General features: G+C 45.2%; 45 protein-coding genes, 4 tRNA genes and 5 pseudogenes (1 of these 54 running past the window's edge). 37 read left to right on the top strand and 17 right to left on the bottom strand.

Annotated elements, in window-relative coordinates; translation table 11 throughout:
* The 18 genes and pseudogenes from rho to AAC852_RS17615 form a co-directional block, all read left to right on the top strand.
* Nucleotides 1-937, top strand: the 3' portion of a protein-coding gene (gene rho / locus AAC852_RS17700) for a transcription termination factor Rho (RefSeq protein WP_047680026.1). It extends 323 nt beyond the left edge of the window; the window shows 937 of its 1260 coding nt (coding positions 324-1260); its start codon lies off the left edge, out of view; its stop codon occupies nt 935-937.
* 347 nt (nt 938-1284) lie between these two features.
* Nucleotides 1285-2173 (top strand): annotated as a pseudogene (locus tag AAC852_RS17695) (UDP-N-acetylglucosamine--undecaprenyl-phosphate N-acetylglucosaminephosphotransferase).
* A gap of 33 nt (nt 2174-2206) precedes the next feature.
* Nucleotides 2207-3262: an ECA polysaccharide chain length modulation protein gene (gene wzzE, locus AAC852_RS17690; protein WP_340622120.1), complete on the top strand. Its 1056-nt coding sequence runs from the start codon at nt 2207-2209 to the stop codon at nt 3260-3262.
* 177 nt (nt 3263-3439) lie between these two features.
* Nucleotides 3440-4570 carry a non-hydrolyzing UDP-N-acetylglucosamine 2-epimerase gene (wecB, locus tag AAC852_RS17685; RefSeq protein ID WP_340622119.1) on the top strand — a complete coding sequence of 377 codons (1131 nt, stop codon included), beginning with the start codon at nt 3440-3442 and terminating at the stop codon, nt 4568-4570.
* Nucleotides 4567-5829 (top strand): UDP-N-acetyl-D-mannosamine dehydrogenase, encoded by a 1263-nt coding sequence (wecC, locus tag AAC852_RS17680; RefSeq protein WP_340622118.1) that lies wholly within the window; start codon nt 4567-4569, stop codon nt 5827-5829. Before wecB ends, wecC begins: the two co-directional genes overlap by 4 nt.
* Entirely contained in the window at nt 5826-6908 is a 1083-nt protein-coding gene (gene rffG, locus AAC852_RS17675; protein ID WP_340622117.1) for a dTDP-glucose 4,6-dehydratase, read from the top strand. The genes wecC and rffG overlap by 4 nt, the downstream gene beginning before the upstream one ends.
* 18 nt (nt 6909-6926) lie before the next feature.
* Nucleotides 6927-7802: a glucose-1-phosphate thymidylyltransferase RfbA gene (gene rfbA / locus AAC852_RS17670; protein WP_340622116.1), complete on the top strand. Its 876-nt coding sequence runs from the start codon at nt 6927-6929 to the stop codon at nt 7800-7802.
* Nucleotides 7786-8562 (top strand): dTDP-4-amino-4,6-dideoxy-D-galactose acyltransferase, encoded by a 777-nt coding sequence (rffC, locus tag AAC852_RS17665; protein ID WP_340622115.1) that lies wholly within the window; start codon nt 7786-7788, stop codon nt 8560-8562. Before rfbA ends, rffC begins: the two co-directional genes overlap by 17 nt.
* Nucleotides 8549-9697 carry a dTDP-4-amino-4,6-dideoxygalactose transaminase gene (rffA, locus tag AAC852_RS17660; RefSeq protein ID WP_340622114.1) on the top strand — a complete coding sequence of 383 codons (1149 nt, stop codon included), beginning with the start codon at nt 8549-8551 and terminating at the stop codon, nt 9695-9697. The genes rffC and rffA overlap by 14 nt, the downstream gene beginning before the upstream one ends.
* A complete protein-coding gene (gene wzxE, locus AAC852_RS17655) occupies nt 9697-10962 on the top strand; it encodes a lipid III flippase WzxE (RefSeq protein WP_340622113.1) in 1266 nt (421 codons plus the stop codon). The genes rffA and wzxE overlap by 1 nt, the downstream gene beginning before the upstream one ends.
* A complete protein-coding gene (locus tag AAC852_RS17650) occupies nt 10959-12044 on the top strand; it encodes a TDP-N-acetylfucosamine:lipid II N-acetylfucosaminyltransferase (RefSeq protein ID WP_340622112.1) in 1086 nt (361 codons plus the stop codon). Before wzxE ends, AAC852_RS17650 begins: the two co-directional genes overlap by 4 nt.
* Nucleotides 12041-13456 carry an ECA oligosaccharide polymerase gene (gene wzyE, locus AAC852_RS17645; RefSeq protein ID WP_340622111.1) on the top strand — a complete coding sequence of 472 codons (1416 nt, stop codon included), beginning with the start codon at nt 12041-12043 and terminating at the stop codon, nt 13454-13456. The genes AAC852_RS17650 and wzyE overlap by 4 nt, the downstream gene beginning before the upstream one ends.
* Nucleotides 13443-14180, top strand: a complete 738-nt coding sequence (wecG, locus tag AAC852_RS17640; RefSeq protein WP_340622110.1) for a lipopolysaccharide N-acetylmannosaminouronosyltransferase — start codon at nt 13443-13445, stop codon at nt 14178-14180. Before wzyE ends, wecG begins: the two co-directional genes overlap by 14 nt.
* 251 nt (nt 14181-14431) lie before the next feature.
* The gene (gene thrP, locus AAC852_RS17635; protein WP_340622109.1) at nt 14432-15817 is read left to right on the top strand and encodes a bifunctional threonine/serine APC transporter ThrP; all 1386 of its coding nucleotides are present in this window, start codon (nt 14432-14434) and stop codon (nt 15815-15817) included.
* A gap of 148 nt (nt 15818-15965) precedes the next feature.
* A tRNA-Arg gene (locus AAC852_RS17630) sits at nt 15966-16042 on the top strand.
* A gap of 93 nt (nt 16043-16135) precedes the next feature.
* Nucleotides 16136-16211, top strand: a tRNA-His gene (locus AAC852_RS17625).
* A gap of 15 nt (nt 16212-16226) precedes the next feature.
* A tRNA-Leu gene (locus tag AAC852_RS17620) sits at nt 16227-16313 on the top strand.
* Nucleotides 16314-16345: 32 nt separating this feature from the next.
* Nucleotides 16346-16422, top strand: a tRNA-Pro gene (locus AAC852_RS17615).
* A gap of 752 nt (nt 16423-17174) precedes the next feature.
* On the opposite strand, the gene hemY is transcribed toward AAC852_RS17615, so the two are convergent.
* Genes hemY through hemC form a run of 4 tightly spaced genes read right to left on the bottom strand, consistent with a single transcriptional unit; the run spans nt 17175 to nt 21305 of the window.
* Nucleotides 17175-18380, bottom strand: a complete 1206-nt coding sequence (gene hemY, locus AAC852_RS17610; RefSeq protein WP_340622108.1) for a protoheme IX biogenesis protein HemY — start codon at nt 18378-18380, stop codon at nt 17175-17177.
* A 2-nt stretch (nt 18381-18382) separates the two neighbouring features.
* The gene (gene hemX / locus AAC852_RS17605; RefSeq protein WP_340622107.1) at nt 18383-19570 is read right to left on the bottom strand and encodes a uroporphyrinogen-III C-methyltransferase; all 1188 of its coding nucleotides are present in this window, start codon (nt 19568-19570) and stop codon (nt 18383-18385) included.
* 20 nt (nt 19571-19590) lie between these two features.
* On the bottom strand, nt 19591-20367 hold the full coding sequence (hemD, locus tag AAC852_RS17600; protein WP_340622106.1) for a uroporphyrinogen-III synthase: 777 nt from the start codon (nt 20365-20367) through the stop codon (nt 19591-19593).
* The gene (gene hemC, locus AAC852_RS17595; RefSeq protein WP_340622105.1) at nt 20364-21305 is read right to left on the bottom strand and encodes a hydroxymethylbilane synthase; all 942 of its coding nucleotides are present in this window, start codon (nt 21303-21305) and stop codon (nt 20364-20366) included. The genes hemD and hemC overlap by 4 nt, the downstream gene beginning before the upstream one ends.
* Nucleotides 21306-21974: 669 nt before the next feature.
* On the opposite strand from hemC, the gene AAC852_RS17590 reads away from it, so the two are divergent.
* Nucleotides 21975-24566 carry a class I adenylate cyclase gene (locus tag AAC852_RS17590; protein WP_340622104.1) on the top strand — a complete coding sequence of 864 codons (2592 nt, stop codon included), beginning with the start codon at nt 21975-21977 and terminating at the stop codon, nt 24564-24566.
* A 99-nt stretch (nt 24567-24665) separates the two neighbouring features.
* Here the strand turns inward: AAC852_RS17590 and cyaY are convergent, their stop codons facing one another.
* A complete protein-coding gene (gene cyaY, locus AAC852_RS17585; RefSeq protein ID WP_340622103.1) occupies nt 24666-24983 on the bottom strand; it encodes an iron donor protein CyaY in 318 nt (105 codons plus the stop codon).
* A 76-nt stretch (nt 24984-25059) separates the two neighbouring features.
* Here cyaY and lptM point away from each other — a divergent pair, with 76 nt between their 5' ends.
* The 9 genes from lptM to AAC852_RS17540 all read left to right on the top strand — a co-directional run bounded on the left by lptM (nt 25060) and on the right by AAC852_RS17540 (nt 32659).
* A complete protein-coding gene (lptM, locus tag AAC852_RS17580) occupies nt 25060-25269 on the top strand; it encodes an LPS translocon maturation chaperone LptM (protein WP_422824318.1) in 210 nt (69 codons plus the stop codon).
* A 40-nt stretch (nt 25270-25309) separates the two neighbouring features.
* Nucleotides 25310-26134 carry a diaminopimelate epimerase gene (gene dapF / locus AAC852_RS17575; RefSeq protein ID WP_340622102.1) on the top strand — a complete coding sequence of 275 codons (825 nt, stop codon included), beginning with the start codon at nt 25310-25312 and terminating at the stop codon, nt 26132-26134.
* A gap of 63 nt (nt 26135-26197) precedes the next feature.
* A complete protein-coding gene (locus AAC852_RS17570; protein WP_340622101.1) occupies nt 26198-26902 on the top strand; it encodes a DUF484 domain-containing protein in 705 nt (234 codons plus the stop codon).
* The gene (xerC, locus tag AAC852_RS17565; protein WP_340622100.1) at nt 26899-27813 is read left to right on the top strand and encodes a tyrosine recombinase XerC; all 915 of its coding nucleotides are present in this window, start codon (nt 26899-26901) and stop codon (nt 27811-27813) included. Before AAC852_RS17570 ends, xerC (AAC852_RS17565) begins: the two co-directional genes overlap by 4 nt.
* Entirely contained in the window at nt 27813-28529 is a 717-nt protein-coding gene (gene yigB / locus AAC852_RS17560; protein ID WP_340622099.1) for a 5-amino-6-(5-phospho-D-ribitylamino)uracil phosphatase YigB, read from the top strand. The genes xerC (AAC852_RS17565) and yigB overlap by 1 nt, the downstream gene beginning before the upstream one ends.
* Nucleotides 28530-28594: 65 nt before the next feature.
* Nucleotides 28595-30760 (top strand): DNA helicase II, encoded by a 2166-nt coding sequence (gene uvrD, locus AAC852_RS17555; protein WP_340622098.1) that lies wholly within the window; start codon nt 28595-28597, stop codon nt 30758-30760.
* A 91-nt stretch (nt 30761-30851) separates the two neighbouring features.
* Entirely contained in the window at nt 30852-31802 is a 951-nt protein-coding gene (gene corA, locus AAC852_RS17550; RefSeq protein ID WP_047683261.1) for a magnesium/cobalt transporter CorA, read from the top strand.
* Nucleotides 31803-32009: 207 nt separating this feature from the next.
* Nucleotides 32010-32237 (top strand): type II toxin-antitoxin system VapB family antitoxin, encoded by a 228-nt coding sequence (gene vapB, locus AAC852_RS17545; RefSeq protein WP_340622097.1) that lies wholly within the window; start codon nt 32010-32012, stop codon nt 32235-32237.
* Nucleotides 32234-32659: a type II toxin-antitoxin system VapC family toxin gene (locus tag AAC852_RS17540; RefSeq protein WP_340622096.1), complete on the top strand. Its 426-nt coding sequence runs from the start codon at nt 32234-32236 to the stop codon at nt 32657-32659. Before vapB ends, AAC852_RS17540 begins: the two co-directional genes overlap by 4 nt.
* A gap of 83 nt (nt 32660-32742) precedes the next feature.
* Here the strand turns inward: AAC852_RS17540 and rarD are convergent, their stop codons facing one another.
* Complete coding sequence (gene rarD / locus AAC852_RS17535) at nt 32743-33633, bottom strand: EamA family transporter RarD (RefSeq protein ID WP_340622095.1); 891 nt, start codon at nt 33631-33633, stop codon at nt 32743-32745.
* 302 nt (nt 33634-33935) lie between these two features.
* Complete coding sequence (locus AAC852_RS17530) at nt 33936-34838, bottom strand: hypothetical protein (RefSeq protein ID WP_340622094.1); 903 nt, start codon at nt 34836-34838, stop codon at nt 33936-33938.
* Nucleotides 34839-34871: 33 nt separating this feature from the next.
* Between AAC852_RS17530 and AAC852_RS17525 the strand changes: the two genes are divergently transcribed.
* Nucleotides 34872-35165 (top strand): SymE family type I addiction module toxin, encoded by a 294-nt coding sequence (locus AAC852_RS17525; RefSeq protein WP_340622093.1) that lies wholly within the window; start codon nt 34872-34874, stop codon nt 35163-35165.
* A gap of 55 nt (nt 35166-35220) precedes the next feature.
* Here AAC852_RS17525 and AAC852_RS17520 read toward each other — a convergent pair whose 3' ends face one another.
* From AAC852_RS17520 to AAC852_RS17500, 5 genes and pseudogenes are all read right to left on the bottom strand, one after another.
* Entirely contained in the window at nt 35221-35787 is a 567-nt protein-coding gene (locus tag AAC852_RS17520) for a hypothetical protein (protein WP_340622092.1), read from the bottom strand.
* Complete coding sequence (locus tag AAC852_RS17515; RefSeq protein ID WP_340622134.1) at nt 35781-36335, bottom strand: RHS repeat-associated core domain-containing protein; 555 nt, start codon at nt 36333-36335, stop codon at nt 35781-35783. Before AAC852_RS17515 ends, AAC852_RS17520 begins: the two co-directional genes overlap by 7 nt.
* A gap of 10 nt (nt 36336-36345) precedes the next feature.
* Nucleotides 36346-36468 carry a hypothetical protein gene (locus AAC852_RS17510; RefSeq protein WP_340621292.1) on the bottom strand — a complete coding sequence of 41 codons (123 nt, stop codon included), beginning with the start codon at nt 36466-36468 and terminating at the stop codon, nt 36346-36348.
* Between the two features lie 724 nt (nt 36469-37192).
* Nucleotides 37193-38206 carry a site-specific tyrosine recombinase XerC gene (xerC, locus tag AAC852_RS17505; RefSeq protein ID WP_340621291.1) on the bottom strand — a complete coding sequence of 338 codons (1014 nt, stop codon included), beginning with the start codon at nt 38204-38206 and terminating at the stop codon, nt 37193-37195.
* A 223-nt stretch (nt 38207-38429) separates the two neighbouring features.
* A pseudogene (locus AAC852_RS17500) lies at nt 38430-41081 on the bottom strand (CHC2 zinc finger domain-containing protein); the annotation flags it as partial.
* 136 nt (nt 41082-41217) lie between these two features.
* Between AAC852_RS17500 and AAC852_RS17495 the strand changes: the two are divergent.
* Complete coding sequence (locus AAC852_RS17495; RefSeq protein ID WP_047686454.1) at nt 41218-41550, top strand: RstR family transcriptional repressor; 333 nt, start codon at nt 41218-41220, stop codon at nt 41548-41550.
* A gap of 77 nt (nt 41551-41627) precedes the next feature.
* Nucleotides 41628-41948, top strand: a complete 321-nt coding sequence (locus AAC852_RS17490; RefSeq protein ID WP_340621290.1) for a SymE family type I addiction module toxin — start codon at nt 41628-41630, stop codon at nt 41946-41948.
* A 67-nt stretch (nt 41949-42015) separates the two neighbouring features.
* On the opposite strand, the gene AAC852_RS17485 is transcribed toward AAC852_RS17490, so the two are convergent.
* The 5 genes from AAC852_RS17485 to AAC852_RS17465 all read right to left on the bottom strand — a co-directional run bounded on the left by AAC852_RS17485 (nt 42016) and on the right by AAC852_RS17465 (nt 49998).
* Nucleotides 42016-42267 carry a hypothetical protein gene (locus AAC852_RS17485; protein ID WP_340621289.1) on the bottom strand — a complete coding sequence of 84 codons (252 nt, stop codon included), beginning with the start codon at nt 42265-42267 and terminating at the stop codon, nt 42016-42018.
* A gap of 4 nt (nt 42268-42271) precedes the next feature.
* Nucleotides 42272-46657, bottom strand: a complete 4386-nt coding sequence (locus AAC852_RS17480) for an RHS repeat-associated core domain-containing protein (protein WP_340622091.1) — start codon at nt 46655-46657, stop codon at nt 42272-42274.
* Between the two features lie 13 nt (nt 46658-46670).
* Entirely contained in the window at nt 46671-47090 is a 420-nt protein-coding gene (locus AAC852_RS17475) for a DUF1795 domain-containing protein (RefSeq protein WP_340622090.1), read from the bottom strand.
* A 72-nt stretch (nt 47091-47162) separates the two neighbouring features.
* On the bottom strand, nt 47163-49067 hold the full coding sequence (locus AAC852_RS17470) for a type VI secretion system Vgr family protein (protein ID WP_340622089.1): 1905 nt from the start codon (nt 49065-49067) through the stop codon (nt 47163-47165).
* A 445-nt stretch (nt 49068-49512) separates the two neighbouring features.
* Nucleotides 49513-49998 (bottom strand): thioesterase family protein, encoded by a 486-nt coding sequence (locus AAC852_RS17465; RefSeq protein WP_340622088.1) that lies wholly within the window; start codon nt 49996-49998, stop codon nt 49513-49515.
* Between the two features lie 194 nt (nt 49999-50192).
* Here AAC852_RS17465 and AAC852_RS17460 point away from each other — a divergent pair.
* The 6 genes and pseudogenes from AAC852_RS17460 to AAC852_RS17435 form a co-directional block, all read left to right on the top strand.
* Nucleotides 50193-50375 (top strand): annotated as a pseudogene (locus AAC852_RS17460) (phospholipase A); the annotation flags it as partial.
* Nucleotides 50376-50418: 43 nt separating this feature from the next.
* A complete protein-coding gene (gene recQ / locus AAC852_RS17455; protein ID WP_340622087.1) occupies nt 50419-52245 on the top strand; it encodes an ATP-dependent DNA helicase RecQ in 1827 nt (608 codons plus the stop codon).
* Between the two features lie 62 nt (nt 52246-52307).
* Nucleotides 52308-53300 (top strand): lysophospholipase L2, encoded by a 993-nt coding sequence (gene pldB, locus AAC852_RS17450; RefSeq protein WP_340622086.1) that lies wholly within the window; start codon nt 52308-52310, stop codon nt 53298-53300.
* A 54-nt stretch (nt 53301-53354) separates the two neighbouring features.
* Nucleotides 53355-54154: pseudogene (gene yigL, locus AAC852_RS17445) on the top strand (sugar/pyridoxal phosphate phosphatase YigL).
* A 475-nt stretch (nt 54155-54629) separates the two neighbouring features.
* Nucleotides 54630-56025: pseudogene (locus tag AAC852_RS17440) on the top strand (MFS transporter).
* Between the two features lie 69 nt (nt 56026-56094).
* Complete coding sequence (locus AAC852_RS17435; protein WP_340621832.1) at nt 56095-57105, top strand: LacI family DNA-binding transcriptional regulator; 1011 nt, start codon at nt 56095-56097, stop codon at nt 57103-57105.
* The last annotated feature ends 566 nt before the right edge of the window (nt 57106-57671 follow it).

Genomic DNA, 57671 nt, shown 5'->3' with positions numbered 1-57671 from the left:
ACGTTATTTTGCTTTGCTGAAAGTTAATGAAGTTAACTTCGATAAACCTGAAAATGCCCGTAGTAAGATCCTGTTTGAGAACTTGACTCCTCTCCATGCTAACAGCCGTTTACGTATGGAACGTGGTAATGGTTCTACTGAAGATTTGACTGCTCGAGTTCTGGATTTGGCTGCGCCTATTGGTCGTGGTCAGCGTGGTTTGATTGTTGCTCCACCAAAAGCGGGTAAGACCATGTTGCTGCAAAACATCGCGGCGAATATTGCCCACAATTATCCAGATTGTGTGTTGATGGTGTTGCTGATCGATGAACGTCCGGAAGAGGTCACCGAGATGCAGCGTCTGGTAAAAGGTGAAGTTATCGCTTCTACTTTTGATGAGCCGGCTTCCCGCCATGTTCAAGTGGCTGAAATGGTGATCGAAAAAGCAAAACGTCTGGTTGAACATAAAAAAGACGTTATTATCCTGTTAGATTCTATAACCCGCCTGGCTCGTGCCTATAACACCGTTGTTCCTGCTTCCGGTAAGGTATTGACCGGTGGTGTGGATGCAAACGCGCTGCATCGTCCAAAACGCTTCTTCGGTGCGGCACGTAATGTTGAAGAAGGTGGTAGCTTGACCATCATCGCGACAGCTCTGGTTGATACCGGTTCTAAGATGGATGAGGTTATTTACGAAGAATTTAAAGGTACAGGTAACATGGAGTTACACCTGTCCCGTAAGATTGCGGAAAAACGTGTTTTCCCTGCTATCGACTATAATCGCTCCGGTACACGTAAAGAAGAGTTGCTCACTGCGCAAGACGAGTTACAGAAAATGTGGATATTGCGCAAAATCATTCATCCGATGGGTGAAATTGATGCAATGGAATTCCTTATTAACAAACTGGCTATGACAAAAACAAACGAAGAATTCTTCGACTTTATGAAACGTTCGTAGTCTGTAAACAAAAATTCGCACTCCATAAACAAAAATAGTTAAGCGATCACTTCTTCAAAACGCCACTTCTTGTGGCGTTTTTTATTGATGGTTTAATTTAATCGCAAAGATGGCATGTATTTTGCTTCTCTGTTTTTAGATGCGTGTTCCCTGACGGTGCTTCATAGATACTCCGCAAATAATGATTGATCACGATCTATGACTGTCTTTACTAATGTGTAAATTTCTTACATTGTAGGCATCTTTTTGTTGACTAGATACTTATTGAGTGAGTTTGATATTAAAGGAAATATAAGAGTCAATGAATACTAGATGACCTACTGTTATTTTTGCAGAGAGTTATTATTGTGAATATTCCCAGTATAGCTGCTGAAATCTTATGCGTATTTATATTCTCATTTATATTTTTGTTTATAGCGCGTAAGTTAGCACAGCGGATAGGTCTTGTTGATAAGCCTAACCATCGTAAATGTCATCATGGAGTCATACCCTTGGTAGGGGGAATATCTATCTTTTTTGGGATTTGTTTTGGTTTTGCTATAACAAAAGAATTTATCCCTCATAAGTGGGTGTACTTATCTTGTGCGGGAGCATTAGTTTTTGTTGGTGCATTGGATGATCGCTTTGATCTTAGTGTAAAAATCCGGGCAACAATCCAAGCTTTAGTAGGCATTAGTATGATGTATTTCTCTGGGCTTAAGTTAGAAAGTTTGGGGGATGCGTTTGGACCATGGGAGATGGTATATTTTTCTCAATCTGGGCCTGCTTGGTAAACGCTTCAAAGTCTTCATGGGGGACGCTGGAAGTACACTGATTGGTTTCACCATCATCTGGCTGTTGACTGAGGTGACTCAAGGGGAAAATCGTTCTATTAACCCTGTGACAGCATTATGGATCATTGCTATCCCATTAATGGATATGGTTGCGATTATGTACCGCCGACTGCGCAAGGGCATGAGTCCATTTTCACCGGATCGTCAGCATATTCATCACTTAATCATGCGCGCAGGTTTTACTTCCCGTCAGGCATTCGTCTTAATTACCGCGGCAGCAGCTTTGCTGGCCGGAGTGGGCATTATAGGTGAACGGTTAAGTTTTGTGCCTGAATGGGTAATGTTGGCATTGTTTTTGCTTGCATTTATATTGTATGGCTATTGCATCAAAAGGGCATGGCGGGTTGCTCGTTTTATCAAACGGTGTAAACGTCGGATGCGTCGGGTTGCAAGCCATCATTAAAAAATAATCGGCTTATCAAAGAGGTTTGGCGCAGTGAAAAACTCAGAAACGAAATCTAATCAGGGTCAGGCGGCTATAGAGCATGAACTGGATATTCGTGCACTATGTTATGTTCTGTGGCGTGGAAAGATATGGATTATCGCACTGGCAATTATTTTCGCTGCTGTCGCTCTGGCTGCATCGTATCTGATGCAGCAAAAATGGAGCGCAACCGCTATTGTAGATTTACCGACAACGAATAACCTGGGGAGCTATTATTCACAACAGCAATTTCTGCGCAATTTAGATACTCACATTAATGCTTCGCCGGAAGCCCAGTTGCCGACGATTCCCGATGGTGCATATAAAGAGTTCATGACGCAAGTTGAAGCATATGATACTCGTCGTGAATTCTGGCTTCATTCCAATTATTACAAACAGCGCCGAGAGGGTAATAATAAAGCGGATGCCGTATTACTGGAAGAATTGATTAACAATATCCAGGTGACACGCCGTAATGAGAAAAATGCGCAAAATGAACATATTAAATTAACGGCAGAAACAGCAATAGATGCCAACCGACTGCTGCGGGAATATATTGCTTTTGCTAATCAACGCGCAAGCACCCACCTGAACAATGAAATTAAAGGCGCGTGGGCTACACGTACTCAATCAATGAAAGCGTTGGTCAAACGACAAGAAATGGTAGCGAAAGCAATGTATAACCGTGAGTTGAATGTCTTGCAGCAATCATTGAAGGTTGCTGAAAAACAAGGCATTCAACGTAATCAGACGAACATCCCTCTTGATGAACTGCCTGAATCTAAAATGTTCATGCTGGGAGTACCATTGCTGCAAGCACAACTCGAAACTTTGCAAGCTACGGGTCCCAATTACAGCATCGATTATGATCAAAATATAGCAATGTTGGCGACCCTAAATGTTGGCCCTACTTTGCAGAATATTTTTCAGACCTACCGTTATCTCAGAACACCTGAAGAACCTGTCAACAGAGACAGTCCTCGCCGTGCATTTATGATGATGCTGTGGGGAGCTATCGGTATGTTGATTGGTGCCGGAGTCGCATTAGCGAGGCGTTCGCGCACATAATTTTATGTATATGATAACTATGTAAATTTCATTTATCGTAAGAAAAAATGAATGGCTGGTTCAGATGGCCTGTATTCTGTGCACATATATATTGATTGGAAGCAGGGATGAAAATAATCGCAACAAATATCCCTTTGTGGAATTACCAGCAATGATTGACAAAATAAGAGAGCCACTGTGAAAGTGTTGACTGTGTTTGGTACTCGCCCGGAAGCCATCAAAATGGCACCATTGGTACATGCTTTGGCCAGGGATAATGCTTTTGAGGCAAAAGTTTGTGTCACTGCACAGCATAGGGAAATGTTGGATCAAGTACTGCACTTATTTGGGGTCAAACCTGATTTTGATCTCAATATTATGAAACAAGGGCAGGATCTTACGGATATTACCTGCCGGATACTTGAATCCATGAAGCCTGTATTAAGTGAGTTCAAGCCAGATGTAGTGTTGGTACATGGTGATACGACAACGACAATGGCAACCAGTCTGGCCGCTTTTTACCAACGTATTCCGGTAGGTCATGTTGAAGCCGGATTGAGAACCGGTGATCTGTACTCTCCGTGGCCGGAAGAGGCCAATCGTAAGATTGCTGGTCATCTGGCGACGTACCATTTCGCGCCAACGGAAAACTCTCGCAACAATCTCTTGCAAGAATCAATTGCAGACAACGCTATTTTTGTCACAGGAAATACGGTCATCGATGCTTTGCTTTGGGTACGTGACCGCATTTTGAATGATGCAGTGTTGAGTGAGCAATTTGCTGAGCTTTATCCCTTTATTGATCCCAATAAGAAAATGATCCTGGTGACAGGCCATCGCCGTGAGAATTTTGGTGGTGGGTTTGAGCGGATTTGTGAAGCGTTGGCGCAAATTGCCAGAATGCACCCTGATGTACAGGTCGTTTATCCTGTTCACCTGAATCCTAATGTATGTGAGCCAGTAAAACGCATTCTGCATGATATTGATAATGTTATTCTTATCAATCCACAAGACTATCTGCCATTTGTTTATTTGATGGATCATGCCTATCTGATACTCACTGATTCAGGCGGGATTCAGGAAGAAGCTCCTTCACTTGGAAAACCCGTTCTGGTCATGCGTAATACCACAGAGCGACCAGAGGCAGTTGATGCTGGTACAGTGCGATTGGTAGGAACAAAAACCCAAACTATCGTTGATGAAGTCACACGTTTGTTGACGGATGACTCTGCCTATCAACAGATGAGCCGAGCTCATAACCCTTACGGTGATGGCAAGGCTTGTCAGCGAATTCTGGAAGTATTGAAGAAAAATCAGGTGACATTATGAGCTTTGAAACAATTTCTGTGATCGGTCTTGGTTATATTGGTTTACCTACTGCGGCAGCATTTGCGTCTCGCCAGAAAACGGTTATTGGTGTTGATGTTAATCAACATGCAGTGGAGACGATTAATCGTGGAGAGATCCATATTGTTGAACCTGATTTAGATAAAGTAGTTAGAACCGCTGTTGAAGATGGCTATCTGAAAGCAGTGTCTTCCCCTCAACCTGCCGAAGCATTTTTAATCGCGGTTCCCACGCCTTTTAAGGGAGCTCACGAGCCTGATATGGCTTATGTTCGCGCGGCGGCAGAATCTATTGCTCCTGTTTTGCAAAAAGGGAATTTGATTATTCTGGAATCAACATCACCTGTTGGTGCGACTGAACAGATGGCGGACTGGCTGGCAGAAGTTCGCCCCGATCTTTCCTTTCCACAGCAGGCAGGGGAAAATTCAGACATTGATATCGCATATTGCCCTGAGCGAGTACTACCAGGGCAGGTTATGGTGGAGTTGATCAAAAATGATCGCGTTGTGGGCGGTATGACACCAAAATCGTCTTTCAGAGCAAGTGAACTGTATAAAATTTTCCTTGAAGGCGAATGTGTTGTCACCAATGCCAGAACTGCGGAAATGTGTAAACTGACAGAGAACAGTTTTCGGGATGTTAACATTGCATTTGCTAATGAACTTTCGCTTATCTGTGCCGAACAGGGGATTAATGTCTGGGAATTAATCAGTCTGGCAAATCGGCATCCTCGCGTTAATATCCTGCAACCAGGCCCTGGGGTTGGTGGTCACTGTATCGCCGTAGATCCATGGTTTATTGTGTCACAGAATCCTGCACAATCCCGTTTGATTCACACTGCCCGCCTTGTGAATGATAGCAAGCCACTTTGGGTTGTTGATCAAGTAAAAGCTGCGGTGGCGGACTGTTTAGTTGAAAGTGGCAAACGGGCAAGTGAAGTTAAAATCGCTTGTTTTGGTCTGGCATTTAAATCAAATATTGATGATTTACGGGAAAGCCCGGCAGTTCATATCACCAAAATGGTCGCACAGTGGCATGCTGGCTCCACCCTCGCTGTTGAGCCGAATATCCATAACTTGCCTCATTCACTGAAGGGTGCCGTGGAACTGGTAGATTTGCAACAGGCACTGGAAGAGGCCGATGTTGTGTTAATGCTAGTGGATCACAGCCAGTTTAAGGCCATTAATGGCAATCAAATAAAACAAAAATGGGTTGTTGATACCAAAGGAGTTTGGCGTTGAAACGTATTCTGATTACTGGTGGTGCGGGTTTTATTGGTTCTGCGGTGGTTCGCCATATTATTAATCATACTGAAGACAGCGTCGTTGTTGTCGATAGCTTAACTTATGCTGGCAATCTTGAGTCACTGGCTCCGGTTGCCGGGCATCCTCGTTATGTGTTTGAGCGGGTGGATATCTGTCATCGTGATGCTTTAGATCGTATCTTTCAGCAATATCAACCTGATGCAGTGATGCACTTGGCGGCAGAAAGTCATGTTGACCGCTCCATTGATGGGCCCGCAGCTTTTATCGAAACCAATATCATTGGAACTTATACCTTATTAGAAGCTGCCAGGGCGTTCTGGCAGCAATTGGATCAGGATAAGCAGGCTGCATTCCGTTTCCACCATATTTCAACCGATGAAGTATATGGTGATTTACATGGTGATGAGGGCTTTTTCACAGAAACGACACCTTATGCACCGAGCAGCCCTTATTCTGCATCGAAAGCATCCAGTGATCATCTGGTCAGAGCGTGGCGTCGTACCTATGGTTTACCGACAGTGATCACGAACTGTTCGAATAACTATGGGCCGTACCATTTCCCGGAAAAACTGATCCCTTTGATGATCCTGAATGCGTTGGCCGGTAAACCTTTGCCCGTTTACGGTAAGGGAGAGCAAATCCGTGACTGGCTGTATGTAGAAGATCATGCACGGGCACTACATTTGGTGGTTACCAGGGCAAAACCTGGTGAAACCTATAATATTGGCGGCCACAATGAGCGCCGGAATATTGATGTTGTGGAAACTATCTGCGAATTACTGGAAGAGTTGCGTCCGGAAAAGCCAGCAGGTATTGCCTTTTATCGTGAGTTTATCACTTATGTCACTGACCGTCCGGGACACGATATGCGTTATGCCATTGATGCAGCGAAAATTGAGCGTGAATTGGGCTGGACACCACAGGAGACATTTGAATCTGGTATTCGTAAGACGGTGCAATGGTATCTGGAAAATGAGAGTTGGTGGCGTAGTGTTCAGGATGGCTCTTATGCAGGAGAACGTCTTGGTTTGGTTGATCACTGCGGGAATGAATAAACCCGTCTGGGGGATAGCATGAAAGGAATTATACTGGCAGGTGGCTCTGGTACTCGTCTCTATCCAATAACACGTGGTGTATCAAAGCAGTTACTGCCTATTTATGATAAGCCAATGATCTACTATCCGTTGTCAGTCTTAATGCTGGCAGGGATACGCGACATACTGATTATTTCTACTGAGGAAGATCTGCCTGCTTTCAAACGCTTATTGGGTGATGGTGATCGTTGTGGTATTCACTTGAGCTATGCCGTACAACCTTCACCGGATGGTTTGGCCCAGGCATTTCTGATCGGCGAGGAGTTTATTGGCGATGATGCCTGCTGTCTGGTGCTTGGTGACAATATTTACTTTGGTCAGGCATTCAGTCCGAAACTGCAAAGTGTTGTGGCTCGCGGGCACGGAGCAACAGTATTCGGTTATCAGGTTATGGATCCTGAACGGTTTGGGGTTGTAGAATTTGATGAGCAGTACCGTGTACTTTCCATTGAAGAAAAGCCAGCGCAGCCAAAATCAAATTGGGCAGTAACTGGACTCTATTTTTATGACAACAAAGTCGTGGATTTTGCTAAACAGGTGAAACCTTCCGCCCGTGGTGAATTGGAAATTACCAGCATAAATCAAATGTATCTGGAGCGCGGAGAACTGAATGTTGAACTGTTGGGACGTGGGTTTGCGTGGTTGGATACTGGCACGCATGACAGTCTGATTGAAGCCAGTATGTTTGTTCAGACAGTCGAAAAACGGCAAGGTTTTAAAATTGCCTGTCTGGAAGAGATCGCATGGCGCAATGGATGGATGGATGAGGAACAAGTAAGAGCCTCTGCGACAGAGTTGGCAAAAACAGGTTACGGCCAATATTTGCTGGATTTACTCCATGTTTATTCATGTTGAACCTGTTTACGCTGATATTGAGCCTTTGGTATGGGATAGCCAGTTTTTTGGCTTATCTACTGCCCGCCTGAATTTCGTATCGGAGTTTTCGTCTACTAAGAGACAGATAACAACAGCTCAGTTGGATGAATATGCTTTGGTGCAGGCGAAAGTTCCCGCGCAACAACTCTATTTGGTTGATCAGTTATCTGCTCTGGGCTTCTCTTTGGTGGAAGGAGAAGCGGATTTACTGCTGTCTGTTAATTCATCATCTGTCAGTTCGTTACCTGCCAGTTCAGAAGAATATGGTAAATATCAGGCGCTGATAACCGCTACACCACCGGATATTCCGGTATTAAAAGCCGCAGCATTGCGCGCGTTCGCAACCAGCCGCTTTCGTGCTCCCTGGTATCAGCCAAATGACAGTGGCCGTTTTTACGCAACTTGGGTTGAAAACGCGGTTCTGGGAACCTTTGATCACGAATGTTTGCTCGTCAATGATGAGTGTGGCGAGCTTGCCGGCTTTGTCACTATGAGAAACCTTGGTTGCCATGAAGCACGAATAGGTTTACTGGCGGTATTACCGGGAAAGCATCGCCAGGGAATTGGAAAGAAATTGATGTCGGCGGCGCAGCAGTGGTGTCAGAACCGTAGGATACAACGGCTGAGAATTGCAACACAGATTAGTAACATCACAGCCTTGCGCCTTTATACACGTAGTGGTGCGATAATCGAAAGCACCGCATATTGGTTATACAGAGGACGAAATGATTCCATTTAACAAACCACCAGTAGTTGGCACTGAACTGAAATATATGCAACAGGCGATGGCCAGTGGAAAATTGTGCGGTGATGGTGGATTTACCAAACGTTGTGAAGAGTGGATGGAGAAGCGTTTTAATTGTCCAAATAATCTTCATCGTTCAAAAGTGCTGCTGACACCCTCTTGTACTGCTGCATTAGAAATGGCGGCAATACTGCTGAATATTCAGCCGGGTGATGAAATTATCATGCCCAGTTACACATTCGTTTCGACTTCCAATGCGTTTGTGCTGCGTGGAGCGACAATTGTTTTCGTGGATATCCGTCCGGATACAATGAATATTGACGAAACCAAGATTGAAGCTGCTATCACGGATAAAACCCGTGCTATCGTGCCAGTGCATTATGCAGGGGTAGCGTGTGAAATGGATACCATCTTGGCACTGGCGGAAAAATACAATCTGTATGTCGTGGAAGATGCTGCACAGGGTGTAATGTCCACTTACAAAGGCCGCGCGTTGGGAACCATTGGCCATATTGGCTGTTTCAGCTTTCATGAGACTAAAAATTACTCTTCGGGAGGTGAAGGTGGGGCAATACTGATCAACGACAAGTCGATGTTCTCCCGCGCAGAGATTATTCGTGAAAAAGGGACTAACCGTACGCAGTTCTTCCGTGGACAAGTGGACAAATACACATGGCGTGACATTGGCTCCAGCTATCTACTGTCCGACTTACAGGCCGCTTTCCTGTGGGCACAGTTAGAAGTTGCTGAAGAAATCAATCAGCGCCGCCTGACCTTATGGGATAACTACTATCGGGCCTTGGAGCCATTGGCTGAGAAGGGGCTTTTAACTCTGCCGATTGTGCCAGAAAATGTAGAGCACAATGCGCATATGTTCTATATCAAACTGAAAGATGTGGAAGAGCGTAGCGAGTTTAATAACCATATGAAAGCGGCTGATATTCTGACAGTGTTCCATTATGTAGCGTTGCACACCAGCCCTGCCGGTGAGAAGTGTGGTCATTTTCATGGTGAAGACCACTTTACCACCAGCGAAAGTGAGCGTCTGGTGCGTTTGCCGATGTTTTATAATATTACTGATGAAGAACAGCAGATGATCATCAGCCGCATTAAGGAATTTTTTGCCTGATGTCACTTGCCAAAGCCTCAGTCTGGACGGCGGGCTCTACACTAATCAAGATTAGCGCCGGGTTGCTGGTCGTAAAACTTCTGGCCATCTCCTTTGGCCCAACAGGGGTGGGGCAAGCGGGCAATTTCCGCCAACTCATTACTGTTCTGGGTGTATTGTCTGGTGCGGGGATCTTTAACGGTGTTACCAAATACGTTGCAGAACACTATGTTGTAAGACACCATCAGCAATCGGCAAAACTCAGAGCAGTATTAGGAACATCATCCTCAATCATTTTGGGGTCTTCTACCCTGCTGGCGATAGTTTTCTTCTTATTCAGCGACACCATCAGTACCAGTTTGTTTGGTCATAACAATTACAAAATGGTTGTGCAGGCGCTCGCATTTATTCAAATGGGAATCGCTTATGCCAACTATTTTCTGGCTATTTTGAAGGGATTTCGCGATGCTCAGGGAAATGCACTGGCGATAATATTGGGTAGTTTGGTCGGTGTAATTGCCTATAGCCTTTGCTATTGGTTAGGGGATTATGAAGGTGCTCTGATAGGGTTGGCTTTAGTGCCTGCTTTGGTAGTGTTGCCGGCAGTGGTTATCCTTCTGCGTCGTAAAGTTATTGCGTTTTCGACATTGAAACCCATCTGGGATCGTGCCATTGCCCGCCATTTGGGGAAATTCACTCTGATGGCGTTATTGACTTCCATTACACTGCCAGTTGCTTACATCATGATGCGAAATCTGATGGCAGAACGTTATAGCTGGGAAGAAGTTGGTATCTGGCAGGGAGTGAGCAGTATTTCAGATGCTTATTTACAATTTATCACGGCCTCTTTCACGGTTTATCTACTACCGACCCTTTCCCGATTGGAAAATAAAAACGAGATTGCCAGTGAGATAGTGAAGGCGTTGAAATTTGTCTTACCAGCCGTGGCAGTTGCCAGCTTTTCAGTCTGGTTATTGCGTGATTTTGTTATTTGGTTACTGTTTTCTGATAAATTTACCGCAATGCGGGATCTATTTGCATGGCAGTTGGTAGGTGATGTTCTGAAAGTTGGTGCTTATGTTTTTGGTTATCTGGTGATAGCGAAAGCGGCACTGCGTTTTTATGTATTGGCTGAAGTCAGTCAATTTCTGTTGTTGATCAGTTTTTCTCATTGGCTGATCCCCGTTAATGGGGCGCTGGGAGCAGCTCAGTCATATATGGCTACTTATATTGTTTACTTTATTCTTTGTTGTAGCGTATTTATTATGTATCGCGGACGAGCATGACAACCTTAATCCACGTTTTGGGATCGGATATCCCACATCACAATCAAACGCTACTGCGTTTTTTTAATGACGTCTTGGCACAGGAAATAAATTTTCCAGCCAAACCGTGTTTTATGGTGGTGGCGAGAGAGCACTCATGGATAACAGCGAATTATCCTGCTTTAACCATCTCTGTTTATGAGAGTAAAGCGGCACTGTCGAAGGCCGTAATAGCACAGGCACAAGAAGACAGAGGCAGACGCTTCTTTTTTCATGGACAGTTTAATACAGGATTGTGGATGGCTTTATTGATTGGAAAAATTAAAAGTCATCAATTCTGGTGGCATGTATGGGGAGCTGATCTGTATGAGGATTCCCGTCAGCTTAAATTTCGTTTTTTCTATCTGTTACGTCGTTTAGCACAGAAACGGGTAGGAAAGGTGTTTGCCACACGTGGCGATCTCAATCATTTCGCAGCGTTCAACCCTAATGTACCGGCTTCACTGCTGTATTTCCCAACGCGTATGGCACCTTCGCTGGTGGTGAAGGAAAAATCCTTTTCATCTGAAGGGATCACTATTCTGTTGGGAAATTCAGGAGATAAATCCAATCGTCATATTGATGCATTGCACAAAATTCATCGTCAATTTGGCACAGAAGCCCGTCTCATTTTGCCAATGGGTTACCCTGATAATAATCAAGCCTATATCCAACATGTAGAACAAACTGCATTGTCGTTGTTCCGGGCTGAGAATATCCGGATATTAAAAGCAAAACTGGCTTTTGACGATTACTTGTCATTGCTGCGTCAATGCGATTTGGGCTATTTCATTTTTAAGCGTCAGCAAGGGATAGGAACTCTTTGTCAGTTGATCCAGTCAGGTATTCCATTTGTTTTGAGTCGTCAGAATCCATTCTGGCAAGACTTAACCGAGCAGCAAATCCCCATTCTGTTTGATGGTGACGAGCTGAATAAGCACTGGGTGCAGGAAGCACAGCGTCAGATGCTGTCTCTTGATAAAGAGGCGATAGCCTTTTTTGATCCTAATTTTGTAGAAGGGTGGAAAATTGCCTTGTTGGAAGCATCTGGAGAGTTTCAATGACTTTGGCGCAATTCGGTGGGTTATTTGTTGTTTACACCATCTCGCTGATCTTCATTATTACATTGATGTATCGGGAGTTTCGACGTGTTCGGTTTAACTTCAATATCTTTTTCTCATTACTTTATTTACTGACATTTTATTTTGGTTTTCCACTGACGAGCCTATTGGTCTTTCAGTTTGATGTACAGGTAGTACCGGTAGATTCATTGCTACATGCGATGCTGGCGTCGGGCTGTTTTTATGCCATTTATTATGTCAGTTATAAAATACGGCTCAGGTATCGAATTCCTGACGTTGATACAACATCCATTAATGCTGTATCTCGTAAGCCTTTGTTCACCATGAATCGGCTAGAAACCAACCTGACTTGGCTGCTGTTGGCAGGTATTGCGATCTTCACTGTTGTCTCTTTCTTTCTGCAAAACGGCTTTCTGTTATTTAAGCTACAGTCGTATAGTCAGATATTCTCCAGCCAAGTTTCCGGGGTAGCACTTAAGCGCTTTTTCTATTTTTTCATCCCTGCCATGTTGGTAGTGTTTTTCCTGAAACCGACTAAGATCCGCTGGCTGTGCTTTTTAGTGGGAACGGTTGGGTTTGGTATTCTGACTTATGTCATCGTCGGAGGAACACGGGCCAATATTATTATTGCGTTTGCATTATTCCTGTTTATTGGAATTGTTCGGGGCTGGATCACCCTATGGATGTTGCTTGTGGCGGGAGTCATGGGGGTAGTTGGTATGTTCTGGCTGGCATTGAAGCGCTATAGCCTTGATGTGAGTGGTGAGGAAGCCTTTTATACCTTCCTGTATCTGACCAGAGATACTTTTTCTCCGTGGGAGAATCTTGCTCTGTTATTGGATAACTACCGTAAAATTGATTTTCAGGGTTTGGCGCCGATAATTCGTGACTTCTATGTCTTTATTCCTGGCTGGGTTTGGCCGGACAGACCTAATCTGGTCTGGAACACAGCCAACTACTTTACATGGGATGTACTGGATAATCACTCTGGTCTGGCGATTTCACCGACTTTGATCGGTTCATTGGTCGTCATGGGCGGGGTGTTCTTTATACCGCTTGGTGCAGTTGCTGTTGGTATGATTATCAAGTGGTTTGATTGGATCTATGAAGCAGGAAAACAGGAAACAAACCGTTATAAGGCAGCTATTTTACAGGCATTCTGCTTTGGGGCGATCTTCAACATGATAGTCCTTGCCCGTGAAGGTGTGGATTCTTTTGTCTCCCGTGTTGTGTTCTTTGGTATCGTCTTTGGCTTGTGCCTGATAGCCGCGAAGTTACTGTATTGGCTGTTAGATAGTGCAGGCGTTGTCCGAAAGTTTGTCATCAATAACTTGTCTGCATCACAAAAAACACCTGTTCTGGTGAATGTAAGGAGAAAGAATGGTGATGAATAACATTCCTAAATATCGTATCCGCGGACTCAATCTATGGGGATTTCGTGGAATGCCACATTTTCTTGATCACCTTTTTCAGGATGGGCAGGTAAAAACAGGAACATTGGTGGCAATCAATGCAGAAAAAGTGCTCACTGCGGAGAGAGACAATGCGCTGAGTATGTTGCTGGATGAAGCAGAATATCTTTATGCAGATGGTATCAGTATCGTACGTGCTATCCGGCGTAAGTATCCTGATGCACAGGTGTCTCGCATTGCGGGCGCTGATTTATGGGAATCTTTGATGGAACGTGCTGGTCGCGAAGGGACACCAGTATTTCTGGTGGGTGGAAAACCAGAAATTCTTACCCAAACAGCAAATAAACTTCGTAAGCAGTGGGGCGTTAACATTGTCGGTAGTCAGGATGGTTATTTTACTGCTGAAGAACGTGATGCGGTATTTGCACGAATTCATGCCAGTGGCGCGCAGATAGTCACGGTAGCAATGGGATCGCCCAGACAGGAGATTTTTATGCGTGATTGCCGAGAAGTGTATCCTGGCTCACTGTATATGGGAGTTGGAGGAACGTATGATGTGTTCACCGGACATGTTAAACGTGCGCCGAAAATCTGGCAGAACTTAGGTTTGGAGTGGTTCTATCGTTTGTTATCACAGCCCAGTCGTATTCGCAGGCAAATCAAGTTATTGAAATTTCTCTGGTATTATTACAACGGTAAACTATAAGTTACGATTTGATTGCGATAATCCACTGTATCCGGCTTAATATTGGTGCTTAATACAGTGGATTGTCTTATCCTGGCTGTGTAATTTGGCCATCTCCATTGACTCTATTTTACAATTTTTTATTTCACTGATGGGCAAAACGTGTTTTGATCCCTGCCTTTTTACGACTGATCTTCACAACCATTGATTATCAATTCCTGTATTTTTTCTATTTGCAAATATAGACATCATAAAAATGGATAGGGAGTTTTATGAGTGATTCAAAACAGAGTCTGCAAAGGGGACTTGAGGCGCGCCATATTGAGTTGATTGCACTAGGCGGCACAATCGGTGTTGGACTGTTCATGGGGTCCGCCAGCACACTGAAATGGGCTGGCCCATCGGTATTACTGGCTTATATTATTGCTGGTCTTTTTGTCTTTTTCATTATGCGGTCGATGGGGGAAATGTTGTTCCTTGAACCTGTCACCGGTTCATTCGCTGCTTTTGGACATAAATATCTTAGCCCTTACTGGGGATGTCTGACAGCCTGGGGCTACTGGTTTATGTGGGTTTCAGTAGGAATTTCAGAGATTACTGCAGTGGGGGTTTACGCTGAACTCTGGTTCCCTGATTTGCCCCAATGGGTTTCTGCACTGGTTGCCGTTGGTTTGGTCGCGTTGGCTAATCTGGCTGCTGTGCGATTGTATGGGGAGTTGGAATTCTGGTTTGCTATGATCAAAGTCACCACGATTATTGTGATGATCCTGGTTGGTATAGGGCTGATATTTTTTGGATTAGGCAATGATTGGCAAGCTATTGGTTTAGATAACTTGACTGCTCACGGTGGTTTCTTCTCTGGTGGCTGGCAAGGTTTCCTGTTTGCCCTATGTATTGTGGTTGCTTCATACCAAGGGGTAGAGTTGGTTGGTATTACCGCAGGTGAAGCCAAGAACCCACAAATTACGCTGAAAAAAGCGATCAACAATATCCTGTGGCGGATTTTGATCTTTTATGTCGGAGCGATTTTCATTGTTGTAACTTTGTTCCCGTGGACAGAAGTGGGAACACATGGCAGCCCGTTTGTGATGACTTTTGCTAAAGTTGGTATTACTTCTGCGGCGGCAGTAATCAACTTTGTTGTATTGACTGCGGCGCTTTCGGGATGCAACAGCGGAATGTACAGTGGTGGCAGGATGCTGTATGCCTTGGCTGCAAACCGTCAATTGCCGGCTTCATTGCTTAAGATTTCAAAAAACGGTGTACCTGTGAGATGTATCGCGATCACCATTAGTTGCCTGATTGCAGGTTCCAGTTTGAATTATTTGATCCCGGAACCCCAGGCTGTTTTTGTTTATGTTTATAGTGCCAGTGTGCTGCCGGGAATGGTGCCGTGGTTTGTTATTCTGGTGAGTCAGTTGCGTTTCCGCCAACATCATCAGGAAGCGCTGAAACAGCATCGGTTTAAATCGATATTTTTCCCTTACGTCAATTATCTGACATTGATTTTCCTGTCTTGTGTATTGATTGGCATGGCGATTAATCCAGATACCCGTTTTTCATTGATTGTTGGTGGTGTCTTTTTACTGATCGTGTCACTCATTTATTGGGGAGCAAAGTTTATCCGGGGAAGAAAATCGATAGAAAATGTAGTTTGATTTTTCATTAATGAAACAATTTGCGGTGGGAAAACGCTGACTTTATCAACTAAATGAATAAAGCATAATCAAACGCATCATTTCTTTTAAAAAAGCACTGGACAGTTGGAGATTAAATCCGTACTATCTTCCACCGCAACGGCGTTAAGCGCCCGTAGCTCAGCTGGATAGAGCGCTGCCCTCCGGAGGCAGAGGTCTCAGGTTCGAATCCTGTCGGGCGCGCCATTTAAAGCGTGCAAGAGCAGCGACGATGAGTTATCGTGGTCAACGGCATTGTAGTAGTAAGAAAATTAGTAGTAAGAAAAGATAGTTGTTATGGTGGCTATAGCTCAGTTGGTAGAGCCCTGGATTGTGATTCCAGTCGTCGCGAGTTCGAGTCTCGTTAGCCACCCCATCTTTTTTATGACATGCGAGGGTGGCGGAATTGGTAGACGCGCTAGCTTCAGGTGTTAGTGTCCTTACGGACGTGGGGGTTCAAGTCCCCCCTTTCGCACCATAAAAAAGAGATAGATGCATTGAAAGTATATTCGGCGAGTAGCGCAGCTTGGTAGCGCAACTGGTTTGGGACCAGTGGGTCGGAGGTTCGAATCCTCTCTCGCCGACCAGATTATGAAGAAATAGCCCTGTCAAATACAGGGCTTTTCTCGTTATATCCAACAGAAAATCTTCTCTTTTTTCTTGCCATTTCTTCCCTTTCTTATAATTAATTATTTTGAAATTAATTGTTTCTATATGTTTACAATTATATTAACTTTTTGTTTTTAAAGTTATTCGATGTTCAGTGTTGTATTTCAACGACAAACCATACCCTCTTGTGTCTCCAATTGGAGACATTTAACTAATTGATTGAATTTACGTATATCTAACTTCTGGAATGGACGTCTCAAATAAGAGACGGTATTTAGCATGTTTTATGAAAAGGTGACATATCAGTCTCATATTCCGGCCATATAATCTGGAAGAAATTTTCTTATGATTATTGTTGTATCTTGATAGTAGGTTAGGAGATTCGCGAGGTATAAGAAAATTGGCATGAAAAGTGCTTTATTAAATTTGTAGATACTCATCCTACTCCTTATGACAGCATCGCTTCATAAACCTCGGGATGATGTAGAGCTAATTGCTAGTGCCTATGGTCCACGTTATAGATGAGTAAGCGTATGGTCTTTTCATCACAAACCGGACACAACGTTGAGTGAGGCACTATATCGTCTGTAGACCTGATTGTATTTATACACCTGTCTTATTTGATAGGTGTTTTTTTTATCTTTATATGTATCGAAATCTTTATCATGGTTAACAATTCGGATTAAGAATTATTGTTAACCATGGCTAATTTTAATTTAAAGGAAAAGATTTATTCTTCTGTATCACTCTCACGTTTCAGAGTCAGCATAAAGCCTTTAGTGCGTATTTGAGCGGCTTCTTCACGTTTGTGTAATCTATCCAGTGCATCGGCAAGCCAGGCGTAATCATGAGCATCAGGACGTTGTGCAAGAGCTGCCTTAAAGGCGGTTTCTGCTTTTGCCCATTCCCCATGACGCAATGCCACTTGCCCTAATGTACTGTTAAGTAAAGGTGTTGCACCGTGTTGTTTCAACAAATGTGAAAGCGATTTTTGCACAGCCTCAGCATTATCTGCCTTTAAGTGAGGGAGTAACAGTAACAATCGTTCATCGTATTGCTGTTTTAATCCATTGAGAATAAGCTGCTGTGCAGTTTCATGATCATTACATTCAATCAGATGTTCAGCCATGGCAACCTGTAATGCAATGTCATTGCGAACTTTGCGGCTTTGATCTTTCCACCATACTTTCAATCCAGTACTGCCTTTTTCTGCCATGATTTGATTCATCAAGCCGATATAAGCTTGCTGACGCAATTGAGCCACATGTTCTTCATCATGTAGGCCAATTTTTGTTATTGACGGTAAAATATCAATCAGGGATTGGTAGGCACCTGAACGTGTATATGCCTGCTCAGCCAGCCGCAACACTTCTGTATGTCGTGGCGCTTGATCGAGTAATGTATCCACACCATTACGGGCTGCATGAACTTCTCCCTGCGCTAATTGGATGCGCACACGAGTAATATCGACAGGGAGTTGATCTTTATCAGCTACTTCTGCGGCACGCTCGATATATTGATTGGTGCGAAAATAATCGCCACGTTGTTGGGCAGCTTCCGCGGCAAGCAGATAGTTAACGACAGGATTTTCTGCATGATCAACATTGCGGGTCAATAAATGTTCTACCTGTTTAAAATCTCCTTCAACCAGCTTAAGCAATGCTTGCTTAGTCTGTAACCGAGCCCGGTTGCGCTTATATCCACCAAAGATCCAGCTATGAGTAAAAGTACCGGTACGTTTTAATCTGCGGTAACACCAACCGATGAGAATCAGCAGGAATTGCAGTAAGAGGAACATAATCACCAAACCAGTAACGCTGGTAGTGATATCGTAATTGTCTGTCTGAATAAGAACATATCCCTGATGCCCGGATAACAAAGGGCCAAGCACAACACCTATGATAAGGATGATGAACAGCAATAATATTTTTAGCATGTTCAGCCCTCCTTAGTGGATGTTTCAGCCTGATTAGAGCCTTCTTCAGATTTCGGCTGAGGCTGAATTTCTGGTTGAACCTGGGGCTGATAAAGCGGCTGGTGTGGCAAGTTATAAATACGCTTGCGCATTAAATCTGCTAGCACAGTCTGGCTATTTAATTGTTCCGGTATATCAATGGAAAGTGGTCGTTTTTCCAGTTTATCTACCTCATTCAGGAAAGTTACCGTATCTGGCATAGATGTATCAAAATAAGCTCTTACCCAGGTTGAAACAGATTTTAGTGATTCCTTATAAGTATCAACTTGTCGGCGAGGAGCTGCCTGGACTGCTATCAACAGCTTGGAGCGGATATTTTCCCGTAGATAGATTTCCTGTTTTGGTGCCAACAGAGGTTCTTTAGAGCCATCACGAGGTTTGATGGTAATGAAATTATCCATAAAGCTGTGCCAGCTTTTGCTCAGATTTTCGCGCCAGTCAGAGAGTGAAGCACTGATCCCTTTATCGTCTCCATCCATCGGCTTCCCTTGTTCTACACTATCAACCAGCGGTAAGTTATCTACCTGATTTGATAGCTGATTCAAGGTTAGAATAATGCCATCTATATCTACCTGATTGATTTTGGATAGCATGTCGATATCTTGCATAATAGTTGAGCGAGCATGCAGTAAACTAGGATCATTCATTTCTGTAAGGCTGCTGTCTGCATCTTTTAGCAGAGCGATCGCGGTAGCAATATCCTGATCACTCCATATCTTGCGGCTTGCCATTTTTACGAGAAAATTTGCCTGTGCCAACCGCCAGTTTTCGATATCAGAATTTGTAATTGCGGACATTCGATCCTGAAGTTCTGCCATGCGGTTGTCTAATTGCTGTCTTTGCGTATTGGCTTGCTCCAGAGCATTTTTCATTGCTTCAATTTTGTCATCTGCATCTTGTTTATCCGCAGACTGTTGTTGCACGAGAGAAGCCACTTGCTGTTGCAGCGCGAGGTTTTCGGCTTCTAATGCTACATTCTGTTGTTTACTATGATAAAAAAGATAAATTCCACCTGAACCTACTGCCAGCGTAATAGCAATTGAGAGTGTACTGCTCACCCATCCGTAACATCTGGATTTACGAGGAGCCTTTTTAGGCTTCTGAGGGAGTGTTGTCTCAACCGCATCAGTGGATTTCTTTTGTTCCGTCATAATGGACATCCCATATTGGTTTATTCCAGCGCCTGCATTAAGGCGTCATTATCTGCACTCTTAGCGACTTTTATTTCTTGCCAGCCCAGTGTTTGGGCAATATTGGCGAGGCGCTCGCTGACCACAATCAGCCGGCAACCTAATAACCACGCTTTGCCATTATCGCTACTCTCAGTGCTACCATCTTCACTGTCATCACCTTCAGTAACTAAGTTATATAACAGTTGCAACATTTCGCCACTTGTAACAACGATGGTTCTTATACCACATTGTTGCCAATGATGATTGAACTCAGTTGTACGATATTTGACTGGCTGACGTGAATAACATTCGCAGTAATCGATTGCTCCTCCCCGCATCCTTAAGGTTGAAGCAATCACCTCTCGGCCACCATTGCCCCGAAGTAATAAAATCTTTTTATTCTCCATTTTTTGTAAAGCAGGGAGTCGCAGGAGAGCTTCACTTGTTTCTCCTTGCTCTGACCAGAGAACGTCTTTTCCTGTTTGTTGATGAAAGAGCAAAGACGTCGATTTGCCGATACCATAATAGGATAACTTGTCAGGCCATGAGAGGCCTTCTTGTACAAGTTGTTTGTTGGCATAATGCACGGCATTTTTGGATAGCAAAAAAACGAAATCACCCGCTGATAGCTGTCGCAGTTTTTGTGCCAGCAAGGGCAATTCAGCACCAGGGTAAATTGCAATAAGTGGTGCACTGAATGCTGTTTTACCGATAGCTCTTAACTGATTGACCAATGCTTCTCCTGCGGGGGCAGGACGGGTGACTAAGATGCTCATGCAGGTAGGTTCCTTTGATATACGTCAGCCAGGATCTGGCGTGCACCTTTCTCTAATAACTCTTCTGCCAATGACACACCCGCTTGGCGGGCCTCTTCACTTCGAATAATTCTTTCGCCACGAATAATGGTACTGCCATCAGGTGCGCCAACAAGGGCACGCAACCAGATATTACTATCCTGCCAAATGGCATAGCTACCAATGGGAACCTGACATCCCCCTTCAAGGCGGGTGTTCATGGCACGCTCAGCGAGGACACAAGTCTCTGTTCTTTGATGATTTAAGGGAGCAAGCAGCTCACGAGTCTGTGTATCATTCAGGCGACATTCAATACCAACAGCACCTTGACCGACAGCGGGAAGCAGCAATTCTGGTGCCAATGGCATTCGGATACGTTCTTCCAACCCTAGCCTCTTAAGGCCCGCAGTTGCAAGGATAATGGCGTCATAATCACCATTGTCAAGTTTGCTCAAACGGGTGCCGACATTGCCACGTAAGTCGCGGATCACAAGATCAGGACGCAACTGGCGAAGCTGGCATTGGCGGCGTAAACTGGATGTTCCAACAATACTGCCTGTGGGCAGTTCATCAAGCGAGGCGTATTCTACTGAAACAAAAGCATCTCGTGGATCATCCCTTTCACAGATTGTGACCAATCCCAAACCCTCAGGAAATTCGACAGGGACATCTTTCATGGAATGAACAGCGATGTCTGCCCGGTTTTCAAGCATTGCTAATTCCAGCTCTTTCACAAATAACCCTTTACCACCAACCTTTGCGAGTGGCGTATCAAGGATGACATCCCCGCGAGTGATCATTGGAACTAATACAACTTTCAATTCAGGATGGAAATGTTCTAGTTGCTTTTGAACGTATCGAGCTTGCCACATAGCTAAAGGGCTTTGGCGAGTCGCAATGCGAATGGTTTTCATTGTCATGGGTAATTATCTTGGATAATTGTATTAATTAACGGCAATAGGAGATTTTTATCTCCAAAGAGTGAAAAAATAGAACAGTAAAAAAGCTCAGTTTTAACACTTCAATAATTTTTTTTCCAGTTAAGAAAAAACCAGAATAGTATATAAATATACAGCCCGAAAAGATAAAAATAATTTTAAACATTAAAATAATGTGTTAATTAAATGGAGTAAATAAACAAATAGATTGAATTAAAATCAAATTGCTATTTGAAATTTATCTTTTTCGAAAAAAGAGAAAGATATTTATCAATTAAAAGTAATATTAATGAAACAGTTATGCAAAATTCGGCGTTTACAATACCTTACAGCAACGATACAGAAAATGGTCAGCGATAATACCTATTTCAAAAAAACATATTTTAGTATCAAATTTGTGATTAACTTAATATTTTACAATGAGTTAATTGATGTTTAGGTGTTGTATGAAAGGTGAAAAGATGATATTGCGGACTTTACGCCTTGACTGCAAGGTGTTAAATTGATCACGTTTCCGATAATAAGTTTGTAAAAAAATTCTAAAAAATAGTCTTGTAACACGACCTGTTAACGAGTATCAGACGTTAACGGTGGCTGAGCGTTAGCGGAAACTGGCGATTGTAAGCACTGAAACTGAAGCAGGCGAAACTCTTGTATCTTTATATTGAAACGCTGAAGCAGCGACTGGATGCAATTAATCAGCTTAGGTTAGAGCGTGCGACTAACTCAATGAGCGCCGCATTTAAGCAGGTTTATAATTTAATTCCAGTATTATTACACTATCATCATCCAATGATGCCAGGTTATATCAAAGATGACGTTCCTCATGGTGTCTGTTTTTTTGTACCTGATGAAACCCAGCAATTTTGGATTAATGATCTGGAATACCAGTTTACTGGTGTTTTCTCCCCCTCCTTTAATGGTGAACTGCCAATCACGGGTATTTACTCGATGGGCAGTACTTCTTCTATCGGGCAGAGTTGTTTTTCTGATTTAGATATTTGGGTTTGTCATCAATCCTGGCTGGATAGTGGTGAAAAAGCGTTACTGGAACAGAAATGTATTTTAATAGAACAATGGGCTGCTTCACTGGGTATTGAAGTAACCTTCTTTTTGATTGATGAGAATCGCTTTCGCCATAATACCTGCGGCAGCTTGAATGGCGAAGATTGTGGCTCAACTCAGCATATCCTTCTGCTGGATGAATTTTATCGCACTGCGGTTTGTATGGCGGGTAAGCGCCTGTTGTGGGCGATGGTTCCAGTGGAAGAGGAAGGAAATTACGATGAATATGTGCTTTCTTTATATGCACAGGGTGTTTTAACCCCAAACGAGTGGTTGGATCTGGGCGGTTTAGGTGAATTGTCAGCAGAAGAATATTTTGGTGCCAGCCTGTGGCAGCTTTATAAAAGTGTAGATTCTCCTTATAAATCCGTATTGAAGAGCCTGTTGTTGGAAGCCTATTCGTGGGAATACCCGAATGGCAAGTTGCTGGCGATGGAGATGAAGCAGCATTTCCATGATGGCTCGATTGTTTCTTTTGGCCTTGATGCTTACAGCATGATGCTTGATCGTGTTACCCGATACCTTACCGATACTAATGACATGACGCGTTTAGATTTGGCGCGTCGCTGTTTTTACTTGAAGGTTTGCGAAAAAGTTCAGGAAAGCGGTGACGATAAAGGATACTCAGGATGGCGACAGCAGATTATCTCTCAGTTAGCGCAGGAATGGGGCTGGAATAGCGATAAACTGGCAATGTTGGATAACCGTAACTCGTGGAAAATCGAGCAGGTACGTGCAGCTCATAATGAACTGCTGGATACCATGATGCAGAGTTATCGCAATCTTATCCGTTTTGCCCGGCGTAACAATTTAAGTGTGAGTGCTAGTCCACAAGACATTGGTGTATTGACCCGTAAATTATATGCTGCATTTGAGGCTCTGCCCGGCAAAATCACGTTGGTAAACCCGCAAATTTCGCTGGATTTGTCAGAACAAGATTTGACATTTATTTATGTCCCACCAGGGCGGGCAAATCGTAGTGGCTGGTATCTTTATAATCGAGCGCCCGCAATAGAATCTATTATTGGCCATCAACCGCTGGAATATAATCGTTATTTGAACAAATTGGTGGCATGGACATATTTCAACGGGTTGCTGGCGGAAAAAACCCGTATTCATATTCATCATGGTGAATCTCAAACTGATGAGAAGAAGCTGCGCGATTTGGTGAGTGATATTTCTACTCATTTCCCTATCCGCTTGCCAGCTCCAACACCAAAGGCATTATACAGCCCTTGTGAAATTCGCCATCTGGCAATTATTGTGAATCTGGAAACTGATCCAACCATAAATTTTTCCGATCAGATTGTACATTTTGATTTCAGAAAATTAGATGTGTTCAGTTTCGGTGAGTCACAGCAATGTCTGGTGGATAGTATCGACTTGCTTTACCGTAATTCATGGAATGAAGTGAGGACACTGCATTTCAGCGGCGAACAATCTATGCTGGAAGCGTTGAAAACGATACTGGGAAAAATGCACAGAGATGCAGCACCGCCAGCGAGTGTTGAAGTTTTTTGTTATAGCAAGCACTTGTGTGGATTGATTCGCACCCGCATCCAGCAATTGGTTTCAGAGTGTATCGGGTTGCGTCTCTCCAGTAACCGGCAGGATCCTAACCGCTTCAAAGCACTGCGCATTTCTGGTCAAACCTGGGGGCTGTTTTTTGAACGGCTCAACGTTTCAGTGCAAAAACTGGAAAATGCGGTGGAATTCTATGGTGCAATTTCAAATACCAAGTTACATGGCCTGCCAGTGAAAATTGATGCTAAAGAAAAACATCTGCCCCCTGTCATTGATGGATTTGCCTGTGAGGGGATCATTCAGTTTTTCTTTGAAGATATTGAAGGTAATCAAGGGTTCAATATCTATATTCTGGATGAATCAAACCGGGTAGAAATTTATTTCCATTGTGAAGGAAGTAAAGAAGAATTGGTGCGTGATGTCAGCCGTTTTTATTCCTCATCGCATGACCGTTTTACCTATGGCTCCAGTTTTATCAATTTTAATTTGCCACAGTTCTATCAAATCGTTAAGAAAGGCGAACGTACTCATGTAGCGCCATTTATGGATGGTAAGTCGCCGTTGAATAATGAGACAAGAAGTATTATTGATCTGGAGTTGGATGAAGCGTTCAGGGCAAATAGCGACCCGTTTCATTCTTTGTACCACTATTGAGAGTGGGTCATAGTTGATCATCGCTGTAGTAAGTAAAAGTGCCGTATTTTGGATACGGCACAAGATGTCGGTTGAATAAGTAAGGGGATAAAAACTTCACTAAAACTGAAATGGCTCGCCACTCTGTTCTGTGATTGCTTGTGCCAGCATGGAAAGAAAATCGTTACCGCTACGGTCGCAAACCCACTTATTATCCTGGTAATCGAAATGATAACCGCCATTTTTAGTTGCCAGCCAGATTTGGTGAAAAGGTTCCTGACGATTGATAATGATCTTGCTGCCATTCTCAAAGCTCAGTGTCATTACGCCACCATTGGTTTCACAGTCAATATCTGCATCACCTTCGTAGTTATCCAGTTGTTCTTCAAGATGAAGCATCAATTGATCAGCTAATTGATGAAATTCGCTATCGTTCATATTTATTTCCTATTTGCTTTTCAGGGCCTAACTGCGATTATAGAGAGTATTGGCGTATGAATCACAGGCATTAATTATGATGAACAAACAATTCCGTTGGTCACTTGCTATCATAACACTACTCTCTATTGCAGGATGTGGCTTGAAAGGTCCTCTTTATTTCCCGCCAGCAGAGTCCGTTGCACCTCAAACTTCATTGAATAAGGCGCAGCCGACGGGAAGTATTTCTCAAAATAACATCTCTAAAAACGATATTATTAAAAACAATACCTCGGCGAATGCTTGATAAGCGTAAGCAGGTGATGGAATTTCACTTGGAGTAGTATATGCAATTCTCCAAAATGCATGGTCTTGGCAATGATTTTATGGTCGTTGATGCAGTGACCCAGGATGTTTATTTTTCACCGGAATTAATCTGCCGGTTATCGAATAGACATACTGGTGTGGGGTTTGATCAACTGCTGGTTGTTGAAGCGCCCTATGATCCTGACCTAGACTTCCACTATCGCATTTTTAATGCGGATGGCAGTGAAGTTTCTCAATGTGGTAATGGGGCTCGTTGTTTTGCTCGTTTTGTCCGTTTAAGAGGATTGACGAATAAGCGTGACATTAAGGTTAGTACGCGGTCTGGTCATATGACGCTAAGCGTGACGTACGATGATCAGGTCTGTGTCAATATGGGCGAGCCGGTCTTTGAACCGCAGTCCGTCCCTTTCCGCGCTAACAAAGCAGAAAAAACCTATATTATCAGGGTCATGGATCGTACTGTGCTCTGTGGTGTTGTCTCAATGGGGAATCCTCATTGTGTTATTCAGGTTGAGAATGTGGACACCGCAGATGTTGAGGTGCTTGGCCCCGTTTTAGAACGCCATGAACGTTTTCCTGAGAGAGCGAATATTGGCTTTATGCAGGTCGTGAATCGTAACCATATCCGATTGCGTGTCTTTGAGCGAGGTGCCGGAGAAACGCGGGCATGTGGTAGTGGCGCTTGTGCCGCTGTTGCTATTGGTATCCAGCAAAATCTGTTAGATAAGCAGGTGCGCGTTGATTTGCCAGGCGGTTCCCTGAATATTCGTTGGGATGGGCCAAGGCAGCCACTTTATATGACCGGGCCTGCAACTCATGTTTATGACGGCACAATTCATGTGTAATTGATTCATGTGTCATTGATGCAGTGTGGCTGGAGTGATTTTTGAAATATGGGGCATTGGAAAATGGGTAAAGAAAACAAACCATTGCACACCGAAAATGAATTGGATGATCAGATCGTGGTGGATTATCTGCTGAATAACCCCAATTTTTTTATCCGCAATGCTAATGCGGTCGATAGGATAGAGGTTCCTCATCCAGTACGTGAGTGTGTTTCTCTGATGGAATGGCATATGAACCGTCAGAGAAAACGAATCCGCTACCTGGAAGAAGATCTGATACATCTGGTGGAACAGGCAAAACAAAATGAAATATTGTTTAATCGCCTGTTGCAATTGCTTGCTGAACTTTCTGCTGCTGAAAGTTTGCAGGATTTTCTTTCCCGTTTAAGCTCATGGTCAAAAACACTGGGTCTGAGCAACTGTTATATTCGGTTGTTTTCTGACAAGTGGTTTCTTGGTGCCCCATTGAATGCGCCGGATTTAGCGATATCCCGCAATGCCTTTGAGCCAGTTCGGATCCAACGATTCGGTGACAATAATCATTATCTTGGTATGTTACACGGCCCGGAAATTTTATTATTGATGCCTCAGGCTCGTCATGTCGGTTCAGTGGCTGTGTCTCTTTTAGGAGGACAGGGAGAGTTGGGCATGGTGATCTTCAATAGCCATGATAAACGACATTACCACGAAGGGATGGGAACTGACCTGTTGGATCAGTTAGTGAAACTGCTACCAAAGTTATTGTCCCGTTGGATTAAACGAGTATGAACCAGCCAATCGATTTACTCCTTGAGCCAGTAGAAGCCTTTTTGCACCATCTGCGAGTTGAGCGTCGTCTAAGTCCGATGACAATAATCAATTATCGTCGTCATCTCACGGTATTGGCAGAAATGTCACTGGAAATGGGGGTAACAGAGTGGTATTTGCTTGATGCGACTAAAGTCAGAATGTTCGCTACTCGTAGCCGTCGGGTTGGGTTACAGTCTGCCAGCCTTGCACTGCGTCTTTCTTCCTTGCGTAGTTTTCTTGATTGGATGGTGACACAGGAAAAAATAGAGGCTAATCCTGCTAAAGTTGTCAGTACACCACGCAAAAAGCACCACTTACCCAAAAACATAGATGTGGACGAAGCTAACCAACTACTCAATATTAACCTGAATGATCCTCTGTCTGTGCGTGACAGAACAATGATGGAAGTTATGTATGGTGCGGGGTTACGCCTATCTGAACTGGTTGGCCTGGATTGCCAGCATCTGGATTTGAAAAATGGTGACATTTGGGTGCAGGGTAAAGGCAGTAAAGAACGTAAAGTCCCGGTCGGGAGAATTGCATTGCAATGGCTGCAACGTTGGCTGGAAATGCGGGAGCTATTTGAACCGGAAGGTAATGCTGTTTTCATTTCCACACAAAGCGGGAGACGGATCTCAACCCGCAATGTACAAAAACGATTTGAGCAGTGGGGGATTCGGCAGGGGATAAACAATCATATTCATCCCCATAAACTGCGCCATTCGTTTGCTACACATATTCTGGAATCCAGTGGTGATCTCCGGGCTGTACAAGAATTGTTGGGCCATGCAAGCTTATCATCTACCCAGATCTACACCCATCTGGATTTTCAACACTTATCCAAAGTTTATGATGTGGCTCACCCTAGAGCAAAAAGAGGGAAATCATAATGCGTTTTTATCGGCCTCTCGCGCCATTTGCTGCGATGACATTCGATCTGGATGATACACTTTACGATAACCATCCAGTTATCGATAAAACCGAAAAAGAAGTATTGTGTTTTATCAAGCAGTACGATACCAAATTCAGCCATTTTGGCAGTGAAGATCTGTATGTATACCGTCAGGCTGTTCTTGAGATGGAACCAGAAATTTACCATGATCTGACAGCATGGCGACGGCATTCCGCAGAACTGATGTTCAGCTACCACGGTTTTAACCGTGAGGCAGCCATACGTGGCGCGGATGAGATTATGTCTTGTTTCACCTATTGGCGTAATCAGATCACCATACCAGAATCGACACATAACACTTTATCGGTGCTGGCAGAAAAGATCCCGCTGGTGGCGATCACCAATGGGAATGTTGAACCTGCTGAATGTGGTCTTGCCCGTTATTTTAAATTTGTTCTTAAAGCAGGAGTGGATGGACGTTCCAAGCCATGTCCAGACATGTATCATCTGGCGGCTAAACGATTGGGGCTGCCAGCAAATCAAATTCTGCATGTTGGTGATAATTTGAAGACCGATGTCGAAGGAGCCCTTTGCAGCGGTATGCAGGCTTGTTGGATGAATGTTGAAAATAAAAATCTGATGCAAGAGCCTGAAGGGCGGCTGGTTCCACATATTGAGATTTCTGACTTGGATTCTTTGATCGCACTGATATAATTTCAAACTGTAATTCTGTATAAAAAAACAGTGACAAAAGTCATTGTTAACAACTGATGGTAATTATGGACGTCTCTTATCTGCTCGAAAGCTTGAATGATAAACAACGTGAAGCTGTTGCTGTACCCCGTACCAATATGCTGGTACTGGCAGGTGCTGGCAGCGGTAAGACTCGCGTATTGGTGCACCGTATCGCCTGGTTACTGTCAGTTGAACATGCCTCACCTTTCTCTGTTATGGCAGTAACATTTACCAATAAAGCAGCAGCAGAGATGCGCCACCGCATTGAAAATCTGATTGGTACTAGTCAGGGGGGCATGTGGATTGGAACATTTCATAGTCTGGCTCATCGTTTACTGCGTGCCCATCATCTTGATGCCAACTTACCGCAGGATTTCCAGATCCTGGACAGTGAAGATCAGCACCGTCTGATTAAACGTATCGTCAAGGCGATGAATCTGGATGACAAACAGTGGCCTGCACGTCAGGGTATGTGGTACATCAACGGCAAAAAAGATGAAGGATTACGCCCTCAGCATATTGAAAGTTACGGCAATCCGGTGGAAGCAACATGGCTGAGAATTTATCAGGCCTATCAGGAAGCTTGTGATCGTGCCGGATTGGTGGATTTTGCTGAGTTATTGTTGCGTGCTCATGAACTGTGGTTGAACAAACCGCAAATATTGCAACATTATCGTGATCGTTTTACTAATATTTTGGTAGATGAGTTTCAGGATACCAACAGCATTCAATATGCTTGGATCCGCTTGTTAGCCGGCGATTCCGGTAAAGTGATGATTGTCGGGGACGATGATCAATCTATTTACGGTTGGCGGGGAGCGCAAGTAGAAAACATTCAGCGTTTCCTCAAAGATTTCCCGGCTGCGAAGACGATTCGTCTGGAACAGAATTACCGTTCCACCAGCAATATACTTAAGGCAGCTAATGCCCTGATTGCTCATAACAATGACCGATTGGGTAAAAACTTATGGACAGAAGGCAGCGAAGGAGAACCGATCTCACTTTACTCTGCTTTTAATGAATTGGATGAAGCACGTTATGTTGTTAGCCGCATCAAGCATTGGCTGGACAATGGCGGAGCATTAAAAGAGTGTGCGATTCTGTACCGCAGTAATGCTCAGTCCCGCGTATTGGAAGAAGCCTTATTGCAGGCTTCCATACCTTACCGTATTTATGGCGGCCAACGCTTCTTTGAACGTCAGGAAATCAAAGACGCTTTATCTTATCTGCGTCTGGTCGCAAACCGTAATGATGATTCTGCCTTTGAACGCGTGGTCAATACACCTACGCGGGGAATTGGAGACAGAACATTAGATGTTGTGCGTCAGATGGCGCGGGATCAACAGAAAACGCTGTGGGAAAGCAGTCTGATGCTGATCCAGGAAAAAGTGCTGGCAGGGCGTGCCGCATCTGCCTTACAGCGTTTTATTGAGTTAATTGATGCACTAGAAACTGAAACACAAGAGATGCCACTCCATATACAGACTGATCGGATTATCCGTGATTCTGGCTTGTGGGCGATGTACCAGCAGGAAAAAGGCGAAAAAGCGCAGGCACGTATCGAAAACCTTGAGGAATTAGTCACGGCGACTCGTCAGTTCAGCTATCAGGATGAAGACGAAGATTTGATGCCATTGCAGGCTTTCTTATCTCATGCTGCGCTTGAAGCGGGTGAAGGGCAGGCCGATGCCTATCAGGATTCTGCCCACTTGATGACTCTGCATTCGGCGAAAGGATTGGAATTCCCGCAAGTTTTTATTGTCGGTATGGAAGAGGGGATGTTCCCAAGCCAAATGTCCATTGAGGAAGGGGGGCGTTTGGAAGAAGAGCGCCGTCTGGCTTATGTGGGTGTGACAAGGGCGATGGAAAAACTGACCCTGACCTATGCCGAAAGTCGTCGCCTATATGGGAAAGAAGTGTATCATCGCCCGTCTCGTTTTATCGGGGAGTTACCGGCAGAATGTGTCACGGAAGTGCGTCTGCGGGCAACAGTGTCCCGTCCGGTGAATCATAAACGGCTGGGAACACCGATCAGCACTAATGATAGCGGTTATGCCCTGGGACAACGTGTCCGCCATCCTAAATTTGGTGAGGGGACGATTATCAATATTGAAGGCAGTGGGGAACATTGCCGTTTGCAAATCGCGTTTCAGGGTGAAGGCATCAAGTGGCTGGTGGCTGCTTATGCCAGGCTTGAAACCGGCCAATAATAATCCGGTCGAATGTTGACAGGCTTTTTCTTCTAAGCGTAACATTCGCGCCTTACGATAAACGTAGGGAGTATAAGGAGACTTATGGTACATGCTGAACGCATTTAAATTAGAGAATAATCGCCTGCTCCGTCTCGAACTTGAAGAAGGTGATAAGTTATCCGACTCGATGTGGGTAGATTTGGTTGGACTGGGAGATAATGATCGGCTCCGAGTCCAGAACGAATTAGGACAAGCTCTGGCGACCCGCACTGAATTGGATGATATCGAGGCTTCGGCCCGTTTTTTTGAAGATGAAGACGGTATGCACGTCCACTCATTCTTCTATTTTGAAGACGCTGAAGACCATGCTGGCAACTCGACAGTCGCTTTTACCATTCGTGACGGTCGTCTCTACACACTGCGAGAGCGTGAACTCCCTGCATTTCGATTATACCGAATGCGCGCCCGTAACCAGACGATGGTTGACGGGAATGCCTATGAGCTGCTGATGGATTTGTTCGAAACCAAGATCGAACAGTTGGCAGATGTGATTGAAAATATCTATAGCGTACTGGAATCCCTGAGCCGGGTGATTATGAACGGTAAACAAGGGGATGAATTCGATTCCGCTCTATCGAATCTTGCTGAGCAGGAAGATATTGGCTGGAAAGTGCGCCTTTGTTTAATGGATAGCCAGCGCGCCCTGAACTTTCTTGTGCGCCGTGCCCGTTTGCCTGCCAACCAGTTAGAACAGGCGCGTGAGATCCTGCGGGATATCGAATCCTTGTTGCCACATAACGAATCCTTGTTCCAGAAAGTTAACTTCCTGATGCAGGCGGCGATGGGGTTTATCAACATCGAACAGAGCCGGATTATCAAAATCTTCTCTGTTGTTTCCGTGGTCTTCCTGCCGCCAACGCTGGTGGCTTCCAGCTATGGAATGAACTTCAAATTTATGCCGGAGCTGAATTGGACATTCGGCTACCCTGCGGCCATTGGGTTGATGATTGCCGCAGGATTGGCACCTTACCTCTACTTTAAGCGAAAAAACTGGCTGTAATCATTCCGATCTCCATGCTTTATAGCCGCTTTGCTGGCTATTTCTAAAGACCCCCCAGTTACATAGTCAGCTATATTTCTGGGGGCTGTCTCTCGTTATACTACAACCTGAAAAAATATATTTTCGTACTCGCATTTGTTCATATATTGACCTGCTTTGAGTGTTAACATATGCTATACATATGTTTTCCAGTGTAGGAGATTTCATATGAGAACTGTAGCTGTTTTTAAAAATGGTAATAATCGTGCTATCCGTTTACCTAAAGATCTGGATTTTGAGGGCGTTAATGAATTGGAAATTATCCGAGAAGGAGAGACCATTATATTACGCCCAGTAAGACCTAGCTGGCATTCATTTTTATCAGAGGATAAGGCGGACGAAGATTTTCTATCTGAACGACCGGAGATTATTGAAGAAGGACGTTTTACGTTATGAAAAAGCTTTACATGTTGGATACTAACATTTGTTCATTCATTATGCGTGAGCAGCCTATTGCGGTGATAAACCAATTACAGAAATGTGTAATGAATAACTATCCAATTGTGGTATCTGCTATTACTTATTCGGAAATGCGTTTCGGGGCAATTGGGAAAAAAGCTTCTCCGAAACATGGTGTATTAGTGGACGAATTTTGTAAACGTTTGGATGGGATCTTACCGTGGGATAAATCTGCGGTGGACACAACAACAAAAGTAAAAGTTGCTTTGACTTCTGCGGGCACATCAATCGGGCATAATGATACCGCCATTGCAGGGCACGCCCTGTCTGTGGGAGCTATATTAGTCACAAATAATACCCGTGAATTTTCGCGTGTAATTGGATTGCCATTAGAAGATTGGACCGAAATATATCAATAAAATTGTGGATAAATTAATCAAAAAACTGACCCGAATTTTCGATAAGGTATTGGGTCAGTTCTAAAATGATTAAAGACAATTGATTACTTCCGCAAACGATGTTGCGTATAAAGCGCATCCAGCGTAAATAGAATCAATGCAGCCCAGATAAAACCAAAAGTGATCAAACGATCTGGCCCAATCTTCTCACCATAAACCAGTGTTGCTAACAAGAACATTATGGTTGGACCAAGATACTGAAAGAATCCTAGCGTGGACAAACGTAGATGTGCCGCCGCTGCGGTAAAAAGCAACAGAGGCACCGTCGTAATAATACCGGCGGCAATCAGCATCAGATTCAAGGAATAGGTATTATCCAACATATTACTGGTCGGGCTGTCGGTGAAGAACAGCAGGTAACTCAGCGCGACAGGGAATACCCAGACTGTCTCAATTAACATGCCTGTTTGTGCATCCACCCCTAGCTTTTTGCGGATCAAACCGTAGACGGCAAATGTTGTCGCTAAGTACAGGCCAATCACAGGTACAGAGCCAAACTGCACGACTTGGATAAGTACGCCTGTAAAGGCTAAAGCCACGGCAACCCACTGCATACGCCGGAACCGCTCACCGAGGAATAGCATACCAAGTAACACACTCACCAAAGGGTTAATAAAATACCCCAGACTTGCTTCAATGAGATGGTTATTATTGACGGCCCAGATATAAGTCAGCCAGTTACTGGTAATTGTGAAGGCAGTAAAACCTAACAGTAGCAAGATATTGGGTTGACGGACAACGACCCAGGCCTGACGCCAGTGACGAGTTACTGTTAACATCAGCACCATAAAAAATACAGACCATATAACACGGTGCGATACGATTTCATCGGGGGGAACATATTGTATGCTTTTGAAGTAGATAGGAGCTAACCCCCAAATCAGGTAGGCACCTAAGGCATACAGGATACCTTTGGCTGTCTGTGGTTTGTTCATAATATCCTTGAATGTTCAGAGAGTGTTCAGAAAAAGTGGGAAGAGCTTGTTAGATGTTAGCCCATAGAGCCATACAATGTGTCACTGGGTTAAGTAATTTACAAGAAATTAATGGCGTAAATAAGAAAGAAAAATTTTCCGCCTGTATTGTTGGTTTTATATGCTATATCGGTGTTTGTTTTTAAAATAATATCCTGCATTTAGCCTGGTGATGTGTTGATTACATAAATAATTTGGACGTCAGATAGGATATAAAAATGTTCTAAGCTGGTAAGTGAAGTTTACACATTTACATCATCAAACTATCTGAATCCCATCATCGTTCTAATTGGTAATTCAGATTTATCAGGGCAATCCAGTCCTCGTATTTTGACCGCAAGATCGTTATTTCTCAACTCATTACATAGTTGTGCAATGTCTTTCGGAGTCCAATAAATGTTTTTTCCATATCCTATTCTCTGAATTGGGTTTAATAAACTTTCCACACCACCTGCTTTTAATATTCTGGCAACTATTGTGGCGCAATTTTTACTGAAAGTACTATAACTATGGCTCACATGATAGTTGCCATATGTTTTCCCAATATAGAATTCATTCTTTTTTTCCTGCATTTTTTCAACATCTAAGTTGATAAGCAAATATTCCAGATGGGGTTGTAAGATAAAATCTTTCTGAATTTTACCGAAGGTTCCTGCAAATGATAAACCTCCTCTAGGCTTGTTGGGGTCACAATAGAAACTGACATAATTATTATCTGTTGGAGATGGTGGATGCTGTATGGATGTTGAAGGACTTGTTTCATGTCTTGAAAAAATGGAAGAAGCTGAACGTCTCCTTTCATTTGGAGGTAAGGGGCTTGCTGGTGTGGAATTGGTCGGTGTTGAGGGTTCCGTAACCCCAATTGGCCAGGGGCATTTTGGCATTCCACCGATATAAACAGAGGCATGCCCTGCAACAAAACTGTGGCAGGGATACCAAATATAGACAACGGCAGAGACGGGGGTTCCTGCAAATATTTTTTGTTCTGCTTTGGTTCTTGGGGTCATAGCTGGTTCTCTGGCTGGTTTATTGATTGATGTTTCAATAAATAACTTTATAAAACAATTTCTTGCGACTTTTTGGTATTGTCGGAATTGGTGGTTTTTAAGATGAGCACCGTGTAATGACTGATGCAGCACGGTTTGTTTATTAAGTAAAGGTATCATATACCCAGAGTGGTGGCCTGTTAATAGATAATTTTGGCTATTTGGGGGAGTATTTTAAATAAAACAGTCAAAACAGAACGTTATTACACCGTGGGATACGTGCCGCAAAATGACAAGGCAGCCGCACCGCCTGCGATTCATTTAAAAGGCCAGTGGCTTAAGGCAGCCGGGTTCGATAAAGGTTGCACCCTGACCGTCAAGATTATGGACGGCTGTCTGGTGCTTATTCCTGACAGTGACGATACCCGCAGCATTAAACAACAATACCAGCTCAGTGAGATTAAGCTTAGGATGCGGGAGTTGATTGGAGATTATCAGGCAGGATGATGATAAAAAACCGGGATAATATGATCCCGGCTTGCTTTAAAATAATATGGTAACTTCATGAGAACTGCCAAAAACCCGCTATGATATTTTTGGTGGATATATTCTCATACAGATATAAGGCACCATAACCAAATATATAGTCCCCATTAACTACACCATCTGGATAGTAATCTTCATCTATTTGCATAAAAAAATCATAACCATCTTTAAGCAAAGCCTCGTAATAATAATTTTCATCTTGTATTAACGATGGACTCTTGGTCTTAGTTATAAAATTAAATTCATTACTATCGACTTTCTCATATCCAATAATATTTGTTTTATTAATATATTTTATTGTACATGCATCATTATTACTTTCCTCAGAGAAAGCATGCGAGAAAACTCTTACTGAACACGCAGGATAAATATTATTATCAACCATATCATCATACCCATCAGGAGTAAGTATGGTAATGTATTCTAGATCATCATCAGGATTCTGAACCGTCAAGAAGAATTTATAGCCTCGTATATCATCTAATTTGTCCAAAAAAAACTTTGGGAGATTGCCACCAATCCGCCCAATAATATTACCATTCGGAACGGTGCTTATTTTCGCAATTAAATTTGTTCTTAGCATTTCATCAACCCATTTTTCTTGGCAAAATCTATAGCTTCTTCTCTAAGTTTCATTGCCGTGTCTGTGGCAAACTTCTTAGCATTTTGAGGCTTCCACCCTCTGTTATTTACCAAATCCTCATAGATTCCTCTTCGGGTAATAGCAGTATTCCTGTTGATATTTTGCAGCGCAGTCTGATTTTTCAAAATATTAGAATCATGTAACCCATATCTGGCCTGCAATTTAGATATTGTTTTGTGCATAGCATTTTCTTGTAAAGCTATTGCTGGGTTAGAGGTCGCGATACCAGACTTCCTACCAGTTATGATGCCATTATGTCTCAGCCAACCATTTTGTAATAATTCATGTGCCGTTAGCCCATCCTTTACATGCAGAGCACTTCCGTAACCTGCAATGCCAAATTCGTTTAGTAAACCTAACGGATCGATCCATGTGAGGGGGTTTGGTGCATATTGGTAGAGGTTTATTCCCCCCGCCAGCCCGATGGGGTCGGGCGAGATATATTGCCCAGCCACCGGCGAAAAATACCTGTACCGATTGTAAACCAGCCCGCTCTCTTCATCCAGCCACTGGCCGGCGAAGGGGCATCATCTCGGAGGCAGTCATACCCGCACGACCTCGCCAGCCCGCACAGGACAAGGCTTCCGAAGTGGCAGATTGAGCCGATTTTGCCCCGAGCATTTTTTGACCCCGACGCCCCTTTTGGGATTATTTGCCACACTACCGCCGCAAGCTGTGGTGCAGTATAGCTGACTGGTTTCCTTTTGATGCGCTGAACAACCTGATTCTGTGAGGTTTTTCACGGCAACGGGCGAACGGTGGCCGGCTTGCCGGACGCCGGGCGGCCGTTCTGCGGGTGCGGGCGGCACAGAGCCTGCAAGCGGCGCACTGCGACGCTCTGGATCACTGACGCTTCAGACCGGGCGCAGCCAGTACCGCAGGGTTGGGGCGGGGGAGGTAAATTAACGGAGGCCGCAGGCCGACCTGCCTTCAGGGGGGGTTGCCCAGGTAACGCAAGGCAGCTAAAGAGGAAGAGAAGGGGTTTTAGCTGAACGTGGGCACGGTGTTTCGGTCTGGCGCGGGTTTTTGGCAGGCATCGGCTCAGAAGTTTAGAGCAGAAGGCGCCAGCCTTGTGCGACGGCACCCCGCGAGGCCGGACAGCGGGGGCGCCAGACATAATGCAAATTGTGCGTTGCGAGCCGCTCCCCGGGGGCGGCGGGACTGCATGACTGCCCGGCGAGTTTCGCACAATTTCCCGGCATTATGTTAAATGGGCTTTGGGCGGCCAGCACAGACTGATTGGGGACGCCGTGGCCGCCGCCGCCCATTGCCCATTTACCCCCGCCGGCACCGAGGCTTCCGGGCAGTCCGGCCACGGTCTGCCCTCGCACCGATCCCAGCCAACTCAACGGGGACGGCCGGATTGTCCGGTGTTCTGTGGCGTCGGTTTGACGTCCGGCTCACTGCTGGCACGGGCTGAGCGGCTCTCTGGCGTCCGCTCTGCTGGGTGGGTCTGCTTATGCACTTCTTTTAAGTGTCCGACGGCAACATGGGTATAAATTTGCGTCGATTCCAGACTGGCATGACCCAGTATCGCCTGAATGTGCCGTGTATCCGCGCCATTTTCCAGCATCTGGGTCGCCATGCCATGCCGGAACAGGTGACAGGCGCCCGGTTTATCGATCCCGGCACGATGCAGCGCATTGCGCACTATCTGGGTCAGGGTGCCATCGGCCAGCGCATTCCCCTGTTGTGACACAAACAGATACCCCGGATCTTTTTCCCAGACCAGACGCGGGCGCACCTCATTCAGGTAACGTTGCAGCCAGTGGCGCGCCGACTCGCCGAAGGGAACAACCCGGTCTTTGTGTCCCTTGCCCTGCCGGACAAACAGCGCCCCGGCGGCAAAGTCGATATCACTGACCTGTAACCGCTGGACTTCTGAACGCCGGAGGCCTGTACTCCATAACGTTTCCATCATGGCGCGATCCCGTACCCTCAGCGGGTGATTGTCCTCGGTCAGGGCTAAAACCTGCCGGGTTTCCTGCTCATTCAGCATGCCCCACGGCAGACGCCGCTCCTGCCGGGGCAACTCCAGCCCCTGCGCCGGGTTGTACAGCAGGTGCTGCCGCTTCGCCAGCCAGCTGAACAGATTACGCAGGTGGGTCAGCTTTTTCGCGATGGTGCTGCCCGTGAGTGGCTGACCCCGCCAGTTCTTCCGGGCTGACAGTCCCCGCTGCCAGCTTTCCAGCTGGGGAAAGCTCACCTGTTGTGCCCGGGTTATCCCCCGTTCGTCACACCAGCGCGCGAACTGCATCAGGTCGCTTCTACAGTGCTGCCGGGTTTGCCGTGTGTAGCGCAGGGCGTCGAGGTGTTCAAGGTAGTCCTCGATATGTTGTCTGAGTGTTGTCGATGCCATGAGAAGCTCCTTTCTGTCTGTGCAAGAAGACGGTTACGATGGGTTAAATGAATGTGCCGGGAACCGTGTTTTTTACGCTAACCCGACCGCTTTGCTTTGACGTCTTGCGGTGTCTGTCTTTGCGAGGATGTTGCCATTCCGACCGCCTGCCGACTGAACCCCGACCCGCGGGCGACTGCTTATCCATTTACCCCGACCGGAGTAAGTCATACCTGTCCTGTCACGGTACGATAAGGCCGCACAGGTGCGCGGTGTTGCTGTCGTCACCGTCAAACAGCAGTTCATAGGCGAACGTCAGCCCGCGCTTGTGCAGCAGCAGGTATTCCATTTCGACCAGCCGCGAGAGATGGAGCTTGAGCTGGGTATCGCCCCACTGCACCGCATCACGCAACTGTTTGCGGGTAAAAATCCTCTCATGGCGAGCCTGACCGCTGTCCCGTATCCAGTCCTGTATCAGCAGCAACAGCTTGCGCGTCTGTGGCGGCATTTCGTCCAGCGTCCGGCCTAAGATTTCATGCGCCAACTGATTGGCCAGCCGGATATCGGCTTTCGTCACTTCGATATAGTCCAACGTTTTCCCGCGATGTTCTGCTGTCTTGATGTCCCGCTGGTGCTGGTGCAGCAGAGCGATGCTCTGAATGAGCGTCAGGTATTTCATATGGTCACGGCGGGTGCGGGTTTTGTCTGACAGGAACGTCAACTGGCTGGCATAGGGGTTGACCACATTCAAGGGCTTAAGCAACCGCTGGGCGTTCTGGTGCAACGTGGTGAGATAGTCCCGCTCATTTTCAGCCAGCAGGCCTTCAAGGGTTTGCTTCTGGCGCTGCAACGCATGGATGGCTTCGGTCTGTTCGCGGGATTCGTTCACCGTCAGCACCAGACAGCGGTTGAGCAGTTCTTCATCTACATCAATGGCGGTCGTGGTTAACATCAGCATCACCGGACCTTTCACGGTGTAGCTTTTGGTGACCAGGTTGCCGGTCGCTTCGTCCTTGCCCGTGCTCGCCATCGTTAACTCGCCGTCCGATTGCAACAGCTTGAGCGCATAAGCCGCCTGCCGCACGCCTTCTTCTTCCGCTATCGCTAAAATCTTGTGCTGGAGATTGGTTTCCCCCAGATAGAACAGGCTTTGCCCGGTCATGGCGCTGTACTGGATGCGTTCTTCTGGCGGGATCAGGTTGAGCACCGCCTCCATTAAGCTGCTCTTGCCTGCGGCACTGCTGCTCTGGATCAGGACGGCTAACGGTTTGGACAACTTTCGGCTCACGGCCGCCAGATAAGCCGCGAGCAGATTCGTTGATTCCCCGACAACCCCGCAGGCGGCTAAATCAGTAGTAATACGGCTGACCAACGCCGGATCTTGCAACAACCTCAAAGCAGACTGCTGCTCATCGGCGCTCAACGCGTTGGCGGCCTGCACTGTCTCAGCGGCCATCCCCGAACGTTGCTCCAGCACCAGTAACACCCGCCCCAGCTCCCGCTTGATCAGCGTGTCCGGCAGTGCCAGCTCCTGCGAAGCCTGACGCACGAAGCCCGAACGCGCCCGGGCGCTCAGGATATCGAGGCTGTCCACGAACAGGGCGCCGCTGTTTTTGTCCCGTAACTGCACATTGATCTTCATGACCGCACTGATCTTCTGCGGCACACCGCGCAACCGCCATTCCTGTGCATCCTGCTGGATCACGATATCGCCGTTAGCTTCCAATGTGGTGATAACCCCCGGTTCAGGCACGGATGCAGGCGCGGGCGCAGTCACCCGCGGAGGGGGAGCGGCCAGGGGCGTTTTTGTGGGCTCACCGAACCATTGTGCTGACGCCAGTAACTGCCCGAACGCGGTTTCCGGGTTCGCCACCTCGCAGCTAACGCGATTGGCATCGCGGCCTTCGGGGAACACGACCCGCCAGACATCCAGACCCGTCAGTTGCAGCGCTGATGCCAGCTGGATGGCGGCATCATTGCCTGCCGGGTCATTGTCATAGGCAATGTACACCTGTTGAACCCCATGTTGCCGGAACGCCGCCCGGTGGGCATCGGTAAAACCGTGAACGCCATAGGAACAGGTGACGTTGCGAAAGCCCGCACACCAGAATGACAGCGCATCAATCAGCGATTCACACAGGATAACCGACGCCGAACCGATCAGCCCCGCCTCATTCCAGACGCCGCCATGCTCACCCGGTAAATACAGATGCAGCGGGGTGCCTGCCCGCAGCCTGTTATTGATTTTGCGGCCGTACATTTCCTGTATTTGCCCGTCCAGCCCAATCACCGGCACAACCAGCGAGCCGCTGAAGTGCTCATGCCCGCTGTCACGCATCAGCCCGATGGCCTGCAACTGCGCGCGGATCTCCGCCCCGGCTTTCAGTGGCTTGGCAGGCAGGCGATACCCCAGGGTGCGGTTGGCAAAGCCCAGCTTAAAATGGCTGACCAACTCAGGGTGATCGAGGCGGCGTTTTTTCAGGTAGGCCAGTGCTTCCGGGGCATTCAGCAGGGTCTGGTGATAAAAGGCGATCACCCGCTGCAACAACGCCTGCCGCCCGATCCCCTCCTCCACTGACGACACCGCCGCCAGCGGCTCCACCGCGGGATTGTGCCCCAGCACCGCCTTTAAGCGTTCGGCGGCATGGCGCAGGCTTAGCCCTTCGGTTTTCATCACCCAGTCCAGCACCGAGCCGCCGGCATCGCAGCCAAAGCAGTGATAGAGATTTTTCGACGGCGTGATGACCATCGAGGGCGTTTTCTCTTCATGGAACGGGCACAGCACAACCATGTCTTTGCCACGCTTAAAGAGCTGCCGTCCCTGCTGCTCAATGATGGCGACTAAAGAGACGGCGGCTTTCAGGTGCTGTAATTCTGCTTCCGGGATGCGAGCCATAAAAATGTTCCTTTTAAAACCTTGTCAATGCTCTCTATAGATATTATTATATGCTCTATAAAGATTGTTTAGTCAAGTCTATTTAGAACAGGGGGCGATAATGGAACTCATCAATATTGACAAAGGAACAGACTGGATGAGTTTTTCTACCCGCTTTCTGCAACTGCGCAAGCAGCACAGCCTGACCCAGCCCCAGATGGCTGAGCGTGTAGGCATACACCTGACCCAAGTTCGCCGCTACGAGTCTGGTGAAGCACAGCCCTCTTTGGACATTCTCAAGCGGATTGCTGTCACTTTTAATGTGTCGGCGGACTGGCTGATATTTGAGGAAGAAGAACGTGAGCCGCAGGACGAACTGAAGCTGAAGTTTGAGGCGGTTAAACAGATGGATGAGGAAGAACAACGTTCGGTGATTTCAGTGCTGGATGCCCTGATTCTCAAGCATCAGGCTAGGCTATTGATTGGATAATCTGACTTAACGCGGCGCTGATGTGGTTGCAACACACCAACGCCGCTAACCACAACCAACTAACAAGGAGTTGAATGATGGCTAAGGCGCATTCTAGGCAAAACCGTGCCGTAAATAAAGCGGCAAAAACAGAACGTTATTACACCGTGGGATACGTCCCGCAAAATGGCAGGCCAACCCCCCGACCCGCGATAAATTTAACGGGAAGGTGGCTTAAAGCAGCGGGGTTTGAGATTGGCGGCACACTGACCGTCAAGATTATGGACGGTTGTTTAGTGCTCATTCCTGACAGCGACGACACCCGCCGTATCAAGCAACAGTACCAGCGCCAGCAAGACCAGTTCAGTGAGATTAAGCTGAGAATGCGGGAACTGCTTGGCGACTACAACAGCAACTAAGGGCAGGGAATGAGCGGCTCTTAAAAAGAACAAAGCCGGAAGATCTCGGATCTTTCCGGCTTATTACTTATTGATTTTCTATTTCAATTATCCAGCTTTTTAGATCTTCATTTGTATATAAATATTCTCTATCTGTTGAGGGTAAATCAACCGCACCTAGTAGTTGAATATAATTTACAACCACAAGATCCCTTATTCTTAATGAATCATCATCAAATATGCTTACAGCCCACTCTGCCACATCGGTTCTTCGTTCTTTACCAGATAGAATATTTAAGATTCTTTTAATTAAATCGTTTCGATTAGGTTCGATTATCATGGAGCTATCTTCTACCTTTATAATTACCATCGACGTCAAAGATGTGATGATTTTTTGTGTGAGTAACAGGTTTTGGCGCTACACTCCTAATGTTTCCTGAGTGATCTAATGTTTCATACCAAGTTCGTTTATTGCCAGTAGCAGGATCCCACTCTCTAACTAATCTGGCTCCCTGCATTTCTCCAGGAGTTCTAGACGGTTTTACCTCGCCATAAAAACGATAACGCCCATTTTGTAACTCCTTAACTCCAGCAGGGCCATACTTTTCAGACTGAGTATAATAGTCTTTGAGATTTTGGTAGTTAGCCGCGTTATGAGCGCTATTATCTTTAAGTGAAGGACACGGTGTTAACCCTAATGGGTCAACAAAATTCGACGGATTATGCACATACCCGTACGGATTCACCCCGCCCAGCAGCCCAATGGGGTCTGGCGAGATATATTGCCCCGTCTCGTTACTGTAATATCTAAAGCGATTATAGCAAAGCCCTGATTCCTCATCGAAATACTGGCCTAAAAATTTTAGTCCTGGATCAAATTGTGAATTTTCTCCCGCTACTCCAAGACGCATTCCATACAGAGAATGCACAGGTTGGCGCCAGACTCGATGCCCTTGCGAATCAAACAACGCCAGTGGCTCCCCCGTTGGGGCACAGACTGCATAGTGAGTCTGGATTTCACCCGCAATCAATTCATCACGGTTTTCTGGATCAGGCGTGAAAAACTGAACCTGCTGCGCCAGTAACTGCCAGCCATCAAACACCAGATGGCGGATACTGTACAATCGGTTGTGCCGGTACTCGCGGATTTCTGCCGGCACATCGCCATCCCACAAATACGTTGTGCGCATTCCGGCTTGCTGGCAAATTTTCTCAGTACGCCGCCCAAAGGCATCATAGCGATAGACCCATTGTTGACCACCCGGTGTTAGTACGCCAATTAACTGATTTTGGCTGTTCCAGCGAAATTTGGTGAGCTGCGGGCGATGGCCTTCTTGCCATAACTGCATCGCCGTCATTCGGCCAGAATCGTCATATTCAAATAGATGCTGACCCAATTGTCTCAATCGATGTCCTTTTTGGTAAAGCCGCTCTCCGTCAATCTCATTGAGGCCGTCAAAACGGCGGGATGGATAACCGCAGGAGTCATATTGATAATGTTCCCGCAGCCGATCACCATCACTGACTGAGGTCACTTGTCCATTACCATTGACTACATAACGTAGCCACTGCCGTTCATCATTCGCCGCTACTAAATTAAGTGCATCGTCATAACGATATTCGCGATCTAATCCTGCTAATGTCGGTTGCGGGATATCCGCCACTTCATGGGCGGCAAAAAACTCAGTGTTACGTCCGGCACGCTGGGAAGTGAGCAGCCCCATTAACGAGTGCTTCTGACGCAGGATAAAACCCTTATCAGACTGGCGATGCCATTCGTTTCCATCCTTATCCCGCTCGAAGGTCAGAGAATGATCACCATTGATTGCCAGTAAACTCAGTTCTCCAACTTTATTAACAGCGGTTTTTGCCTGCCAGAGTCGGCCATCGGGTGTATGAAGCTGCCTTACTGTTGTGGTGTTATCAGGATATTCGCGGTGAATTTCCCCGTGTGACTGGGTTTCCCGGATAATACGGCCTTGTTCATCGTATTCGAATATTAAAGAAATGGTGTCTGGTGCGGTGATTTCCAGCAAACGTCCGATGAGGTCATAGCTGTAGTTGGTGGTTCCTTCCGGTGTATGTACGGCTGTCAGTCGTTGTGCGGCATCGTATTCGTAGCGAGTGATATTGCCTGGCGCATCACGCTTTTCAATGCAGTTTCCGTTAAGGTCATAAGCGTAATGCCATTGGGTATCCGCATAGTCGGTTTCAGTAATCACCTGCCCGTCTGCATCCAGTGTATAGCGGTAGCTTTCCCCTTGTGGCGTGATCACTTCCAATAATTGCAGACTGTCAGAGTCATAACGGTACTGCCAGCGGTTTCCTTCTCCATCCACACGTGCGAGAGGTAAATCAAATGGCCCGTATTCAATCTGCCATTTTACGCCATGAGCATCTGTCCATTCGGTCAGATTGCCGTGACGATCATGGCGGAAACGCTCAATACTGTTATTGGGTCGGTCACTTAAAGAAATGCGGTGATGACGATCATAATCCCAACGCCAAAGGGCACCACCGCCAGTCGTCATTCGGCGCAGACGATCCTGGCTGTCATAACCCAGTTGCAGGCAGCGGTTTTCTTCATCAAACAACTTAGTCAGGCGTTGATGACGGTCATATTCCCAACTGCGCTTATTGCCATCACTATCTTCTACGGCGGTGATCAAGCCAAACTCGTTACGGGTCAGAGTGGTCTTATGCCCATCTGGTGCGATAAAACATTCAGGATTACCTTTATTGTCGAATTGTTGCCACCAAACTCGTCCGAGTGGGTCTGTCATGCTGATAAGGCGATCGGCATCATCATAGTGATAACGCCATGTTACCCCGATGGCATTAGTAAAAGCGGTCACTAATCCGGTATCTGCGAGGTAATCAAGGGTAATAATTTCGCCTTTTGGTAAAATCTGGCGGCGCAAATTTCCCCATTCATCGTATTCATAGCGCGTGACACTACCGCATGGCGTTTCCACCTGCGTGACTTGTTGCTCATCATTGTAATGCCAGGTCGTCGTATGGCCTTGTGGCGTGGTTGAATGGGTGATGCCTGGTTCATAGGAGAGATGAACCGGATAGAAACCCCCAGATCCGACGCTATAAATACAGCGCCCCTGCTCATCATAAACGTAATCCACCGCAGTTTGATCATGATCAGACCACTGGCTTATTAAGCCTTGTTCGTTGTATTCATAAAACAGGTGATAGGTTTGTGTACTGTCTGCATCAGCCAGCCAGTCGTTATCGTGATAACCGTAACGCGCCAGCATCTCATTCAGGCCATTATCGGTACGATGGATCTCTTCCAGTAATCCATTTTCGCGGTATAGCAACACTAATTCCGGGCCATCGCTATGGGTAACCTTAACCAGTTGCTGCTGTTCACTGTAATGAAACTGGATGGTGTTATCGTTATTGTCGCGGTATTCGGTCAGCCACAAACGTTGGGTGCTCTCTTTGTCTGGGTCAGCCTCCGTGGTTGTAGGGAAGACAGTTGTAGGAAAGACAGTCGCGGGGAAGGTAAAATATTTACTGATTAAACTGTCGCGATCACTCAGGATAAGGCCTTGCTTATACCGGCTCAGTCTGAAATTGGGGTGTTCAGGGTTGATGCTGTGATCGTAACTGGCTGGCAGGGCGAAAAAGAGTGAGGCACCTTCGGTTGTCAGAATTTCTATTCGATCCCCTGTAACAAGGACACATTCGGAGAAGTTATCCAGCCAGTTTTCCCCTAGCAATCCGCGATGACCGGGTGACCAACTACGGATAAATTGCAGTGGTATCGTCTGCCCTAACTCGATATCGATACGCTGATCAAACAGAGCGCCGGTGGTAACGTCTATCGGGTCTCCCGTAAAGAATCTTTTGGCACTTTCCGTATAACGTTTCAGGCCTTTATTATGTTTGAAAGCGTGTTTGGCACAACTGATGGTTTTGAGTGTGACGATTTCTTTGATTTTTCCGGGGACATTTTTGATTTTTTTAGCGGCCGTTTCGGCACCTTTTTTAGCTCCGTTGATAGCAGCTTTCCGGCCTGCTTTGGTAGTTAGTTTTGCAATGCCTTTTACGGCTCCTCGTGATGGCGGGACGAGAAACTCCACGGCAACGAGCAATGCCCGCTGCCAGGCTGAAAACTCTTCCTGTATCTCAAGATAGGTTTCTTGACCTGAGCCGATAAAGACTTTGCTGGCACCGCCTTTGATAGTTGAGCCACACTCCAGTTTATCCTTAATCCGCGCGGCGGGCTTTTCGTTGATAAAGACGCTTTCACTGCCCTGAGCGATGCGTGGCGCGGGATGATTTTTGCAAGCTGCTGTGTCTAACTCCACCCGCGCGGCGGGCTTGCCTTCAATAAAGACATTAGGTGAACCCGTGGCGATAACACCAGCTGGCGGGTTACAGCTATCAATGGCGTCCGTAACCGCTGAGCTGGCTTTACTTATCACATCACCTAGCGCCATAGTCCACATCGTGCCGACAGCGATAATTGCAAACGTAGCCAGCCCCCCGGTTGCACCTATCAGAAATGCAGCCGCGCCAAATACTGCTGCACCGAGCAACGCACCTACAACTGCCCCCGCAAGTGCCCCTAAAAAACTTTTATGCTGAATGGGGTCTCCTTTACGTGCCGCCGCCGGGCCTGGCTCTCGTGCTACCGGTTGGGGCTGTTGGCTTGCATGAGTTGCGCCCACTCTTGCAGTACGAAGGACAATTTCATCCATTAATCCCATAACTGACCTCCTGTCAGGTTGCCTGAAAACTACTGACGATTGCCAGCAGAGCGTTACGCTGCCCTTCCTCAAACGGCTGTGGAGAAGTCAGGTTAAAAGCCAACAGCAAATTACCCCGTATTTGCAGCACAACAGTCTGGTGCATCTCACCTTCCGGGCTTTGCCATTGGTAGTCCAGCCGCCAGGCGGGTGCACCGCTCAGTTCTATCTCCAGCCTTTGGTGCTCTTTATAACCGGGGAGATGGGTTTCAAACTGAGTTAATGTTTGGGCGTAGTAGGCGGTATGGTCGGAACCCATCGGTACGGGTGTACGGTTAATCACCAAATTAACGCCACTGTCATCCGGCAGGACAAATACCTGCATCGATTCATCACGCCAGTCAGATGGAATAGTTAAGGTTCCTTCATTCATTTGATAGGGTTGTTTATTCATGGGTGTCTTCCTTTATCACTCTTTTTTGGTCTATGTAGCTATCGTGTTCCACATGTGTTTTGATTGGCTCGGCTAGTTCAGTTGAACCTGTTCCTTGCCGTTGATGATGATATTTCTGCCGGAAATATGGATATTGCCCTCCTTGTCCAGTGTGATACTGGCACCGCCTACGCTGATTTGGATGCCACCGTTGACAGACTGGATAGCAATGTCTTCTTTGGCGCTGAGCTTACTTTTTTTCTCCACTGTAACTTGCCGATTACCGTGAATAGTGCAGCTCTCCTCGCCGGTCACTTCTTTGATGCGATCTTTACGGACGGATATCACCTGATTGTTACCGATGTTTTCGGTGTGATCGTGCTTCACCTGTGTGGTACAGTCGTTGAGGATAGTGGTGTTCATATCATTCAGAACGGTGGTATTCATATCTTTCTGGGCATGAAGAGCGAGTTGTTCACTGCCTTTCGCATCCTCAAACAACATTTGGTTATAGCCTTCTCCCTTATGGGTTTTGGAACGAAACGCCATTTGGGTTTTGCTGCCGGGCAAGCCGCCGGGAGGAATATTACTGGCGTGATAGGTTCTGCCGATAACGATGGGTTGATCTGGATCGCCATGTAAGAAGTCAACCACAACCTCTTGGCCGACACGGGGAATAGCGAGCATTCCCCAGCCTTGCCCCGCCCACGGATGTGTAACCCGTATCCAGCAAGAGCTTTGATCATCACTGCGGCCATAGCGATCCCACGGAAACTGGAGTCGAACACGACCATATTGGTCACAAAAAATTTCTTCTCCGGCAGGGCCAACGACTTTGGCAATTTGTGGCCCATCAACGATCGGTTTAGGCAATGGAGAAGGACGCCAGGTCTGGGTTTGGCGGATAAAACTAAATTGGCTGTTTAGTGTCGTACCGCTGCCACTGATTTCCTGTTCTAACGCTTGTGGTTGATAACCCGTATGGCTGGCGGAAATAACCTGCCACGGTTGATTCCATTCTTCACGCGGATGGTTGGTCAGGGTGAATAGCCGCCCCGGTTGGATGGCGATGGCATAACCGTTGCCATGTCCTATCAGCGCATCATTACGCAGTGCTTCGAGTCGGTAGCGGGTAAAAGCAGCACCATGTTGTTCATCTTTGAAACGTCCGGGATAATCGTAATGCTCGTAATAGAGCTTTTGGAGATTGTCCTCTTTCATTTGCTGGCTGAATTCTGCTGCCCAGGCCGGATTCTTAAAAGTGTAATCCTTAAGTTGTACCTGTGCCGGCCGGACCTGCGCGCGGTTAGTGATACGACTAACAGAAACATCACCTGTAGGACTTTGTTCACTGGGTTGGTAAGGAAGTTCGATGCCCAACGGTACTGAGCCAGCATCATCGGCAAAGACCAGGGTATTACGCCCGTTGCCACACTCAAAAAAATAGAAAATACCTTCTTCTGCGGTCAAACGCTGGATGAAAGTGAAGTCACTTTCCTGATATTGCACACAAAATTCACGTTCTGGATGTGGCTGACGCAAACTAAATACCACATCACGAATGCCATGTTCCTTTAAAATGGTGGTGATAATGGTAACGATATCCCGCTGTTGGAAGATGCGTGAATTTTGACGTAGCGTTGTACGCCACAAGTCAGGACGGATAGTCATCTGGTAGGTGGTTTGATGTAGCCCGGTATTCCCTTGTTCAAAGCTGGATACCATACCACTGATGCTTCGTTGTTCGGTTTCTCCCTGCAAAATCGTGAGTGTGGCAGTGTGATCGAGCACAGTAGAAAAATCGACAGAGGGATTAGCACTTGCTAACCCAATATCAATTTGAAAAGGCTGTGAAAAACCTTCTGTCAACGCGAAATCAGTGACAACAAAAGTTTGGGGTGGCAAGCTGCCTGCTGTCAGAGTGAATAAAAGTCCGCCGGATGAATGACTGCCAGTTTTCCGGCTCTTCTGAGAAATAATGCTCTTTTTCAGTGACATAATTCTTCGTCCTTATTTAATGTCGCTATTAGTGCGATATTTGGGTAGCTGTTATCCTTAATTTCTCTTTTAACCAACGATTCGCCGGAAATATTTAATGTGGGAATATTAAGGGCGATCAGGAACGGTATTGTTTAATCTTTTTTCGCTCAGATAATAATTGACAAGATATAGCAGGTTTTTATTTAGTATAAAAAACAGTGATTGCAATCACTCAATAATTTATATAAATCAAATAATTAAAAACAAAATGTGGGGTTGAAAATCAAGATGCTTATCTGCGGGTAGAGAATGACACGAGTATTTCTAAATAAAGTGATAAATTGACAAGAAATTAGCGGGAATTAATATTTCAGGTTCAATCATAATTTAATAATTGGCGGGTTTATCTTGCAAAAAAGGAATGTGTTCTTTATCACATCCCTTTCGTTAAAAATATTAAACATCATCCAACCAAATAAGTTCCTGTTGCACTGGCAATATGTACCCGTTTTTCATTATGCAATTCTATTCTGGCGACCGATACTTTATTACCGGCACGAATGATATGACTACTGGCGGTAAATACCTCGCCACGTCCGGGACGCAAGTAATCAATGCGCAGATCTATAGTACCTATAGTAGGCAGACGTTTTTGCATTTCTTCTATCGTGATAACTTTCATCGTGGCCAGTGTACTCCCGGTACAGACTAAACCACCAGCAACATCAAGTATTGAAGCTATAGCGCCACCATGCAGGATTTTTTGGGCTATATTACCCACCAGCTTATCTTGATTGAAAAACTGAAGTTCTGCATAGTCTTTTTCAAAACGAACTAATTCAAGCCCCAACAGTTGGTTGAATGGCATATGATAAACAAACACCTCACCTATAAATTTACGCGCCTCTTCTTGTGTTAAAGGTTGGGTTGGTTGCTGTATCGTTTCCATATTGGATTTCCTGAAAATTAAAAAAATAAATTCACTAATATTAGATAGTTATTTTTGGTTAATAACTTGTTAAGTTTATGCTTTTATTTTCCAGCTTGCCAGTCTGAGAAGCGCTTCGAAAAAACAATTTTATGAAGAAAAAGTTACTATAAAAAATGCTCGTTTCGTGTTTAGAATGTGTCACGCAGTAAACAAGCAATGGTTACGGTGGCAGGAGCAGGGTTGGCTCGAAGTCGAAACATGTTCGCGTTTATATTCAAGTATTCAGTGGATATGGCGAGTCGATGATTGATTATAACTCCAAGCAGATTCGATTTGGCATCGGTGCCATGCTGAATAAGATATACTGTAATAGCTTCTATATGTCATTTGATTAAATAAACAGCTTTGAATAAATCATTTCAATAATTGAGGAAAGGCGTGTTTACCGCAGAAGTCATCAGCACGGCATCGCTGGCTGAACAAATATTACGAAAAACATTCGGATATCAGCAATTTCGTCCCGGACAGCAGCAGGTAATAGACGCCGTTCTTGATGACCGTGATTGTCTGGTTATTATGCCGACAGGTGGCGGTAAATCGTTGTGTTATCAGATCCCTGCTTTGGTCAAAAATGGGTTAACGCTGGTTGTTTCTCCCTTGATCTCATTGATGAAAGATCAGGTTGATCAATTGAGAACAAATGGCATAGAAGCGGAGTGCTTAAACTCAACTCAAAGTCGTGAGCAACAATTCGATATTATCCGGCGTTGCCGTCAGGGAAGCATCAAACTGCTTTATATTGCACCGGAACGGATGGTAACTGATAACTTTCTCGATCATTTACATGACTGGCATCCGGCTTTGCTGGCAGTTGATGAAGCGCACTGTATTTCTCAGTGGGGACATGATTTTCGGCCAGAATATCGTGCGCTTGGACAACTGCGCAGACGCTTGCCTGATCTTCCTGTTATTGCACTGACAGCCACAGCAGATAAAACCACTCGACAAGATATTGTTCGCTTGTTGGAGTTGCGTGATCCTATCATTCATATCAGCAGCTTTGATCGTCCTAACATTCGCTATACATTGGTTGAAAAATATAAACCTCTTGATCAACTCTGGTCATTTGTTCGTAGCCAGCAAGGAAAAAGCGGGATTATTTACTGCAACAGCAGGAACAAAGTGGAAGAGACCGCGGAGCGACTGCAAAAACGGGGGTTGAGTGTCGCTCCTTATCATGCGGGGCTGGAGAACAATCAGCGTGCCTGGGTGCAAGATGCTTTCCAGCGGGATGATTTGCAGGTAGTTGTTGCGACAGTGGCGTTTGGTATGGGGATCAACAAACCCAATGTACGTTTTGTCGTGCATTTTGATATTCCCCGTAATATTGAATCTTACTATCAGGAAACGGGGCGTGCAGGGCGGGATGGTCTGCCTGCTGAAGCAGTACTGTTCTACGACCCGGCGGATATGGCGTGGCTACGCCGTTGTCTGGAAGAAAAACCCACGGGTGAACAGCAGGATATTGAGCGGCATAAACTCAATGCTATGGGAGCGTTTGCAGAAGCGCAAACCTGCCGACGGTTGGTATTGCTCAACTATTTTGGCGAAAGCCAGCAAACCGCTTGTGGTAACTGTGATATCTGCCTTGATCCACCGAAACGTTATGATGGTTTAGTCGATGCACAGAAAGCCTTGTCCTGTATCTACCGCGTTGGACAACGATTTGGTATCGGCTATATTGTAGAAGTGTTGCGCGGCGCTAATAATCAACGTATCAGGGAATTAGGGCATGATAAATTGCCCGTTTACGGTATTGGCAAAGAGCATAGTCAGGAACACTGGATGAGCATCCTGCGTCAGTTGATCCATCTGGGGTTAATCAACCAAAATATTGCCAATTATTCTGCATTACAATTGATGGAAGCGGCGCGGCCTGTTTTGCGTGGCGAAGTGTCCTTGCAACTTGCTGTGCCTCGAATCCAAAGTTTGAAAAGCAGAAATCAACAAAACAAATCATACAGTGGAAACTATGATCGTAAATTGTTCGCTAAGTTGCGGAAATTGCGTAAATCCATTGCTGATGAGAACAATATTCCACCTTTTGTCGTTTTCAATGACGTAACGCTGATTGAAATGGCAGAGCAGTGCCCAATAACGTCCAATGAACTTCTGCTTATTAACGGAGTTGGGCAGCGTAAACTGGAACGTTTTGGTGATGCTTTTATGACACTGATCCGTGAGCATTTCGAAGGATTTGAATAACCGCAGTCAACCGTAGTCAACAAACAAATAATTGGAAAGACGACGGATATAGAGGATGATAAATGCCGCCTGAGATATTGAAAGCAAGCTGGTTAAACCGCGAACCTCAGTTCTCTGCGTTTACGAATGGATTATTACTGGATTTTTGGAATACCAGAAACGAACGGGAATTTATAGGCGTTGATAATATTCCTATCCGTTATGTTTCTTTCTGTTCGCCCCATCATGATAAGACATTGGTAATATCTCCTGGTCGTAGTGAAAGCTATGTGAAATATTCGGAAGTGGCTTACGATTTTTACCATCTGGGCTACAACATCTTTATTATTGATCATCGTGGTCAGGGCCTTTCAGGCAGAATGCTGACAGATCCTCAAAAAGGACATGTTGAAGCATTTGAACACTATGTGGATGATTTAGCAAAATTCATCGAATTAGAAATCGTTCCACTTCAATCGCATCGCTGTTATGCACTCGCTCACTCAATGGGCGGGGCTATTTCGTCTCTTCTATTACGCCAAGAATCAATATTCCGTGCCGTGGCACTATGTGCCCCTATGTTTGGTATTAACTTACCAATGCCTCGTTGGTTGGCGAATTTTCTGGTCAACCAGGCAGAACCTCACCCTACAAGGCGTAACAGATATGCGATATCAACAGGGCATTGGCGACCATTACCCTATTTTATCAACCTGTTAACCCATAGCTATGCACGTTATCAGCGATATTTACGCTATTATGTTGATTATCCTGAGTTACGCCTTGGAGGGCCGACTTACCGTTGGATGCGTGAAAGCATGCGAACGGGAGATAACTTAGTTGAAAATGCAGGAAAAATTCAGACACCACTTATTATTTTAGAAGCGAGTGAAGATAAGGTAGTGAGTAATCGGGAGTTATTGGCTTTTTGCGAAGCGCGTCAAAAAGCCGGAGCGGGAAAAGAAGAACACAATCCTCTGGTTATCCACGGGGCACACCATGAAATCCTGTTCGAAAAAGATGTATTACGGGCGCAGGCCCTTAATGCGATTTGTGATTTTTTTGATCAACACTGATTTATACCCAATAGATTTCAAGAAAGATGCGGGTATCGCTTAGGAATTTGAACCATGTACTATGTTGTTGCTTCAGACTTAGATGGCACACTATTATCTCCCGATCACGTATTAACGCCGTATACTAAGAAAATTTTGAATCTTCTGACAGATAAAGGGATTCATTTTATTTTTGCGACAGGGCGTCATCACATTGATGTAGGGCAGATCCGCGATGGATTGGGTATTAATGCTTACATGATCGCATCAAATGGGGCGAGAGTGCATAATACACGGGAGAACTGGTATTCAGCCATAATTTGGCACCGGAAATTGCCCGTGATTTATGTTTGCTGGAGTTTGATAATCCGAATGTTTTGACCAACTACTATAATAATGATGAGTGGTGGGTTAACCGTGAAAGCTCGGAACAGACTGAATTTTTTAAGGTGTCAGATTTCCATTTTCAGCTTTTCCAACGTGAGAATTTTCCTGTTAATGGTGTGTGCAAGGTCTATTATACCAGTGAAGATCATGACTATTTGATTCAACTGGAAGAGAGGATTGAAGCGCGTTGGGGAGATAAAGTCAACGTGAGTTTCTCTCTACGAAATTGTCTGGAAGTCATGTCAGGAGGCGTATCCAAAGGGGAAGCATTGGCACAGGTCTGTCAATCCATCGGGTATCAATTAAGTGACTGCATTGCTTTTGGTGATGGAATGAATGATCTGGAAATGCTGAGCGTCGCGGGTAAAGGTTGCATTATGCAGGGCGCCCATCAGCGCCTGAAAGACATTTTGCCGGACATGGAAGTGATAGGCTCTAATGCCGATGATGCGGTTTCGCGTTATTTGCAGAAAATGTATCAAGTTTGATGCTCAATTAAGTCATCAATTGAAAACAGCATCCTGATGGATGCTGTTTTTTTAAATATAAAAAGTCAAATAAAAGAAAATAGTTTTTTATGTGAATATTTCTCTATCTATTATCAAAAAACCATCACTTAATTTTCTTTTTCTATATATTATATTTATTACTTGTTTTTTTATTTTTTCCAGATGGTCACGATGCTTTCTTGTTATTTTTTTCAATTATATCAATGACTACAATCCCATTATATTAATGGAAATATAATTTTTGATAGCCTCTTTAAAATTTATTAATTACAATAGTTAAATTTTATATGATAGTTTTGACTGCAATCTAATTGCTGACTTTTTTTTATTTTAACAGTCTACGCGAGTAGATATGTCTGTATATGAAAATAAATCATGAATAAAAATAATATTGTTATATTTGTTACGTTGGAATTAAAGACTTACTGTTCTGACACTCAGGGAATATATTGATATGCCGTATGAAAGTACGGTGCCAGCTATAACACCGATGCAGCATGCTTCTGAAACATGTTTGGCTACACCGGAAGGGCGGAGAGGGTTTCGGCGAGCCATTTTCTCCTGTTGGCTAGGTACGACAATGGAATATGCCGATTTTGCACTTTACGGTTTAGCCGCGGGTATCATTTTTGCTGACGTTTTCTTTCCTGAAACAGCACCAATGATAGCTTTATTGGCGAGTTTCGCTACTTACTCTGTTGGATTTATTGCCCGTCCCATTGGCGCACTTATGTTTGGTTGGTTAGGAGATCGCAAAGGACGCAAATTTGTCATGTTAATGACAGTAACGCTTATGGGGATATCCACCACACTTATCGGGCTTATTCCTGGCTACACTCTTATTGGTATTTGGGCACCGATTTGTTTGGTGACGCTGTCATATACAGGGATTAGGGGCAGGAGCGGCGTTATCTGGTGGTACTGTTATATTGGGAGAGTTTGCACCGCCAGCACAACGTGGTTTAGTTTCATCTATTATTGCTCTTGGCTCTAATGGTGGAACGTTACTGGCATCACTTGCTTGGCTGCTGGTATTGATGATGGACAAAGAGAGTTTACTGGATTGGGGTTGGCGTATCCCATTCCTGTGCAGTGTTTTGATAGCGATAATGGCCTTATTCATTCGTCATTACATGAGTGAAACGCCAGTCTTCGAACGTTATAAGGCAATGATGGCAGAACAGCGCGAACAAACATTGGATGAGAGAGAAAAGTATCAGACAACCGATAGTTCCCGTTGTTTCTGGCAACGAACCAGAGCATTCTGGCTTATGGTTGGCTTGCGTATTGGTGAAAATGGCCCGTCATATTTGGCGCAAGGGTTCATTATCGGTTACGTCGCTAATGTGCTGATGATGGATAAATTTATTCCAACGATTGCTGTGCTTATCGCATCAATATTGGGTTTTCTGATCATTCCATTAGCAGGCTATTTTTCAGATCGTTTTGGGCGCCGTATTACTTATCGTTGGTTTTGTCTATTACTTGTTTGTTACGCATTTCCTGCTTTTATGTTCTTGGAAAGCCGTGAACCTATTATTGTTATCCTGACTATTGTTGTAGGTATGGGATTGGCTTCACTCGGTATCTTTAGTGTGCAGGCCGCCTGGGGAGTAGAACTATTTGGGGTAACTAACCGTTATTCCAAAATGGCCCTTGCGAAAGAATTAGGCGCTATGTTGTCCGGTGGAACTGCGCCGTTGGTTGCCGCGGCTTTATTATCTTTCAGTGGGCATTGGTGGCCTATTGCCTGTTATTTTGCCGTGATGGCGGGGATCGGTTTTATTACAACATTTTTTGCACCTGAAACACGTGGCAGAGATCTGAATTTACTTGAGGACGCAATTTAGTGTCCTCCCATTTTTGGTATTTTTACCAATTGAATCTCTGTCTCAATTTGAGGGACTAACATAAGTATTATGAATTCTCGCTTAAAAAGAGTAACTCGTAGCGATGTTGCGAAAGAAGCTGGAACTTCGGTAGCCGTCGTCAGTTATGTCATCAACAATGGCCCACGACCTGTTGCAGAAGCCACTCGCCAGCGCGTATTAGCAGCGATAAAAAAAACAGGCTATCGGCCGAATAACATTGCGAAGGCATTAGCTTCTGGCTCGACACACGCTTATGGTTTGATCCTGCCGGATATCTCCAATCCCTTTCTTTCTTCGGTAGCTTGTGCTTTACAACAAGAGGCTTTTAAGCACGGGCAAGTATTGTTACCGGGAGATTCAGGAGATAACCGGCTTCGGGAGAAGGAGCTTATCAACAACTTATTGAATCGTCAGATCGACGGTTTGCTGTATACCAGTGTGGATCGCTATCCTTATATGGATTTGATTCAGGCCAGTGGAACTCCCTGCGTTATGCTTGATTGGGTTAATGCTGATTCAAATGTTAGTGCAATTCGTGTGAATGAAAGGATTGCAGCATTTAAAGTGACTCAACACCTGACAGAGCATGGTTACCGCGATATTGCCATTATCTGTGGTCCTCTTAATATGCTGAATACTCAGGATCGTCTTTCTGGCTGGCGGGATGCTTTAAAACAAGCAGATTTGGTGGTACGGGAAGAATGGATCTTTTCCACAGACTATACTCGTTTGGGCGGTTATGAAGCAACGTTACGGATGCTAAAAGGGAAATTACCTCGTGCACTGTTTGCTACTAATGAATTACAGGCATTCGGTTGTTTGCGCGCGCTGGCTGAACATAAGATAGCCGTGCCTGCTGATATTGCATTGGTTTGTTTCAATGCGACTCAGCAATCTCTGTTTAATGTGCCTTCTTTAACCGCGGTTCGCCAGCCGGTTGATCAAATGGCACAAACAGCTATCGGAATGTTGAGATCATGGACTGGCAAAGCTCAGGAATGCGAATTTGAGTTTGAACTACAAGTTGGTGAATCTTGTGGTTGTCTGGTTGGGTGGTAACCTTACTCAAACTATGTGACAGTAAAATAAGCTACCGCATTTATTTTAAAAGTCGGTTACAAGGCAATGGATCAGAGTACTGTTGAAAAGGTAAAAACGAATACAAGCACCAGATTGCGTTGTGGTTAGCGCTCAGAAATTTTTCCTATGATAAAATCAACCGGGATTGCACCATGGTCATAGATGATACGACGCTGGTCAGTGTTATCGCACTTTTTGATTATTTGTACGATGAAATAGTTAACTGATATATTGTTAATGAGATTAATCTGTTTTTAAATAACTTAATTTTATTATAAGGTTGCTAAATAAAAGTTGTTTTTTATTGGTGGTTAATAATGAATTAAAGGGCTTTTTTTTCCTGATAGATTCATAGATAACTTTGATATGAAGTAGATGAATGTATATTTAACGCACTTTAAATTTTATCTTTGTAAGATTTTTTCAATCTATTATCTAATAATTACATTATTAATTTCATATATTGGTATAGAGCGTAGACTTTAAAAGATAAGCGAGTATAAAATTGGCATCCTTTATAGTTTGTCTCCTTTTTTATATAATTT

Origin of the sequence: Xenorhabdus siamensis, from assembly GCF_037996745.1 — a bacterium.
GTDB classification, from domain to species: Bacteria; Pseudomonadota; Gammaproteobacteria; order Enterobacterales; family Enterobacteriaceae; genus Xenorhabdus; species Xenorhabdus indica.
This window is presented reverse-complemented; position numbering and strand designations above follow the sequence as displayed.

Coding starts and splice junctions, on each gene's coding strand:
- uvrD (WP_340622098.1), top strand. CDS start 28,595: ATGGACGTCTCTTATCTGCTCGAAAGCTTGAATGATAAACAACGTGAA.
- rffC (WP_340622115.1), top strand. CDS start 7,786: ATGTTTATTCATGTTGAACCTGTTTACGCTGATATTGAGCCTTTGGTA.
- wzyE (WP_340622111.1), top strand. CDS start 12,041: ATGACTTTGGCGCAATTCGGTGGGTTATTTGTTGTTTACACCATCTCG.
- hemX (WP_340622107.1), bottom strand. CDS start 19,570: ATGACGGAACAAAAGAAATCCACTGATGCGGTTGAGACAACACTCCCT.
- AAC852_RS17490 (WP_340621290.1), top strand. CDS start 41,628: ATGGCTAAGGCGCATTCTAGGCAAAACCGTGCCGTAAATAAAGCGGCA.
- pldB (WP_340622086.1), top strand. CDS start 52,308: ATGCCGCCTGAGATATTGAAAGCAAGCTGGTTAAACCGCGAACCTCAG.
- AAC852_RS17435 (WP_340621832.1), top strand. CDS start 56,095: ATGAATTCTCGCTTAAAAAGAGTAACTCGTAGCGATGTTGCGAAAGAA.
- AAC852_RS17570 (WP_340622101.1), top strand. CDS start 26,198: ATGGGTAAAGAAAACAAACCATTGCACACCGAAAATGAATTGGATGAT.
- AAC852_RS17540 (WP_340622096.1), top strand. CDS start 32,234: ATGAAAAAGCTTTACATGTTGGATACTAACATTTGTTCATTCATTATG.
- AAC852_RS17495 (WP_047686454.1), top strand. CDS start 41,218: ATGAGTTTTTCTACCCGCTTTCTGCAACTGCGCAAGCAGCACAGCCTG.
- AAC852_RS17480 (WP_340622091.1), bottom strand. CDS start 46,657: ATGGGATTAATGGATGAAATTGTCCTTCGTACTGCAAGAGTGGGCGCA.
- dapF (WP_340622102.1), top strand. CDS start 25,310: ATGCAATTCTCCAAAATGCATGGTCTTGGCAATGATTTTATGGTCGTT.
- AAC852_RS17530 (WP_340622094.1), bottom strand. CDS start 34,838: ATGATACCTTTACTTAATAAACAAACCGTGCTGCATCAGTCATTACAC.
- xerC (WP_340622100.1), top strand. CDS start 26,899: ATGAACCAGCCAATCGATTTACTCCTTGAGCCAGTAGAAGCCTTTTTG.
- AAC852_RS17485 (WP_340621289.1), bottom strand. CDS start 42,267: ATGATAATCGAACCTAATCGAAACGATTTAATTAAAAGAATCTTAAAT.
- rfbA (WP_340622116.1), top strand. CDS start 6,927: ATGAAAGGAATTATACTGGCAGGTGGCTCTGGTACTCGTCTCTATCCA.
- lptM (WP_422824318.1), top strand. CDS start 25,060: ATGATGAACAAACAATTCCGTTGGTCACTTGCTATCATAACACTACTC.
- rffA (WP_340622114.1), top strand. CDS start 8,549: ATGATTCCATTTAACAAACCACCAGTAGTTGGCACTGAACTGAAATAT.
- corA (WP_047683261.1), top strand. CDS start 30,852: ATGCTGAACGCATTTAAATTAGAGAATAATCGCCTGCTCCGTCTCGAA.
- wzxE (WP_340622113.1), top strand. CDS start 9,697: ATGTCACTTGCCAAAGCCTCAGTCTGGACGGCGGGCTCTACACTAATC.
- wecG (WP_340622110.1), top strand. CDS start 13,443: ATGGTGATGAATAACATTCCTAAATATCGTATCCGCGGACTCAATCTA.
- hemC (WP_340622105.1), bottom strand. CDS start 21,305: ATGACAATGAAAACCATTCGCATTGCGACTCGCCAAAGCCCTTTAGCT.
- hemY (WP_340622108.1), bottom strand. CDS start 18,380: ATGCTAAAAATATTATTGCTGTTCATCATCCTTATCATAGGTGTTGTG.
- AAC852_RS17520 (WP_340622092.1), bottom strand. CDS start 35,787: ATGCTAAGAACAAATTTAATTGCGAAAATAAGCACCGTTCCGAATGGT.
- vapB (WP_340622097.1), top strand. CDS start 32,010: ATGAGAACTGTAGCTGTTTTTAAAAATGGTAATAATCGTGCTATCCGT.
- cyaY (WP_340622103.1), bottom strand. CDS start 24,983: ATGAACGATAGCGAATTTCATCAATTAGCTGATCAATTGATGCTTCAT.
- yigB (WP_340622099.1), top strand. CDS start 27,813: ATGCGTTTTTATCGGCCTCTCGCGCCATTTGCTGCGATGACATTCGAT.
- hemD (WP_340622106.1), bottom strand. CDS start 20,367: ATGAGCATCTTAGTCACCCGTCCTGCCCCCGCAGGAGAAGCATTGGTC.
- thrP (WP_340622109.1), top strand. CDS start 14,432: ATGAGTGATTCAAAACAGAGTCTGCAAAGGGGACTTGAGGCGCGCCAT.
- wecC (WP_340622118.1), top strand. CDS start 4,567: ATGAGCTTTGAAACAATTTCTGTGATCGGTCTTGGTTATATTGGTTTA.
- AAC852_RS17650 (WP_340622112.1), top strand. CDS start 10,959: ATGACAACCTTAATCCACGTTTTGGGATCGGATATCCCACATCACAAT.
- AAC852_RS17475 (WP_340622090.1), bottom strand. CDS start 47,090: ATGAATAAACAACCCTATCAAATGAATGAAGGAACCTTAACTATTCCA.
- AAC852_RS17510 (WP_340621292.1), bottom strand. CDS start 36,468: ATGCTCGGGGCAAAATCGGCTCAATCTGCCACTTCGGAAGCCTTGTCC.
- rarD (WP_340622095.1), bottom strand. CDS start 33,633: ATGAACAAACCACAGACAGCCAAAGGTATCCTGTATGCCTTAGGTGCC.
- xerC (WP_340621291.1), bottom strand. CDS start 38,206: ATGGCATCGACAACACTCAGACAACATATCGAGGACTACCTTGAACAC.
- AAC852_RS17470 (WP_340622089.1), bottom strand. CDS start 49,067: ATGTCACTGAAAAAGAGCATTATTTCTCAGAAGAGCCGGAAAACTGGC.
- AAC852_RS17465 (WP_340622088.1), bottom strand. CDS start 49,998: ATGGAAACGATACAGCAACCAACCCAACCTTTAACACAAGAAGAGGCG.